Below are 57,671 nucleotides of genomic sequence, written 5' to 3'. Positions count from 1 at the left end.
TTGGTTCAGCTTGGTAACATTCGTTTGCGCTTCTTGCAGTAAAGCCTCATCTGCTTCTAACTCCAGCAACTCTAAAACCGCCTTGGCGTCTTCCAAACTCGTTCGCCATCGGTCATATTGCTGCAAGTGAGATTTCAAATCATTAAGTTCTTGCAGGATTTTTTGGGCTGTAGCTTGGTCATCCCAAAAGGCCGGTTGCCCCGCCAACTGCTCCAAATCTTGAATTTTAGCCGTCAGTGCAGGGATGTCAAAGATAGTCCTGGGTTACACCCAGGCGTTGAGACAGCGTTTCGACTTCACGTTTTATGTCTGAGACTTCCATAGTCAGAGCTTTCTAGAGAATATAGTTGCTTACTTCATCAATCCTAGTACCATTTTACCGTTTAAATTTTAGATGCTTAAATTTTGAAAAGCTGATGGGTGGGGAGTTTCAAAGTCCTGAGTGTTGAGTAAGCTAAACGGTGCTTTCACACAAAAAAAGGCACGACCACCGTGCCCTTATACTTCTAAATGTCTAAAACGGTTTCAATCTCTGCTATTTAAAGCAAGCAGCAAACGCAGGATGAAAACAAACAAGTTGATGTAAGTCAAGTACATTGACAAAGCCGCACTCAGGTACTGCTCATCGCGGTAGGCGCGAGGCAAGATGAAAAAATCAACCACTGCAGCGCCGGCAAACAGAAACACGCCAATTCCAGAAATGGCAATATCTAACCAAGTCGGAGTGTAAATCCCAAAAAACGACAGCAATACTTGGCCAACTATCACAACCAGCAGGGCAATCACCCCTAGCTGGACTGTTTTAGTAACAGCCATACCGTCTTTTTCAGACAAATTCGAGCCAATTTGTCGCGCTGCAATAAAGGTAACGCCACAACCTAAAGCAGCAAACCCAATTCCAGGCAACCCGACACCGGCAGTTCTCAGCGCCAAGAAGACTAAACCGCTGAGGGTATAACCCGACAGTAAACTGTAGGTGGCTAGCAGAGGCAGCGCAACACCGTTATTTCCTTTTTCTGCAACGCCACGCGCCACAAAAAACAGAATCAACTCCAGCACAAATGCCCCCCAGAAGGTCGGCATAAACAGTTCTGGGTTGGCGCTCATCACCCTCAAACCACCATAGGTGCCCAAAGCCGTTAAAACCAGGCCACCTCCCACAAAGGGCAACGCGTTAGCAATGACGTTGGGACCCACCAGTGTTTGGTGTTTGGCATCCCGAATCGCTGCTCGGAAGTTACTGGTACTACTCATAAACTTTCCTCGGATGGGCAAGCAGAAATATCACTACTATGCTTATTTTTACTTATTTTTACTTAAATGGCCGGCCCTGAACGATGGACAGATCCCAACGGTCTCAGGTGTATTCCTAAAGAAAAGCTAAAACCAATCGAGCTATTGGGCCAAAACTATACGTGTTTCTGCTGAGACTGGATTTGAGTGCCCCTGGCAATTCAGTAAATGAACGATAGTTTCTCATTGGGTTCTCGCGCACAATAAGCTCAGCTTTGATTCAGATGGGATGTAAAAAAACGTCAGTTTCTTAACCAGCCCAATTCACTGAAGCAAAGGGTTTCTACCTTTGAGGATTTTCTAAGCATGGCAACTCAATCCTCTGTCCGCTCTCGCGGCATGGAACTGTTGATTTCTTACAAACACAATCCCTCTGTCGAAATTCGCAATCAGCTAGTGCGGTTGAATATTGGCTTAGTACGCAAAATCGCTCATCGCGTTAGCCATCAGTGCGCAGAACCTTACGAAGATCTTGAACAAATCGGTTATCTTGGCTTAATCCGGGCGATTGAGCGATTCGATCCGACACAAGGATGCGCCTTTAGCTCCTTTGCCGTTCCCTACATTCGCGGCGAAATGCTGCATTTTCTCCGTGACAAGGGCAGTTCTGTTAGAATTCCCCGCCGGTGGCAAGAACTGCAAAGAGAAGGGCAGAAAGTGCGCGAAGAATTTACCAACAATCAGCGCCGTTCTCCTAGTGAGGCTGAAATTGCCCAGCAACTCGGAGTTTCTGTACAAGAATGGCGCGATAGCCAGTTAGCCACACAAAATTGCACCCCCCTCAGCCTAGATGCTGCAGTTGGCCCACAAATTGATACGCCGATGACATTGGGTGATACCTTGCTTGATGTGAATTACCAATCACTCCAGCGGGCTGAAGAGGAACGTCAACAACTACACAGCGCTTTGGGCGAGTTGGAAGAAAAAACCCGCGAAGTCATTGAATTTGTATTTTTGAATGATATCTCCCGCAAGGATGTTGCCAAGCAAATTGGCGTTAGCCCGATGACCGTAACTCGGCGCATTCAAAGAGGGGTTGAAGAATTGGTATCGCTGTTGCGGCCTCAAATTGCCTGAAAGAAAGGTAAAAAGTAACAAGTCAGCCTAAAAGATATTTTATTTGCTTTTTTCCTTTTCTCTCCCACCGGAGGTCGCTTGAGTTCTCAAGATAAAATTAGGGAGTTTTGTTTGGAGGATTGGCAGACTGGGCGCTAGAATTTAACGGCGGCTCAGATGGGACAACATCAGGTAAAGACCGGCCTGCAATGTAAAGCCACGCTAAGCCGGCTAACCCCAAAAGCATCCCCCCAACACTCACCAGTTGAGCGATCCGCACCGGGCCAAGCATTAAGCTATCTGTACGCAAGCCCTCAATCCAGACTCGACCGGCACTATAAGTTGCAAAGTAAACGAGAAACAAGGTGCCCAATTTCAGATGTGGCTTGCCCTTCAGGCTTCGGAAAAATAACGTAATTAATAAGCCAAATACCGCCAAATTCCACAAAGATTCGTAAAGAAAGGTGGGATGGAAGTATTCAAAATTGATGTAGCCTGAAGGACGCTGTGCTGGAGGAATGTAGAGTTTCCACGGCAGATCGGTTGGCCGGCCAAATGCTTCTGAGTTGAAAAAATTTCCCCACCGGCCTATTGCCTGACCCAAAATTACAGAGGGCGCTACAATATCTGCCAATTGCCAAAAGGAAATTTTTTTCAGTCGCGCAAAGATTAGAGCTGCGACGATGCCGCCTATAATCGCGCCGTGAATAGCAATTCCGCCTTTCCAAATCGCAATGATATCGCCTGGATCTTTTGCGTATTGCGGCCACTGAAACAGCACATAGTAAATTCGGGCACAAGGAATGGCCGCTAAAACCAACCAGATGGCTAAGTCTCCGATTAAGTCTGGGTGAACGTTACGGTACTTGGCCAAATACTGGGAAAGTGTCAATCCTATCAATACTGCCGAGGCGATCAACAGGCCATACCAGCGCACGCTAAGCGGCCCGAGGCTGAAGATAATAGGGCCGGGAGAAGCAAATTGAAAGGCTAAGGGAAAATTGAAAATATCCATCATAAGATTTCAGAGGGCGCAAGCCTGTTTGTCCCAAGGCGAATTCGCGGTAACTCAGTCCACATAATGTCTTGTGGTGAGACCGGCTTTAATTATTATTAATGTTTAACTGGGGTGCAAGGATTCGAACCTCGGAATGGCTGGACCAAAACCAGCTGCCTTACCACTTGGCGACACCCCATTGCTGTCACCTTGAATATACTAACACCCCATCCCTAGAAGTTGTCAAGAACTTTTATATTTTTCTGAGAACTTTTTTTAACCCCTCCTTTCTGGCGAGCGAGAGGGCTTAAAAGCCAGGAAGCCGGTAGGGACAGCTTTGGGAGGGCGCACACTTAGTTTAAGGCGCACACATTTTTGGGAAAGTCACCATTTCTTCAAATAACCCTGGCATTTGTAACTTCCTTATCGTAAATTTTTCTAAATTTTGCTCTAATAATCAGGCTTAAAGGGATACGGTCACTTTATAGAGACAATTCAAAGTTCCCTGCATAACAGCCCTTTCGCCCATCAGCCGGTGAGAGGATAAACAAGAGTAACAATTTAAATATCATCTGGCCTCGATCCCGATCTTCCCTTCCCTGAGCGCAATACAGGTTATGAAATTAGATGGCTTAGCTTCAGATCACTACCCCTAACCCTCACCTATCTCAAAATACTTAGTCTTTTATTAAGCAATTTCTAAGTGTTGTTGCAACTTGTGTGGTAGTCCTGTCGCTTTTTCTAGATTCAGGTATGGTAGTAAGGATGCTGAATAATTAAGCAAATATAAAGACGGGTCTGGCTGATCCTTCAGCCTGCCAATTTAAAAACGGGTTCCACACCATCTCCAACCGAGATGGGTAAACGATAGAAGGAGGTTGTATGACTCCCTCAATGCTTCGCCAGCTATGGGTTGTGATTGAAAAGGCCCAAGCAAACTTTCTGTTAAATCTTGATGATGCCAGCTTAGAGCAGTGGTTGCTCAAGCAGTTAAAACAAGATCGCTCGCTCAATCATGATGAAGTGAATGTTTTAAATTCCTACATCCGATCTAAACTGTCCCTGATCCGTGACCTGGCTCAGGAGCGGCAGCTGACAGAACTGTTCGGACACGGCTCTCTGTGCTGATAAGCCTTTGCCCAAGGAAGCGTTTCGGCGTTTTGACTGCGAGTTCCGCTGCCGGCCACCGGCACCCACTCGCCATAGACTGCACATCAAACGCCCATTCGTGCCTTCATCGCTAGCCACCAAGGGCAAGGTTATCAGCCTGTAGTTTGTTGCTATTGCGGCTCCGCTTTTTCCACAGATCCATCGTTGACACCGAGGGTTAGTTCTAACGGTGTGCCCGAAGCGTGTGCCTTAATTGCCTGCCGATAGACTTGGTAGTTCGTCGGCAGTGTAACGGTTTGTACGCCCTCTTGATAACTCAGGTTGTACTCCACAGTTTTCTGAAGCTGTGGGGAACTGGCTTTTTCCAGCGGTTTCTGTAGTCGTTTTTCAATGTCATCCACTGTGGGGCGTGGCGGGAGTGCCGGCCACCACAAACCTTTGTCATCAGGGCCGGTGACAGCCCCTTCCGGCTTTTCGCCATTACGGTTCAGTAGAAAGGTTGAGCCAAAGCTTTCGCGGCGGGGCATTTTATCCCCGGCAGGATTAATTGAATATTCCACTTGCCACGTATAGGTTGTTAGAGCCGTTGCTTCATATCGCTGTGCAGTTATAGTGTTGCAGCCTGCAACCGTTATCGCCAAAATAGTCCCTGCCCAAAGCCGCAGCGCACCCTTGCCCATTCCTTCCATCTGAGCCGGCACTCTTTCGCCTCTGGCCCTAGCATTCAGACAATTGCAACGGTTTGTCTTGACAAACATATCAATTTTATTTGTTATATAAAAACGATTAAACAAAATTCCCAGGCTGTAGCTGCAATAGATAGCAGAGTCCCATCAATATATTTCAATTCAAAATTCAACGTTTAAAATTGATTAAGAAGTTACTACAGCAATTAAAATCGTGCAATTAGCGCCCCTATTTCCGATTGTCTATCAACTTCTCAAGCCGGCCTTTCCTAGCTGCCTGTGGACGGGGCCAAATACTTCCCCTGCCATTGCCCTGACCTTTGATGATGGCCCTCATCTAGAACACACCCCTCAACTGCTAGAAGTTTTAGATCGCTATGGCATTGTCGCCAGTTTTTTTTGGTTAGGCGTGTGCGTTAACCGAGTGCCGGCAGTCGCCAAACAAGTTTATCAACGGGGTCATTGGGTTGGCTTGCATGGATACGAGCATCGCGCCTTTCCCCAGCTTAGCGAAGAAGCTCTCAAACAAAGCTTAAAACAAACCCAAATTGCGATCGCCAATGCTTGCGAACTGGATCTGCAGTATGTCCAGCAGTCTGTGCGAGACGTGCGCCCGCCTAATGGTATCTTTACCCCTCAAACCTTGCAGTTGTTGCGCCAATGGAACTACCGGCCTGTTATGTGGAGTGTGGTTCCAGAAGATTGGGTGCGTCCCGGAGTGGAACTTGTGGTGCAGCGGGTGATGCGGCAAGTTAAACCCGGTTCGGTGATAGTTTTACATGACGGATACTTTGGCGGACAAGACGTAGCGCAGACAACCGCCCAACTGATTCCCCTGTTACTAGAGCAAGGCTATCAATTTGTTAGCATCAACCAGCTGTGGAAGGCAAATCAACTTTAGATTTTAAAGTCTAGATTTTAGTTTGACCCAAAAAGCTCACAGGCTTTTTAAGCATAAAAACAGTGCGATTTCATAGCAAAGTCAGTTAAATCCTTTTTTGAGATTACGGATCGAAACCCTTCACTGCCGGCAGCCGCCGAATCTTCCGCACGGCAACTTTATTCGTGGGTTGTCCCATCCGGCATAATCGCCCCTCTGAGATCGGCATCGCGCAAATTAACCCGAACCAGATTGGTGTCAATCAGGATAGCATCCCGCAAATTTGCGCCGGTGAGGTTTGACCAACTCAGTTTAGCCCGATACAGCGTTGCTCCAGTGAGATTGACTTCCCGTAAAGTTGACCAACTCACATTGGTTCCGCGCAACTGCGCCTTACTCATATTCGCCCCCGCTAAGTTAGAGCCACTCAGCTTGGCTTTGCTCAAATTTGCCCGGCTCAAGTCTGCACCTGTCAGGTTTGCCCCAGTCAAAATCGCATTCGTCAAGTTTACGCCTTCCAGGATACAGTTAATCAAAATCGCAATTGTGAGATTAATTCCTTCTAAGTTGGCGCGGCTCAGATCGGCTTCAGTCAGGATAGCCCGACTCAAATTGGCGTCACTGAGATTGGCTGATTTAAGATTGGCTTTGGTCAGTTTTACCTCACTGGCAATCACCTCACTGAGTGTTGCTCCCTGGAGATTGACCTCACTCAAATTTGCCCGACTCAGGTTTGTCTCACTTAAATTTGCTTTTTCTAAATTGGCTCGGCTGAGATCGGCTCCGATTAAGTTCATCTCACTTAGAATAGCCCCACTCAAGTCTGCACCCTGAAGTTTAACTTCCCGCAAATTGGCTCGGCTGAGCTTAGCTTCTTGCAAATACGCCCCGCTCAGATCCGCATCCCGAAAGTTAACTCCACTCAAATCTACTCCCTGTAGGTGGCACCCGCTCATTTTTAGATCGCGAAAATCTCGTTCACCGGCTGCATATCGCTTCAGAAGTTCGTTGACATCCATGTCCTGTATCTCACAAGTTATATAACTTACACAATCTACTGAGGCGTGGTTTTAATTTATCGTCTCAGATGACATAAGATTTTAGTTCTAACCTTTTTTCAGTCTGCCCCATAAGTGTCGCTCCATAGCAACCGCCCCAAAGTTGTCTACAAATTGTCTCCTTTCGCTGGCACAAACCGCGCAAACAATCATAGATTCTGAGACAATCAGAGTTGTCATGGTCATTGGTCATTGGTTATTGGTCATCAGTCTTGAGTGAATGACTGATGATTGACGGTTCATCGTTCATGCCAGCAATCATCAATGAACAATGAACAATGAACAATTAGAAATTAGCAAGCTTGCAACTGACAAATGACAAATGACAATTTGAGAAGCAGCGTTGTGACCCAAGGTGTGCAGCGTTCGCCGAACCGGGCAATGCTGCGTGCCGTTGGGTTTGGTGACGGAGATTTCACGAAAGCGATTGTGGGAATTGCCAATGGTTACAGCACGATCACACCGTGCAATATGGGATTGAACCAGTTGGCGCTGCGGGCTGAGGCTGGGGCACGGGCTGCCGGTGCCATGCCCCAGTTGTTCGGCACGATTACGATCAGTGATGGCATCTCGATGGGAACGGAAGGGATGAAATATTCTCTGGTGTCGCGCGAGGTAATTGCAGACTCGATTGAAACAGTTTGTAATGGCCAAAGTATGGATGGGGTACTCGCGGTTGGTGGCTGCGATAAAAATATGCCGGGGGCGATGATTGCGATCGCTCGGATGAATATCCCAGCAGTTTTTGTCTACGGCGGCACGATTAAACCAGGCCATCACAACGGGCGAGATCTGACAGTTGTCAGCCCTTTTGAAGCCGTGGGTGAATACAGCGCCGGCAAAATTGACGAAGAAGAACTGATGGCGGTTGAGCGGAAGGCTTGCCCCGGTGCCGGTTCCTGCGGCGGTATGTATACGGCTAATACGATGTCTTCTGCATTTGAGGCAATGGGAATGAGTTTAATGTACTCTTCCACTATGGCGGCTGAGGATGCAGAAAAAGCGGATAGTGCAGAAAAGTCGGCATTTGTTCTGGTAGAGGCAATCAAAAATCAGATTTTGCCTCGTCAAATCTTGACTCGCAAGGCATTTGAAAATGCGATTTCGGTGATCATGGCAGTGGGTGGCTCTACGAATGCTGTGCTGCATTTGCTAGCAATTGCCCATGCTGTGGGTGTCGAATTAAAACTTGATGATTTTGAAACAATTCGCGCCAAGGTGCCGGTGTTGTGCGATCTCAAGCCGAGTGGCCGATATGTGGCAACTGATTTGCATAAAGCCGGCGGGATTCCGTTGGTGATGAAAATGCTGCTAGAGAAGGGCTTGCTGCACGGAGATGCCCTAACTGTCACCGGCAAGACGATTGCAGAACAGTTGGCAGATGTCCCCTCTGAACCGGCAGCCGATCAAGATGTGATCCGTCCTTGGAATAATCCACTTTACGCTCAAGGACACTTGGCAATTCTCAGAGGAAATCTGGCCACAGAAGGCGCAGTTGCGAAAATTAGCGGCGTCAAAACACCCGGTATTACCGGCCCGGCACGGGTGTTTGAATCAGAAGAGGAGTGCTTGAAAGCAATTATGGCCGGCAAAATTCAAGCCGGTGATGTGCTGATTATTCGCTATGAAGGGCCAAAAGGTGGCCCCGGAATGCGAGAAATGCTGGCTCCCACCTCTGCGCTGATCGGTGCCGGCTTGGGAGATCAGGTGGGCTTAATTACGGATGGCCGGTTTTCTGGGGGCACTTATGGCATGGTGGTGGGTCATGTCGCACCCGAAGCCGCCGTTGGGGGGACAATCGCCCTGGTTCAGGAAAACGATAGCATCACCATTGACGCCCGTACCCGTTCGTTACACCTCCATGTACCTGATGAAGAATTAGAGCGCCGGCGCAGTGCTTGGCAGCCGCCAAAGCCTCGCTATACAGCCGGTGTGTTGGCTAAATACGCTAAGTTGGTTTCTTCAAGCAGTGTTGGGGCAGTTACGGATTTGGGTTTGTAGGGACATAGAGGATTGGGCATTGGGCATTGGGGAGAGTAGCAGAAATCTGCTATGCCCTATGCCCCATGCCCCATGCCCTATTTAATTATCTTTGAGCAGAATTTGCCGCAGGCGTTGTGGCAGCAAGCGTAGGAGAAAACGCTCGATCTTGGGACGTCGGCATTGAGACAAAAGTCCCAAAGAGATAATGGCAATACCCACAACTGTCAGGGTAAGAGGAGAGAAGACCGCGTCTTGAAAAATTTGATAGGCTAAATTGCTGAGATATCCCAAAACGCCCATCCCCCCAAACAGCAAAAACACTCGCCGTTTTAATAGTGCTGAGAGGACGATTAATCCCCCATTAATTAAGCAATAAAGGAATCGCTGTAAATCGCTGTCTCCTCCCATAAGCGATAGCGCAATCCAGAAAGAAAGTAACCCAAATAAATATAGCCAAAAAGCATAATCTTCTTGACCTCTTTTGGTATGGAGATCGACCCAGTAAGCCACAACTAAACACGCTAATCCAAACCATAATCCAACCAGCAGTTGTTGTTCCCAAGTAAACGCTATCTGCCCAAATAGCAGGGGCGTTAAATCCATCGACATATACCAGAGGGAGAAGGTAATGGGAGCGCTCAGAAAGGGAAATGGGATGGCTTTGAGAGCAACTGCGCCGGCTAGGATGGTTGCCAGTTCTAGAAGGAACCGGCTGCCTTTAACCCAAATGTAGTAATCTTGGTAATTGTCTGGATTGCCTAGTGGCCAAATTCCTACCCATCTTTGCAGGCTGTAGGTAGCTAGGGGGGCGAGGCAAACGGCAATTGTCACCAGTAAGCCGCCCAGAACTTTCAGGTTTTTTTTGTACCAAAGAATGGTGCCGGCCAGGAAAAAGCAGAGGATGTAGAAACTTGTGGTCAGACAAACCCCACGACTGCCAAAAGCTTCTTCAGCCAAAAGCATGAACCAACCCATTGCACAAATGACGATGGCGGCACCAAAAGAGTAGGCTGCATTAGCCATGCCGAATTGTGAGCGGCTCTTGCTGCGCTCTGAGAGTGCCTCCCAGAGAGCTTCTGCCTGTTCAGGGTTTATAAGTTCCTGGGAGGCAGCCCATTGAAAATCCTCTTTGGATACTTTCATTTGTCAAACTTTCAGTGTTCAAGGTCAGCTTCCAGCAATTTTTAATTTTAAAGAACTAAACGGAACTCTACCCAAAAGCTACCGGCCTTTAATCAATTTTAGATTTTAGATTTTAGAAAATGTCAAACCCAGTAGAATCCTCTGTCTAATAGGGTTTTAGCGTTTGTTATCAGATTTAAGCTTGACGTTGGCCCACCGGCTTTGAGGAGAAAGCAAAAAGGGCGCAGTCAATTGCGCCCCAGTCAGTGTTGTTTTGTCAGTCTAAGTGAGTTTTAGGAGTGAGTTGCGGTTGCTCTCTGTGATGCCTCACCGGCAGCCGGTGCCGGCTGCAATGCGACGTAAAGCCGGTTTAGGGCGTTTACATAAGCGTGGGCAGAAGCGACGATAATATCAGTGTTGGCTGAGCGCCCAGAGAACACGCGCTCTCCGTGCTTTAGACGAATTGTCACTTCTCCAAGGGCGTCAATGCCGGCAGTTACAGACTGCACTGAAAACTCAATCAACTGATTCGGCACATTCACCACGCGGTTAATTGCTTTATACACAGCATCCACCGGCCCTGTGCCAATGGCTGCATCGGTTAATTCTTCGCCTGCCGGTGTCCGCAGCGTTACGGTTGCCGTAGGACGAGCACGATCCCCGCAGGAAACCTGAACCAATTCCAGACGGAACATTTCAGGGGGTTGTTGAATTTCATCATTAACAATCGATTCGAGATCCCAATCGGTAATCTCTTTCTTTTTATCTGCAACGGTCTTAAACTTGATAAACGCGTTATTTAGCTCGGTTTCTGACAGTTCAAAGCCCAATTCTTTGAGGCGGGTTTGGAAGGCGTGCCGGCCAGAAAGTTTACCCAAAACAATTTGATTCTGGGTCAGCCCAATAGATTGGGCGTCCATGATTTCATAAGTCAATTTGTTTTTGAGAATGCCATCTTGGTGAATCCCTGACTCATGAGAAAAAGCATTTGCCCCCACAATTGCTTTATTCGGCTGCACCAACATCCCGGTGAGGCTAGAAACCAAGCGGGAGGTTTTATAAATTTGCCGCGTGTCAATATTCGTGAGAGGCGCTTCAGAATCAGCCGGACGCCCTAAGAAGGGATTAAAATACTGACGCCGGACGTGTAAAGCCATCACCAATTCTTCCATCGCCGCATTACCGGCTCGTTCGCCAATGCCGTTGATGGTGCATTCTAACTGCCTTGCACCGTTCTTTACGGCTTCTAGGAAGTTGGCAACCGCTAAACCTAAGTCATTATGTCCGTGAACGGAAATAATTGCTTGGTCGATGTTGGGGACATTTTCTTTAATTCCCCGAATGATCGCCCCAAATTCCGAGGGAGTGGTGTAACCCACGGTATCTGGAATATTCACCGTTGTTGCACCGGCAGCAATTGCTCGTTCTAATACCTGATACAAAAATTCTGGATCAGATCTGCCGGCATCTTCTGGCGAAAATTCCACATCTTCTACAAAAGTTTTGGCGTAGGCAACCATTTCTTCTGCGATTGCCAGCACTTCTGCGCGGGTTTTCTTGAGCTTGTATTCTAAGTGAATATCAGACGTGGCGATAAACGTGTGAATCCGCGCATGGGCTGCTGGTTTCAAAGCGTTTCCAGCGGCTTCAATATCTTTTTTGGTGGCTCTAGCGAGGCCACAAATAATCGGCCCATCTTCTGTTCCCACGAGTTGCGCGATTTTCTGTACGGCTTCAAAATCACCAGGACTGGTAAAGGGGAAGCCGGCTTCAATCACATCCACACCCAATCTGGCTAATTGTCGGGCAATGGTGAGCTTTTCATCTACATTTAAGGTGGCTCCAGGGGACTGCTCCCCATCCCGGAGTGTGGTGTCAAAAATGATAATTCGGTCTTGGATCGGTTTCATTTCAAGTACCTCTTCTAGCTTGAGTTTTTTCTCTTGTGTATTGTCTATTTTGTCTGGAATCTTGTATCCTTTACCCTTAACAAAGGAATGAGGAGAAGAATTTAATAATCTATCTTTTCTATATGGTCGCGAATTTCATTGAGATCGATATACCGATCTGTCGCATTCCGCAGTTCCCTAGCAATCATTCCTTCTGTAGACACTACGGTGATATGAGTATTTTTAGAACGCAGCAGCTCTATTGCTCGTTCAAAATCTCCATCCCCACTAAATAAAACTACTCGATCATATTGGTCAACCGTATTAAACATATCAACAACAATTTCTATGTCTAAATTTGCTTTTTGCGAGTAGCGTCCGGAGGAGTCATCGTAATATTCTTTCAGAATTTTTGTGCGGACGGTGTAGCCCAAACTAATTAATGCGTCTCGGAATCCGCGCTGATCTTGGGGATCTTTAAGACCTGTATACCAAAAAGCATTGATTAGCCGCACTTCTGGCTGTTCACTTCTGAAATATTCCAACACTCTTCTGGGATCGAAAAACCACCCATTTTTTTGTTGAGCGTAGAACATATTGTTTCCGTCTACAAAAATAGACAGACGGTTCATTGAATAATTCATAGAAAGTTAGGTCTAAAATTTGTAGAAAACTACATTAAGCAGAATAGCCTATTCTAGCAATTCCCTTTCAAAATTGGTACTTATTAATAAGTTTTTAGGGACTAGATGTTTAACCGGCCAGTTCGATTTGGGCAAAACTGCCTGTTAATCGTACTTATCGGGGATTTTTGCTTTTCCTAGACTCGCGGATCACTCGCTTTTGGTTAAGCGGATGAACACTTAGCTAATCATGGTAAGACGTTATCGGCTGCTAATTGAATGTAACAGAGTGCAATTCTCCTAGATATTTCAGATTTTAATTTAAGTAGCACCTTTAGGATGATAATTTTGTAACCCTTTGAGCAACATAGATGCTTAGCGAGGCGAGAGATTTCGCAGAACTGCGTCATCACCACCTTTCAACTTTACCTCTAATTGACACGCTCTAACTTGGAGAAAGCCAGGGTAAGAATTTTGTCTGAGTATGCGAGTGTGTCAAACACTAGCCAGACGAAATGCTAGCCGAGGGCGCTTTTGCCGGCGCATAGCGGCGCAAGAGTGTATTTGCCCAAGAGTTACAGGTTACTTTGGCTGCGGCGATTTTCCCCTGTTGCAAGGTTAACCGTGGGGTTGCACTGGTTGGCAATGGGTGTACTGTGTATGACAGCAGAACGTCCAATCTGCCAGTTTTTATGGCATCCACAGGTTACAGCCGGCGAAAACCTTCTATTTATTTTCTCATACTTTGTCTTATCGGCGAGTTCTTGCAAAAGTGCCGGTTGCAACACTCAACCGCCAGCTTTCTCGCGTCAAAAATGAAGCCAAGGTGGGGATTGGAGGGCGAAAAACCTGATAACTAACCTGATGCTGATGCCTGTAACCGGCGCAGTGTGTTTTTTATGTTTGCCGGCTATAAGCGCATACTGGCGTCAGCTTGTCGCTATTGTGGGCGCTGAAGATTACACTGAATGAACTTGCTTGGTGTAACCCGCAGCGTTTGTAATTTCGTGGAGTGAGTGCCGGTGCTTCACCCCACAGATTTGAACACCGTCAAATTGCTCCCTTGCACCCCTGAAATACACGGACTCAGCCTCAAGCCATGTTGGTTTCAATCGCCCAACGCGCCAACTCGGTGCGGTTGTGAAGACTGGTTTTACCTAGCATATTGGAGACATGGCTTTCGATTGTCCGTTGGCTGACATTCATCACTTCAGCAATTTCACGGTTTGCCATGCCCCGCGCCACTAACTGAACGACTTTTAGTTCGGTAGGAGTTAATTCCACATCGAAGGGCACCTGAATTTTAGGCCCATTATCTCCTGCTTTGTTTTGATGATTGATCAGGCGGTTTGTTTGTTTGAGGGAAGATTCTACTTGCGCGACGAGTTCTTCTGGCTCAAACGGCTTAACCATATAAACATCCGCCCCTGTGTTTAAGCCTTTCACCCGATCTTGGCTTTGTCCTTTTGCCGAAAGGAATAACACTGGAATCCAATTTGTTTTGGGATCTTGCCGGACGTGCTGTACAAATGAATAGCCGTCCATTTCTGGCATCATCACATCACAAATAATCATATCTGGATTTTCTTGTTCCAGAATCTCCAGCGCTTCCCGACCGTTTTCTGCTGTGATGACTTCATACCCTCGAAATTCAAGGTAATCCTTGACGAGCAAAATTAGGTTTGGGTCATCATCAATCAGTAAAAGTCTACGTTGATCTCGTATGCTGGTTTCCTTCATACTGTGCAACTCGTATTGCCTAAATTTAGGGTTTGTGTGAGCGATTTTCTCATAAGTAGAATATACGATTTCATGTCTCTGCGGCTGCACTTGCTTTTCCTTTCTGTATCAGGAAAAAGCCTCTATTTCTTTTAGATTATGCCCCTTTAAATTTAGAACAACCGTAGAGATACGGAGGTCATACACTTTACTATGGTGCTATTATATAAGATTTGGCGGTGCTTGGCTACTTTTAAGGAAATTAGGATTAAGGCAGTGTGGCTGCCAGGATATGGGAATACGGGAAGAGAGAGGAAAAATCTCAGAGTTTTGCGCCTTTATCGCGTTGTGATTCAACCGGCGACTGTCAAAGTTTAGGTGCCGGCTGTTCTGGGATCACCGGCTCTAGCGTCTCGCCATGTGCCGGTTTTTGTTCAATAGGCGGCGCTAAATCTGCCGGCACCTCAAGGGGTTGTGGCAAAGGATGGGTTAAGAACGCATATTCATTAACCACCTGATTCCCGATTAAATGTTCTTGAATAATTCGCTCGATCACTTCAGGAGTGACATTGCGATACCAGACGCCATCCGGATAGACCACAAGAATTGGCCCACACGCGCAAACTCGCAGGCAGTTGGCTTTCGTACGAAAGATGCAGCTGGGGCGAGTTTCAGTAGGTTGATCAAGTTTTAACTGCTTTAGGCGTTTTTTCAAATAGTCCCAGGATTCCAAACCGGCTTCCTTTGTGCAGCACTTGGCATTGGTTTGATCGGCGCAGATAAAGATGTGTCGCTGAATTTGCGGCAGTCCCAGGCTTTGGACACAAGCTGCTAAGGCTTGGTTATTGAAAGATTCATCGCTCTGGGGTGGTTGAGTGACAGACGAAGTCATATTAAGCGTTTAAAGGTTAGGAGGATCTTGTTAGAGGACTCTCTAGGGTTAAGAGAAAAGTTTTGTTTAAACCTGCCGCGACTTAGAGGCAAGCGGCAGATCGCCCTGACAGTGGCTGCAAACATTAAGTATTTCTACTGTATTGCCTACATAACAGGTTAGTTCGGGAACCCGTACAGAAAAATTAGTTGCGCTTTGGGCGCTCACTCAGGTAAATTAGCACTCAGGAGTTGAGAGTGCTAACTCAAGACACCAGCTCAGAAAAAGTCGCAACCCCGGAAGGATTGACAAATCGAGAAGCCCTGATGGATATATCAGCGGCGAGTCGGTAAAATCGAGTGCCAGCCTTTAAGGAAATATCGGGCTGACTTCTGAGAAAGGTGCGTTCTCAATTTAATTCAATTTAACCTGTAGTAGGAGCGAATTTTTTATGGCAGCTGTATCTCTGAGCGTTTCCACAGTTAAACCTCTAGCCGACCGCGTCTTTGTTAAAGTGACTGCCTCGGAAGAGAAAACCGCTGGTGGCATTCTTCTGCCCGACACCGCCAAAGAAAAGCCCCAAGTTGGTGAAGTGGTGCAAGTTGGCCCTGGCAAGCGGAACGAGGATGGCTCCCGTCAAGAGATGGAAGTCAAACCAGGAGACAAGGTTCTCTACTCGAAGTATGCCGGCACCGATATCAAACTGGGAACCGAAGAATACGTTCTGCTCTCGGAAAAAGATATTCTTGCTATCGTTTCATAGCTTTTGTTAAATGCCGGCAGTCAAATGACTGATGGCAAATGACCTCTGACAGAACTCACACATCCAAAATCTAAAACACGGAATCGCAGACATTTTTATGGCTAAGCGCATCATTTACAACGAAAACGCTCGTCGCGCTCTCGAAAAGGGCATGGACATTCTGGCAGAAGCTGTGGCCGTTACCCTCGGACCCAAAGGCCGCAACGTAGTTCTAGAAAAGAAATTTGGCGCTCCCCAGATTGTGAATGATGGTGTAACCATCGCCAAAGAAATTGAACTGGAAGATCATGTTGAGAACACCGGCGTTGCTTTGATTCGTCAAGCGGCTTCCAAAACCAATGACGCTGCCGGTGATGGCACCACAACCGCAACAGTTCTGGCTCACGCAATGGTGAAAGAAGGGCTGCGGAACGTAGCCGCCGGCGCGAATGCCATTTCCCTGAAGCGCGGGATTGATAAAGCGACTCACTTCTTAGTAGAAAAGATTGCTGAGCACGCCCGTCAGGTAGAAGATTCCAAAGCAATCGCTCAAGTCGCTTCTATCTCTGCCGGCAACGACGAAGAAGTTGGCCGGATGATCGCTGAAGCGATGGACAAGGTGGGTAAGGAAGGCGTGATTTCCTTGGAAGAAGGGAAATCGATGACCACCGAGTTGGAAATCACCGAAGGGATGCGCTTTGACAAAGGCTACATCTCTCCTTACTTCGCAACTGATATGGAGCGGATGGAAGCGGTTTTCGATGAGCCGTTTATCCTGCTGACAGATAAGAAGATCGCCTTGGTGCAAGATTTGGTGCCGGTGCTTGAGCAAGTTGCTCGTTCTGGCCGTCCTCTGGTGATCATCGCTGAAGATATTGAGAAAGAAGCTTTGGCAACCTTGGTGGTAAACCGCCTGCGGGGTGTGCTGAATGTGGCTGCTGTTAAGGCTCCTGGCTTTGGCGATCGTCGTAAGGCGATGCTGGAAGATATCGCAGTGCTCACCGGCGGTCAATTGATCACCGAAGATGCCGGTTTGAAACTGGATAACACCAAGCTGGATATGCTGGGTAAGGCTCGTCGCATCACCCTCACCAAAGACAGCACCACGATTGTTGCAGAAGGCAATGACCAAGCGGTTAAAGCTCGTTGCGAACAAATCCGTCGTCAAATGGACGAAAGTGATTCTTCCTATGACAAGGAAAAGCTGCAAGAACGTCTGGCTAAGCTAGCCGGTGGTGTTGCAGTGGTTAAAGTGGGCGCTGCCACTGAAACCGAAATGAAGGATCGCAAGCTGCGTTTGGAAGATGCCATCAACGCAACCAAAGCGGCTGTGGAAGAAGGGATTGTTCCTGGCGGTGGCACAACCTTGGCTCACTTGGCTCCTCATTTAGAAGAGTGGGCAAATGGCAACTTGATCAATGAAGAATTGACAGGTGCTTTGATTGTGGCTCGTGCCATTCCTGCGCCTCTGAAGCGGATTGCTGAAAATGCGGGTCAGAACGGTGCTGTGATTGCTGAGCGCGTCAAAGAGAAGGATTTCAATGTTGGTTACAATGCGGCGACTAATGAGTTCGTCGATATGTTTGATGCCGGCATTGTTGACCCTGCTAAGGTGACTCGTTCTGCGCTGCAAAATGCCGCTTCTATTGCCGGCATGGTGCTGACAACCGAGTGCATTGTGGTTGACAAGCCTGAACCGAAAGAAGGTGCCGGTGCCGGTGCTGGTGCCGGTATGGGCGGCGGCGACTTCGATTACTAATCGAGAGAGTTGGGATGCCGGCTATATGCCGGCACCCCAAAATCGTTGCTGCAATCTAAATTTGCGAATTTCTTTAGCCGCTTCTACACAGAGGCGGCTTTTTTATTATCAGTAGGATGCGGAACCTGAACCCAGTCTACTGTGAGGAATGATCGTATCCCGCTTATAGCAATATTGTGATAAACTGGATATGGATTACGAGGGTCGAAGACTGTGCCTGAAACAAAAGTTATTTTTTATCAGGATCAAGATAGCGCGGCCCCGGTTCTAGAATGGCTCAAGACTCTTCTGAAGCAAGATCGCAAAGGCTATGCCAACTGTGTTGCTCGAATTCAACAGCTGGCAAATACAGGTTACGAATTGCGAAGACCTGCGGCAGATTATCTGCGTGATGGAATTTATGAATTACGAGCAAAGCATATCCGGGTGCAGTATCGTATTTTGTATTTCTTTTCTGGACAGAATGTGGCGATTTTGGCTCATGCCATCACAAAAGATGAGGATCAAGTCCCTAATACAGAGATTGAGCGAGCAATTCAGCGAAAGGTGCAATTTGAAGCCAATCCAGCAGTTCATACCTACGTTGAGGAAATAGAAGATGGCGAAGACAAATGACGCACTGAAGATCCTTCAACAAATGACTTCTGAAGATCCTGAAATGGAGGAAATGATCAAGGAATCTTCGTTAAATGCAGAACTTGCACAACTGATTTATCGTACTCGAACGCAAGCAGGATTGACCCAGCAGCAACTTGCTGATCGCATTGGCACAAAACAGTCGGTGATTGCTCGGCTTGAAGATGCTGAGTATGAGGGGCACTCGCTTTCAATGCTACAAAAAATTGCGCGTGCACTCAACCAGCGATTAGAGGTTCATTTAATTCCAATCGCCCCTAATGAAAATCACACTGAGCAGCGTAGTGCTTAAATTAGGAAATGAGTGTGCTAGATCGGCCCTTGACTATTTCACAAAATGTAATGGCTCATGCGGCTAAAACCGCGATCGCCTACTCTATTATCTGGTTTAATACTTGACTGCTTTTGATGATGCCGGTGGGCGATCACGAAACCAATTCAGCCCAGACAAGAAGAAGAGAGAGGGTGGCAACCGCACAACAATTTAAGAATCTCAATGATGGCTACTAGCATGGTATTCATCATTGAACTATTGTTAACTTGTTAGGAGCTTATCATAACTGAATTGGGCATCAAGCATGGTTCTTGTAAAAGCTTTATATACGACAAATTGCGGTGCTGCCTATGCCGGCAACTCCCTAGAATTACTCGATGAGCTTGAAAGCGATTCGATAAACTTAGTCATGACTTCCCCTCCCTTTGCTCTGCAACGTGAGAAGCGTTATGGAAATGTTGATCAGGATGCTTATATAGATTGGCTTTTTGCTTTTTGTAAAAAGGTGTATCGGGTATTAGCACCGGATGGCAGTTTTGTTCTTGATTTGGGTGGCGCTTATCAAAGTAAACGTCCAGTTCGATCACTCTACAATTACCGAATTTTGATTAAGTTATGCGATGAGTTAGATTTTCGCCTAGCTGAGGAGTTTTTTTGGCATAACCCTTCTAAGTTACCGTCGCCGATTGAATGGGTTAATAAGCGGAAAATTCGGGTTAAGGATGCTGTCAATACGGTTTGGTGGCTGTCAAAAACTGATTACCCTAAAGCTAATGTGAAGAATGTTTTGGTTCCTTATTCAGAGCGCATGAAAAAACTGCAGCAAAATCCTGCTAAATATTATAAGCCGAAGGAACGACCTTCAGGGCATGATATCAGTGCCGGCTTTGCTATAGATAATGGCGGTGCAATTCCTTCTAATTTATTACAAATTCCTAATACTGAAAGCAACTCTCAATACATTCAGATGTGTAAGGCAATTGGTGTGACTGCACATCCGGCGCGGTTTCCTGAAAAACTACCGCTATTTTTTATTAACTTTTTAACAGATCCCGGAGATACCGTTATTGATATCTTTGCCGGCTCGAATACCACTGGATATGTTGCTGAAACTTTAAAACGACAATGGATTGCTTTTGAGCAGAACCCTTCTTACCTAGCTGCCTCAGCGTTTCGATTTATAGATCACACTCAAAATATTGAGGCTACTTTAAACTTATTTAATAAATTAATTCAAATGCAAGAAACGATCAATCTTCCACTTTCCTTGCAGTTTTCTTTATAAAGAAATAGCAAACCTAAATGATTTATGAACAAGCAAAGAACCTAAAAGCTTGCTTTATGGGTATCTTGGCTGATCAGGTTATGACAAGCAATTTAGGATTTATATAAATGTACTTAACTGGGAACATTCATTTTTGTCAATTTGTAGAGTCGGCATCTTGCCCCCTCGCCGGTATTTTAGGGAGCAAAATGCTCTTACTCTCTAGATTTTGGAAAATCTGGGATGCACCTATTTAACTGGCTTTATCTGATTTTATCAATGTTGCTAATTCCTGTAAAAGTAAATCTTGTTCCTGTTTAATTTGAGTGAGCCGGCTTACAATATTTGTCATTCGCGCCTGACGATCACTAGAGGTATAAATTTCGTTTGATTTTGTTGCAACTAATCCACTCGCTGTTACTTTCCCTAGAGATTTAGAACCCAAACCAAAAATGAACTGAATCAGTTTAAATGGAGCTTGCAGTAAAAATAACCAAAGTTTTTCTGTGTAACTGGAAATTGCTTTGAGCAATCCTGAAAAAAGGAATATGATTAAAAGTAAAATACCCGCTGTTTGCAAGGGATGATTTACTAACCAAATAAGTCTGGGGTGATCGGCAATCCAAACATTCAGGGATGAACTGATAGTTGATTGAATGCCTTCAGAAAGAGAACGATTGAGAGATTCTGCTTGTTGAAATGTGTTTTCTTTAAATGCTTTGGCTTTGCCGGCAACTTCGGTAGCACTATTAACTACTTTGTTAGCTGTATCGGTCAAAGTAGTAGCCGCTTTCGTTGTCGTTTCAGAAAAAGCGCCTTTGGCTTTTTCTTGTATGCCAGTAACGCCTTCTATTGCTTTATTTGTGGATTCAGTGAAATTACTAAAGGCTTGGTTGCTTGTTTGGGTGATCGTGTCTTTTGTGCTGCCGGCAGTTTCAGATAAAGATGTCTTCGCTTTGTCAGTAGTCTCTGTAATCAAATCTTTCGTCTTCTGAAAGTTTTGTGAGATTTTTTCAAGTAGGGCGATTTCTAGCATAAACTTATCTTTATTTTCTCAATTTCCGTTGTCAATCAATATCCTATTTTAGACAAAATTTTGATAAAAGGCTTATTCTTGGATTCATCCAATCTTCAAAATTTAATAAATTTTAACAAAAAGAAAAGCGGGTTGTTAGCCCGCTTATTGGATGTTTAAACTTGCTTAAAACACAGCTTAGAATGCTGTCAGGCAATAACAGATAAACGCTCCATTAAAGCAGATCGGGCGTGTTCGCGATCATCGAAGTGAATTTTTTCAGTTCCTAGAATTTGATAGTCTTCATGCCCTTTACCGGCAATTAAAACACCGTCCCCAGGCTTAGCGAGTAAGATCGCCGCACGAATAGCAGTTGCGCGATCACCTAAGACTGCCGGCTGAGCAGATTCAGGAATGCCGGCTAAAATATCTTGCAAAATTCGTTCAGGATCTTCAGTGCGTGGGTTATCTGAAGTCACCACAACTTTATCAGCCAATTCTGCAACAATCTTACCCATCAACGGACGCTTGGTGCGGTCACGATCTCCCCCGCAACCAAACACACAAATCATATTACCTGGAATAAAAGGCCGTGCTGCTTTGAGCAAATTTTCTAAACTATCGGGCGTGTGGGCATAATCTACAATCACGCTGATATCTTGATCCGCTTGGATATGCACCCGTTCCATCCGTCCCGGCACTCCTGGAAACTGTAGCAGTGCCTTAACCATTTGTTGCAAGTCTAAACCGAGATGCAAGCCGGCACCCACCGCAGCCAGCATATTCGCTAAATTGTACTGACCCACCAAAGGCAAGTAAAATTCAGCATCTCCAGCCGGCGTATGCAAAATTCCCTTAACGCCGGTGGGAGAGTATTTTAAATCGCTTGCCCACAAATCAGCAGTAGAATCGGAGGTGCTGTAGCTCCAAACTTTTTCTGCCGGCAACTGAGCAATTAACCGCTTGCCATAAGCATCATCTGCGTTAATTACAGCGCGTTTTTGAAGATAATTCGGGCTAAATAGCAGCGCCTTTGCCTCAAAATAATCTTCCATATCGCGGTGAAAATCCAAGTGATCCTGAGTCAGGTTGGTAAACACCGCGACTTCAAACGGGCAACCCATCACCCGCCCTTGTGCCAATGCGTGAGAACTGACTTCCATCACCCCAACTTGAGCACCGGCTTTTGCTGCTGATGCCAGTTGTTGCTGCAATTCCACGGCAAAAGGCGTAGTATGAACCGCTGTTTGCACAAAACCCGGCCAACGGGCGTACAGCGTGCCGAATAAGGCTGTGGGCAACTGAAGTTGGGTGGTTAAAAATTCTATCAGATGGGTGGTTGTGGTTTTGCCATTGGTGCCGGTGACGCCCACCATTTTCAACTGTTGCGCCGGCTGTCCATAAAACGCAGCCGCTACATAAGCACAGGCTTGCGTCATATCCGTTACAGGGATCACACAAGCACCATTCACCGGCCCGTTTTTCTGGGCGGCTTGGGGCGAAACGAGGGCAGCCACAGCGCCGGCAGCCAGGGCACTTGGCCAAAAATCTCCGCCATCCACGCGCGTTCCCGGCATCCCAATGAACAAATCTCCCGGCTTACAAGCGTGAGAATTGGTCGCTAAACCCGTTACTTCAACGTCGGGAAGCGTTTCTGTCGGGAATTGCAGAACATTCGGAACAGTCGCTAATAATTCTTGCAGTTTCATATCCGTGATTCCTCACACCACTTCATATTTTGCCTATTGTTAACGATTATTCGGGAAATATTTCTGTAACATTTGTGCCAACTGCTGTAATGAAGCCCGGGGAGAAGGGCGGGGAAGTGGTTCTTCGGCTGTCGGCACTTCGCTTGCAGCGGCAGTTCTGCACAGTACAGGAATCTCATACTGATACGCCTGGAACCAATCCTCACGGGTCGTAATATCGCGGATTTCCAGCTCAAAATCGATGCCTTGTATTTGTTCGAGCTTTTCTTGCAACCCCTCGCACAAATGGCAACCGGGCTTACTGTACAAAATTAAACGCATATCATTTTTTTGAATTTTGTTCAACCGGCAGCCGAACGGTGTCAGATCAAACAAAATTATCAGTCTTTAACTGCCGGTAAGCAAACACCTGCTAAATCAAGTTCCAGCTTAACTACCGAGTCGCAGGCATCGTGCCTGGTATCTACCCTTAAAAAAAACAAGAGGCAGCAACGTGATACGCTACTGCCTCTTATTTGTTTTAACGGGCTATCTCTAAGACTGCCGGCTTATAACTTAGCCGGTAAATCAGCGATGGCTTACCAGCGGCCTTCCTGATCAGCGGGGTCGCCGTAAGGATCTTGGCTAGCTGGGATCACGTTACCGAATCCATCGTCAACATAGCCGCTATCCGCTGGATCGCCATAAGGATCTTGGCTGGCGGGGATCACGTTACCGTATTGCCCGCCGTATTGATCTCCTGGGTCGCCATAAGGATCTTGGCTAGCCGGGATCACATTGCCGAATTGCCCACCGTATTGATCTCCTGGGTCGCCATAAGGATCTTGGCTGGCGGGGATGACGTTGTCATAGTTTCCGGAATCAGCGGGATCGCCGTATGGATCTTGACTGGCTGGGCGTACCTGCCGATCATCATAGCCATCTTGATCAGATTGCTGATCGCCATTGCCGAGGGCATCCTTCATCAATCGCAAAAATCCGTCTACCATGATTTATCTCCGTTTTTGTTTTTAAAGTGTTGTGAAACGGCTATTTGAGGGATATATCCCTCTGGTAAATAGCCGTTTTCTTTCCTGTGTTTTTCGTCCCGGTTCGGGCGCTTGCTGTCAAAACTAATACTGTTGCGCTGGAACTGGGGCAGAACCTAAGCCGGTGAGATCACGGCCTGTAGGCTGGTTGTTATAGCCTTGGAAGTCCCGATACTGTTGCGCCTCTGACTCTGGAACTTGAATTCCACCCTGAGGCGGCGTTACCCAGTGGGGGCGATTTTGGGCGTCGCGGTAGTAAACGCGCCCGTTTTTAGAAAGGTAATACTGTCCCTGCGGCCCTTGGCCTTTGGCGTTCTTTTGCTGGTTGTAGAGATAGTAAAGACCCGCTGCGCCGGCCAAAATTGCCACTTTCTGGGTATTTGACAGTCCCTGCCGTGCCCTAGGTTGTTGTGGAGAATTGTAAGGGGCTGACCCACCACGGGTATTGTCAATGGGTGGTGGCGGTGCGGCGGTTTGCGAAGAGCAAGCTGTAAACAGTGGAAGACCTAGTAAAGCTGTCAGCAACAGCGCTAGCGGACGTATAAATTTTCTGCCCTGTGGATATGTTATGTTCATTGGATCTCGTATTGACTGTACGTTACGGGACGCCATGTTTAGGCGGGATCTTAATGAACCAGCGCTGTTGCAAAACCGTGTTTCGATTGAATATTAATTCTTCAGATATAAACCTAAAGAATTTGCTGATTCCCGACAACAGCGCAGGTGCAGCACTTCCGGTTCCACTTCATATTCCTCGACTTTGCCGGTCATTCCATCCCGCTATAGGCAGAACTGCTATTTGATATTTCATCCATGAGGAATATGTCAGCCTTAAGGCTGAGTTCGTTTGTACAAATATTTTTTTATAACTTAAGCTTTTAAATTGAAATTTAATAAGTTAGTAGAAACTTATCTAAAATAAAAGTAAAAGTATTTATAGGAATAATCCAGCTTATTTTAATTTGGGTTTTATTAACCTTAAAAAATTGCGAAAACTAATATTGACGACTGATTTATCGAAGCTTATCAGGAGCAGACTAACTTTCTCACTCAGGATGAAGCATTGGCAACGCGATAAGTTAGGGGTTAAACAAAGCATTTATTAGCCGAATGCTATGCCGGGAGGGCACGCTGAGAATTGCGCCCCTCCTGGGATATTTGCAAAAACGGGATGACGGATTTTTTACACCGGCAGGTTTTCAAACCTAAAATTTAACGTTGGCAAACCCTCTGAAAAGCACCACATTTTTAACCTAAAAAACAGGCAGCAGGAAAGAGCAGATATTCTAAGAAAAAGAGTTTCCAAATAAATTGATAAAACTGTGCAATTTCGGCTTTATTCCGCAAATCTACCTGCTTGCTGCGCCACCACATCAAACTCAAGGCAATCAGATGAGTAATGGCTAAGAATAAAGGATTAACGGTCGGCAGCCAAAGCCAACCGGCAAGCGTCAGAGAAAGGTAGCATACGGTTAACACCCATCGGGCAAGATTAAAGACTGCCGGCGCACCCATTTGCAGGGTAAAAGTGGTGATGTTGTATTGCCGATCACCTTCCATATCGGGAATATCTTTAAAGATGGCAATTGCAAACGTAAAGACCAAAATAAACAGCGTCAGCGCCCAGATAGTAGGTGGAATGATAGGGACGCTAAGCTTTTCTAACTGCAAAAACACCCAGTTAAAATGAAGGAACAAGCCTAAATTAACAACCACTCCCCGGACGGTAAAGATACAAAAAGAAGCCCAAAAGGGAAAGCGTTTTAAGCGCACCGGCGGTAGGGAATAAGCCGTTCCTAGGGCTAAACTGATACTTACCATCCCCAATAACCACGGCCCTAGTAACAGCGCCAGCAGCAAGGCTAGAATGCCGGTAATTGCCACAATGAGCTGGGCTTGCCGGCGCGAAAATTCACCGGCAGCTATTGGCAAATGTGGCTTATTAATTTTGTCAATTTCCACATCTTCCAGCTGGTTTAGCCCGACAATGTAAACATTGCCACACAGACAGGCAATCCAAGTACCGAAGAGTTGCACCCACGGGATGCCGGTGAAGCCAGTGCCGGTGCTTTCAGCATAAGTGACTGCAAACAACGCCAAAACACTCAGACTCGTGCCAACAATTGTGTGGGGGCGAGAGAACTTCCAGAAGGCATAAAGCGAGGAAACAGATTGCTGTAAAAAGCCAGGTTTGGAAGACTCAGCTTGTGAAGTTGGAGATTTTTGAGAAGAAATCTGGCTCATGGACGCCCTAAATGATTATTTTTGCCTAATCTTAAGTTTAGGGGCGCGTGGCAATGCTTCTCTAAATCTGTTGTGTCTGCTTTTTAGCGTTAAGGCGTTAGGCAAGCTGGAATCTCGCAACCGCAGCCTCTAACAGATGCGGTTTAAGAATTCTGATTCAGTTAGGACTGCTCTCAAATAACTCGGTGCAAAGCAGGTTCTCAGCGTTTCGCCTAGTGTTTGCTACTGCTATTCCAATTGGGGAATCAGTTGCAACGGGCCGAGTCCGAGGTCTTTGGCTGAGAGTGATCTCACCTCAAATAAAGCGAGCATATCTTTAAGCTTGGGATTACCACGGGAAGCACCTGTTAGTCCTTGGGCGATGATTAAACCACAGTAACCCTTTGTTTTTTTACAGCGCTGATCCCACTTTTTGCGGGCAGCAACGTGAACCGGATCATCTTCAATAAATTCACCAAACAGATGCAACTGACCGTCGTCAGTCTGTAATATTCCTAGATCGTAGACAACCTCGTCAAACGAGTCTTCTCCGCGATTAAAGCAAATTGCCTTTAACCCGCCGGCCTCTTGCAATTCTTGAATCATCGCTTTGGCTTTGGGGCGCGAGGTTTGAATCAAAACCACCGGCAACCCTTCGCCGGCAGCAGTGACTGGGCCAGATTGATAGCAATCAACGCCGGTGCGAAGAAATTCCACGGTTTCCCAAGGCACTACACCTAAACTCAGAAATGAATTTGCCGGCACCAAGTCATCCCGCAGCAGGGGTTGGCCACCATCAAACTCCTCATCATCTTCTTCGTCTGCAGCGTTGGCCATTTCCAACAGTTCGCTTTCCAACTCAGGCTGGGTGGCAACTTTAACGGAGATGATTGAGGGTTTGGCATCATCGACTGTTGGCAGAGGAATGCGATAGCGACTGTTTAACTTCGGCAACGCCTCCCCCTCTCCTCCCAGTTTTTGACGTGAAGACCGCAAAAACCGATGTAGGGCTTCAAGTGCCACCCAAGCCGTCAGCGCCTCTTCCTCGTAAAGAAACGAGCGCAGCCCTTCGAGTGGGTGAAGGTTGCCAAAGGTTGGTTGAATTTCAGACAGGGGCAGATCGGCTAAATCGAAGTCGTCTTCATACTCATCTGCGACATCGCCAATACTTTCAAAGCTCAGAAACAGGCAGTCTTGACCGAGGAAAGCTTCTTCAAGCTGGTTGATAGAATCATTCGCCAAAACCCGCTGCCGAAACCGCTTGAGCGAATCGATTGAACGATAGAGCAAAATTCCATAATCGACGCCCAGCATTCCCAAAACGCAGAGATATAGGGTTTCAACGTCCCACTGGTTAAGTTCGACCGATAGAATTTGGTGATCGCCCAGCAGTTCCCAAGGCGCGTCGCGCCAAATATCATAAGCTTTCTGGGTTAAAACTTCAGCATACTGAGGCGGCAGATGGGGCGGTTTGGTGCTAACAACGTCTTGAAATCCTCTGAAGATTTCGTCAATTAGGGGCAATTCCGGTACATACTCAATCGTAATATCCAGCGTTTGCAAGACGCCCCGTAGGTAAAACTTCAGTTCTCGGTCGTTGACAACAATTTTTTGAGGTCGAGCCGGCTGTGCAGGACTGTGGGGGTGTTCCATCGCCCGCAACAATGTCCGAACAATGGCTTCAGGGCCGGTATCGAGTGTCACCATATCCATCGCCCGGACAAATCCTTGTGAACCATCTACCCAAAGAATGCACTCACTGGTGCCGGTTGGCGCAGAAATTGGGTCAGCCCACTCTTGGCTCATAGCATCTTCAGCCGATAAGGGGCGACGATCACCCTCCCACACGCTGGGAATTTGCGGTAGATTTTGCAGGCGACGACGGGTAGAGTGATTGAGAGCTGTCATAGACTCAGTCAACTGATGAGGGAACAATCATACATGAGGGAGTGGCGAGAAGCCGCAGTTTTTGATAAGTCACTTCCTGCTACAGGCACTTTTGAAGTTGATGCGATAGCTTTCAACTTGCCTGCCGGCACTACCCTCTTTCCTTACGGTTGAAGACTTTAAGCAACTGGATAGACTTCAACTTACTATTACCAGCATAGAGAGTTTTTTGCCCCTGCAGTCTGCCAAAAGTCTACAATCTGCGAGTTCTCGATAAAATAGATGGACAAGCTCTAGCAGCCTGTATCATCTCGGCACAAGGAGTCGTGTAAACCAATGACACAAGCAACTCAGTCTCAACAACGCGGTATCCAGATTACTGAAACCGCCTTGCAGCAGGTTAAGTCACTGCAGCAGAGCCAAGGGAAGGAACTCTGTCTGCGTGTGGGAGTGCGCCAAGGTGGCTGCTCAGGTATGTCCTATACGATGGATTTTGAGAATCTCAGTAATGTCCGCGAGGATGATGAGGTTTTTGACTACGATGGCTTTAAAGTTGTCAGCGACCGGCGCAGCCTTCTATATCTCTACGGTCTAGTGCTTGACTACAGCAATGCTATGATTGGCGGTGGCTTTCAGTTCACCAACCCGAATGCCAATCAGACTTGTGGCTGTGGCAAGTCCTTTTCTGCTTAAATTGAAACCCAGCCTCCTTGGAATTGGAGCATAAGGTTTGGGGAATTGAGCATTGAGAATTGTTCTATATTTTCTCTGCTCGATTCTTCATCGTTTTCCCTCTCCCTCTCTCTCTTTATTTTCCTATGACTCAAACTGCTGAAACTCTTTTTACTGAAGGAATAGACCGCTATAAAGCCGGAGAAGGCCCAGATACGCTGATTCCGGTTTTTAAAGATATTTGCGAACGCGCCCCTAAAAATAGCCCCGCTTGGACGTGCTTGGCGTGGCTTTATCTGTTGGATAATAAGGCGGCTCAGGCTTGCAAGGCTGCTCAGAAGTCTGTCAAGTTAAATCCGCATGACGCTCAATCTAGAGTCAATCTCGCGATTGCAATGCTCGAAAGTAACCAAAAAGGTGTGCGCCAACACATTGATATGGCGCAGCAATTAATCATGGTTTCCGCAGAATTGCGGGATGAAGTTAAAGACAATCTTGAAGAAGGATTAAGTAGAAAAGCGGATTGGGATAGCTTAAAGCGCGTCAAAGCGTGGCTATTTGAGGATTAGGCCGGCAGAAATCTTAGCCCAGTGCCGGTATTTATCCCTAAACTTATTCTATTGTGTAGGAATTGTAATAATTCCTTACTTAAATACACGTAAAAAAAGTGAAATCTAATGATAAGATTTTATGAACTGAAGGATAAAACATTCTTTTATCTCGTCTTACAAACATTTTGCACATCATCCGGAGCTTAGACTACCATGACTAATGAAAACGTTGAAATCAAGCCAGAAACCCGCAACCACAAAGGATTCTTCATTCAAGAAGCTGCTTACAAGCTTATGGGCATTGATGACTCCGGTTGGGCATTAATTTGCATTGATGACGCAGTTTGCCATTATGTTGACCCAGACAATCTTCAAGCTCCAAACGAAACAGGCGGCAGCTTCGAGTAAGCAGACGTCTATGCCACCAGAAGGATTTTTCTTAATATCTTTGGATTGGACGGCTGTACTTGCTTAAAGTGCAGCCAAATTTTTTGAGAAAACGCTATCAATCAAAACTATTTTAGCCTAATTAAACCGAGCTGAACAAAAGTTATAACCTCAGTTTTTGGCAGTTAACTTAAAAAGCTTACAAATATTAATATTTACTATTAAAAGTTGAAGCGTTGCTTTTAAAGCGCTCACTGCTTTAGCGGTTGATTGCCAAAGAAGTGTGCCTGAGTGATCAGCAGGGCTATAGTGCGCTTAAGAGCCGGTTAATCAATTTGGGATGATTCTTCCTCCTCATATAGCCGGCAACGCCCCTGTGTCTCGCACTCCATCCGCTTTTGGCGATCTTGAACAATCGTTGCTAAATTTGGTCGCCCAGTCAGACTCAGCCGGTAATCTGCCCAAATTTCATATAATTTATCAACGATTGGCCCAATAACCGGCAATTTGGTAGCGGCATAAATCCAACCCATCCCCAGGATCTCATAGACGCGACGGAAGACTTCCACATTCTTAATAACCGTCCCATCAGGAAGCACCGCATGAATTCGCCCCATCGCTGTTTCAAAATCAACCCCGCTATGCGCTTCTGGGGTGTAGCCATCGTCAGCAATGTCTACAAACGCCACCAACCCTCTACCGGCATCCCGTCTCTGCAAGAAATTGACTTCTCGCAAACACAAAGGACATTGACCGTCGTACAGTAGTTCAATCTGCCATGATTGGGTTTGAGTCGTCACTTCAACGGATTCGGGGAACTCAGTCTTAGACGAAGGCATAAGCAGTTCTCAATTAAAATATTCCTCAAATGAGGAGAAACAGACACACCTAATCATTGTATTTACCGGCTTTAGATGTACAGTGACAAATTACTGAACACTGTACATCTAGGCTCTAATTTCACTCTAACGCGTTACGCCCTACTTCACAATTTCATTACTAGAGGTTTTGCTGGTCTTACTAGGGTTGGGAGTTAACTCTGCTGGGGGTGATTTAACCGCCTCCCAATCAATTAACAACTGATTGAGAAGAATTTCTTGCTGATTGCGAAATTCATCCGGATTTTCTCCGCCATTGATAATAGCCACCCAGACAGAACCGAGCTTTTGAGTTGGCATGGCACCGGCTAAAGAACTCACCTGGTTAAGCGTGCCGGTTTTGAGTACAGTATAGGCAGGAATTTTGCGAGCTTCTAAGACGCCTAAATCTTTACCGGCAATCGCAAATACATCGGCTATGGTCATCTGATAAGGCTGCAAATACCGCTCAATTGCCTGAAACATTGCCACGGCTGCGCGAGGAGAAATTCGATTTTCTTCACCCAATCCAGAACCATTGATTAGTTGAATTTCTTCCGCCGGCACTCCTGCGGCTTCCGCTGCTTTTTGGGCAACGGCTTTTGCGCCGCCGGCAGAATTTGCTAACATTTCAGCCATCAAGTTGTTACTGTACATATTCATCTTTTTCAGCAGTTCTGCCACTGGAAAAGAAAGATGCCGCACTAAAGGTTTGAATGACTCAGGCGGAGAAGATACAACTTGCACCGAACCATTTATCACAACTTCCGGTCGAGGGGTTCCTTGAGGTAACGTTAAATATTGATCTTCCGCTTCCGCCGGCCACTCTTTAGAATTCAATCCTTGCTTGAGGAAATTCCCAGACGTCTGCGGTTTCGGCTCAAAGTTCATGTAAAAATTGCCGGCGATCACCAAATTGCCGGTCACTCGCTTAATACCTATCTGATTTAAGGTATTACCTAAAGCAATTGCTTCTTCCCAAACAAAGAAAGGATCTTCTCCGCCTTGAATGACCAAATCGCCTTTTAATACCCCATTTTCAATCGGGCCGGTTGCCCCAATCAACGTTACAAACTGATGTTCTGGGCCGAAAGTTTGCAGCGTCGCCAGGGTTGTTGCCGCCTTTGTGACGGAAGCTGCCGGTAAAGGAACGGTGCCTTGATGATTCGCTAAAAGCACTTTATTTGCCTCAATCCACACGCCTTGCTTTTGTTTAGAAAATCCTTGCGCGGCTAGTTTATTGACGTATTGTTCAATTTTTTTGTTTGTCACGGAATCTGGATTTTCTGGAGATAAAGCCTGATTTACAGGTTCCGTCTTACTAATCGGCTGTGACTCGATATTCTCTGCTTGATTTTCTCGCGGTTGAGCAGCACCAGATTGAACAGATATCGAACTAGCGTTGGATGAATTAGAGGGAGAGCATCCAGCCACAAGCGCTAAGATTCCTAACGATAGTACCGCCGTCAAAGATCCGATTTTTAGCATTGTTTCTTGGGATTTAGACAAAACAGAAAGAAAAACTTTAACAGCCATCAACACCTTCTCTGATATTCAACCATTGTTGCTGCAGATCAGTTTCAGTTGGAAGAATTTTTCTTCCTCCTAACTCAGGATGTCTTTGATAAAAGATATAATCAACGACCGCCTCGCATTGTCTGATTTGCGCCCATTGTTGTGCTAAATTTGTTTCATTTGGCTGGATTTTTCTCCCTGCTAACTCAGGATATCTTTCGGAAAAAATTCTGTCTGCTATATTATCTAATTCTTTGGAAGTTGGCACCGCCGGCACGGGAGGATTTGCAGTGGGTGTGACGGGTGGTGCCGGCATTACAGTGGGGTTTGCAGTGGCAACCGGCGCGGGATTGGCGGGCGTAATCTCTGGAGAAGGAACCGGCGCGGGATTTGCAGTAGTAACCGGCACTCTATCGATAGCTGCGACTGCCGGCATCATCGGTGGATCTGGAGAGGGAATCGGCGTGGGAATTACTGGAGTTGGATCTGGAGACGCAGCCGGTGCAGCATCAACTGGAGTTGATTCTATCGCCTCTTCAGATTGTGGTGCCGATGATGGGGATGCTGCCGGTTGCACAACCACCGCCGGCTGCTGACTTTTTGCTAAAAAAACGCCCGTTATCACTGACGCACCCACCAGCAAGCCGGCAACGATGGCATTTTTTAGCCTACCTCCTGTTTGGGGAATATTACTAACCGGCTGTACTGTTTGGGGCGGTACGGTAGGCACTGGGGAAGGAATTGTTGCTTGAGGCGGTGCCGGCGGTAACGTCACCGCTGTTGCGGAATAGTGCAAAGCATTGAGCATTTCCCTGGCTGTGGGATAGCGCTGCTGGGGATGGGATTGAATCGCCTTATCTAACACTCCAACTAGCGCCGGACTGAGATTTAAAGCGTGCCGGTGCCACAGAATTTCGCCGGTGTGCGCGTCTGAATCCAATTGTTGCGGAAGTCTGCCGGTGAGTAAATAAATCGCCGTTAAACCCAGCGCGTACAAATCACTAGAATACACCGGCTTACCGGCTGCTTGCTCACCCGGCATGAAACCGGGCGTTCCAATCGCAATCGAACGGCTAGAATTTTCTTGAGAATTCACCTCTGTATTCATGGTTTCCTTCACCGCGCCAAAATCAATCAGCACCGGCAAGCCATCCCGCTGTCGCCAAATAATATTATCTGGCTTGATATCCCGGTGAACAATTCTTTTACTGTGAACATAATCGAGCACCGGTAGAATATTAGTGAGAAGCGCCCTCACCGAACTTTCGCTGAGTAATCCAGCGGTTTTTAGCTTTTTTGTCAAAGTTTCGCCTTCAACCCACTCTTGCACCAAGTAAAATTGAGCGGATTCTGAAAAATAAGCATACAACCGGGGAATCTGAGGGTTGCTATCACCCAATTCTTCTAAAATTGCGGCTTCTCGCTGGAAACGCTCTTGAACAATTTGGTTGATTTGGGGGTTATTCGTCACCGGCTTGAGTTGTTTAATTGCACACCGACGTGCTGATGGCATTTGGGTGTCTTCTGCTAGAAAGGTTTCGCCAAACCCGCCGCTTCCTACTGTTTGTAGGATTTGGTAGCGATTGTTTAACAGTGCCGGTGCGATCATCGCAGTTTTTGGGGTAAAAGTTTTCCTTTGAAGATAGCATTCTGTATAAGAAACAGCTACCCGTCAAGGGCAAAGTTAACATATTTCGTAAACTGCCTAAAAATTTAATATTTACAAATATAAAAAAATGTCTTCTGTAAATTTTTCTGAGGAAAGCCGGGATTAAAAAATGTGAGTCGCTTTGAGCTATCTTAAAAAGTTAAATTGCTGAAAGTCTTGTCTTAAGCAAATTTATTTTTTTATAATTAAATGGATTAAAATTCAGTTGGTTGTTATTAATTTATCAAAAACTTGCCAAACTTCAAACTTTTATAAAATTATAGCTTTGAGCGGTAAGCATCTCATTTAAGATCAAAAATATAAAAAATTTAGAATCAATATGACCGGCAACACAGAACAGTCAACCATTATTAGCAAGTATCCATACTTACAGCTCAACAATCAGGGGCATCTGATAAAACTGGAACTGAAGCAAGACCGGCATATTTTGGGACGTGCGCCAGAACAGGCGGATCTCGTGGTTCCTCCAGATTGGCGAGTGATTTCTGCTTCTCACGCGGTACTTCGCAAAGCCGGTGATGACTATTGTATTTATGACGGTGACACGCAAAATCCCAGTACAAATGGATTGTTTCTTGATCGTACACGCATAACCCCGTCAGAAGGGCATCATCTGAGGGATGGCACCGAGATCCGCATTGGTCAAGATCCGCGCAACCAAATTTTGCTAACTTATTTTAATCCCTTCAGCCGGCAGCCTCTCACCCCACCGCGAGAGCAATTTGTGTTTCTCAAAAATCGCTCGGTCTTGCTCGGTCGCGATCCGAGTGCGACATTGCAACTAGACGCCCCGACTGTATCGCGCCGGCACGCCACGATTGAACCCGTCGCTCAGGGAGGCTACCAGCTGCAAGACTACAGCGCCAATGGCGTCTTCGTAAACGGGCAAAAGGTAACCAATTCAGCGCATCTGGCAGAAGGCGCAACGGTTCGGATCGGGCCTTTTACCCTAGTTTTGCGGGGTGATCGGCTAGAGGTACTGGATCAAGGCAATCAAATCCGCTTGGATGCTGAAGGTTTGGCGATCCATAAGCGACTGGATAACATCTCCTTAGCGATTGAACCTGGTCAGTTTGTGGCTTTAGTCGGCGGTAGTGGTGCCGGTAAATCAACCTTGATGCGAACGCTACTGGGAATTGAGCAGACGACTGCTGGCAAGGTGTATTTAAACGGAGATGATCTGCGAACCAACTTCAACATCTATCGCACGCAAATTGGCTATGTGCCACAGGACGACATCATTCACCGAGAATTGACGGTGGCAGAGGTACTGACTTACGCCGCACAGTTGCGGCTGCCGCCGGATTTGGATGTCGAAACGGTTGTGGAAAAGACGTTAGCAGACATTGAAATGTCCCATCGCCGCAGCGCTTTAGTAAGCGATCTCAGCGGCGGTCAGCGCAAACGGGTGAGTATTGGGGTGGAATTGTTAGCTGATCCGAAGCTTTTCTTCTTAGATGAACCGACTTCGGGACTCGATCCGGGGTTGGATAAAAAGATGATGTTGCTGTTACGAAAACTCGCAGATCAGGGACGCACCATTGTTCTGGTTACTCATGCAACTGCGAATATTAAACTTTGTGATCGCGTGGTTTTTCTAGGTCGTGGCGGACACCTCTGCTTTTTTGGCCCTCCGAAAGAAGCGTTTGACTTTTTCGAGGTCAAAACTGAGGATTTTGCGGATATTTATAACAAGTTAGAAGAAAACGACAAAGCACCGCTGACATTTGCGAGCCGGTTCGGCCAATCGCCTTATTATAAGCAGTATGTAGAGAATCACCTTAGCCGGCCTGCCGGTCAGCCGCAACAGCCTGCCGGTGTGGTTGCAAAACAGGTAAATCCTTCTCCATTCAAGCAGTTATCGCTCCTCGCTCAACGCTATTTTAAGCTAACTGGGCGCGACCCGGTGAATTTAAGTTTAGCGCTTTTAACTGCTCCGATTGGGATTAGTTTAATTACCCTAGCCATTCGATATAAAAATCCTTTAATTCTGGGAGATGAACCCGATCCGACTTTAGCGCCTTTAGCGTTACGAGTGTTATTTGTCTTTACCTGTGCCGCCATTTGGGTGGGACTTTCGACTTCTCTACAAGAGATTGTTAAAGAATCGGCAATTTATTTGCGGGAACGGCTGGTAAATTTAGGGTTGTTTCCTTATTTAGGTTCTAAAGTCTTAATTTTAGGCGGCTTGGCACTGCTGCAAACGCTGTTAATGGTTGGGGTAATTCTAATTGGGTTTAAATCTCCCCAACCGGATTTAATTTTGTGGCCGGTGGGTTTGGGAATCACAACGTTCCTGACTTTATTAACGAGTATGAGTCTGGGATTAATGGTTTCAGCTATCGTTAAAAATGGCAGTCAGGCGAATAGCGCCCTACCGCTGTTATTACTGCCTCAGATTATTTTTTCTGGGGTTTTGTTTAAAATGGAAGGTTTAGCCAGTAAGCTTTCTTGGCTGATGTTAAGCCGGTGGTCTGTGGGCGCTTATGGGGCGTTGGTGAATGTGAATGGGATGGTTCCTGAACCCACTAAGTTGCCCGATGGCAGTACAATTCCCCAGCCATTTGAGCCGAGTGCTGTTTATGATCCAACGTGGGAAAACTTGGGTTTAAATTGGGGGTTGCTATGTTTGCATACAGCGGTTTATTTAGGGGTGACGTGGTGGATGCAGAAGCGTAAGGATATTTTTTAGAATTCCTGGAGATAACCAAAAGGGGGGAAGCAGCCGGCTTGTAAATTCTCGCTTGTTTCCATAAAAAATTGTCTGGATGCTTCTCTCACTCTTAATTATCTTTGCAGCAAGATGAATGACGAAATGATTAGGCAATGTTTATCCCAGAGATTCATTACCGAATCATTCCGCTGTTCAGAAATTTCTTATTTTCGTCGGGTTCTCACCCCTTTATTTTGGCGGGTTTTGGGTTCGGGAATTTGGTCTTGTTTTTGAAGCGCCGGCACAAACACCTTAAGAAGTTCAGCCATTGCCAGAACAAAAATAGACAGTGATAAAATTGTTGCGCTGGTAACGCCTCCATATTGCAGTAATGTAGCCAGGTTAAATTGCGGGAGTGGTGCAAGCATGGCAGCTTCAGTTGTAGCAACCGATTTTTCGGTTTTGGCTAGCGACGTCTGGCTGTATGGCAACATAGAGCTTTGTGCTTGCGGTTCAACAGGGTTAAACGCCGGAGAGTATGTCATAAATTTGCTCACTTCTCTAGAATCATTAAATGAGGTATAACTGGGAAGCTGGTTGCCACGGCTATCGGCAAGACAATCGATGCCATTTTCCCGTAGGGATTTTGCTTCATAGTTGGGTAAGGTTTTATCCAACCAAATTTTTCCTTCAGTAGATTGTTGCTTCATAATGCTTTTAACTCGATTGTGTTTGCTAACCAAAGCATAATTTGTTAACCATAAATTTTCAGTACAAAAAAGTAGGAAAAATAGCCCCAAAATTATTGTATGAAAAAGTATGTTTATGTAGGTTTGTATGAAAATGTAGGCTTTTGCTCGCAGAAGCTTGAAAAAAATATAGTTAAATAAAGTTGAATCATGAACCCTGAAGAAGCATTTGAGTTTGTCAATAGGTTATTTGTAGAGAAAACACAAACCAGCTTAAGTAAGTTGGAACAAGATATTTTTGTTGCGAGTTATGAAAATTTATCTTACCGAAAAATGGTAGGCAAAATTGCCTATGACGAACAATACATAAGAGGAACGGCTTCAAAGTTATTTAAAAAGATTACAGATATTTTTGGAATAAACATAAATAAAAAAAATTTACAACCGGCCATAGAGCAACTCTGGAAACAGCACTCTGAAAAAAGCCAAATTTCTCAAAGAACACTTACGGAACTCACTAATCCAGCCGTTGAAGACATACTACCTCCAGCTTCCCCATCACAGCCACAAGCAAATTTAATTGCTGAAAATATGCTCAGCAACCCCTTCATTCCACGGAATAGCATAATTGACGACCCAGGACAGTTTTTCAACCGACATCGTGAGATCAAGAAGGTATTTGAGCATCTTAACAGCAATAGTAGTGTTGCCTTGATTGGAGAAGAAGGGATCGGTAAATCTTCTCTACTAGGGGAAATTTGCCGACAGTCGGAATATCGCCTGTCATTACCGCGCAAGCCGGTTTACATAGAGCTACTAGATGGAGTTAATAATGATGATCTATTCTACATCGCTTTGTGTGATAAGATTGATATCCCCGAAAGCAAAGGATATCTACTAACTCGCGTTTTGCGACAGCATCCAAATCGATTTTTGCTAGCTCTCGACAATGCGGGAAAGATGACACGGGAAGGGTTTACTCGTAACCTCCGCGAGCATTTGCAGGGTTTATCTCAGGGAAGTGATGCACCTCTGCGCCTAATTTTAGCTGTTGGCGAACCCCTTGATCAGCTTTTTAAAGATAATCAGAATGAAAGTAAAACATCACCTTTTCACGGTCTTTTTCAGCAGGAATACATAAAACCTTGGGATGAAGTGACTGTTCGTGAATTTATTAAAAGCCGGCTAGAGACAACTTCTGTGCGTTTTACTGAAGAAGAAATAACTCAGTTAGTGCAAAAAAGCGCCGGCCATCCCCGGCGACTGATGCAACTGTGCTATAAAACTTATGCGCGATACATGGAACAAGTGCAATGAGCCAAGATCAAACTCCCGTTCCCCGGTTAGATTTGGCTCCTAAACTAAAACGCCCCCTCTCGTTGTGGAATCTCCTAGATTACCTGCGGTTGCTGTACTGGGTGTTTTTCTTCCCCCAGGCGTTGCAGTGGTATGTGGGAACCTTCGGGAATAAGTTTGTTCACAAGGGCGAAATGAGGTGGCAAAAGCGATGGGAGTGGCTGCGCCAGAATCCCATCCTGCTTCACTTGCTTTTACAAGGGTTAGTGCTAACTGTTGTAACGCCATTAATTGTGGGTTTAGCACTTCAAGAAATAGGCATCCCCGTTCTTTGGTCATCCTTGGCGTTAGGGGTGGCGTTAGGTGTGACGTTTGGCGTGGCGGCGTTTGGCGCGGCGTTTGGCGTGGCGAAGAGCGTGGCCTTTGGCGTGGCCTTAGGCATAGCGGGGGGCGTGGCGTTTGGTGTGGCGGGGGGCGTGTCCTTAGTCGTGACGGATGGCGTGGCCTTAGTCGTGGCGGGGGGCGTGAAGGAGGCCGTGGCGTTTGGCGTGGCGAAAAGCGTGATGTTTGGCGTGGCGTTTGGCGTGGCGTTTGGCGTGGCGGGGGGCGTGGCGGAGGCTGTGGCGGGAGGCGTGGCGTTTGGCGTGGCGGGGGGCGCGAAGGAGGTTCTGTCGGACTGCGTGGTGTTAGTCGTTGCGTTTGGCGTGGCGTTTGGCGTGGCGGAGATCATAGCCTTTAGCGTAGCGCTTGGGGTGGCGAAGAGCGTGGTCTTTAGCATGGCGTTAGTCGTGGCCTTTAGCATGGCGTTAGTCGTGGTCTTTAGCATGGTGTTCGACACGGCGGAGGTCATAACGGCGATAGTGTATTTCATACTGTTCATACTGTCAGGGGGGGTGATAAGCATGGGGTTTGGCGTGGCGTTAGCCGTGGCGTTAGACGTGGCGTTAGCCGTGGCGTTAGCCGTGGCGTTAGCCGTGGCGTTAGCCGTGGCGACACTCCGTCCTGAAAATTGGCTTTTGAATCTACCGCTCTTGCTGTTACAACCCCAGAACGAATGCTGGCGATTTTCCCGTATCACCCCACTTCCTCTAATTCACCTCTCCTTCTATTTAAAAAAGTGGCTACGGCAGGATTGGGAAAAGGGGTTGCATAATGTCAATCAACTGCTGAAATATACGCTTCAGTTCATCCCTGTTATCAAGGCAGTTAACTGCTTACTGGCCGAAACACCCCCCGATCAAGTTATCTTTCGTGTCACTCAACTGGCTGAAGCTCCCTATGATTGGGGCTTAGTGTATTTTGCCTCTGCTTCTTTGAATGAAAATATAAAGTCAAAAGCTGTGGAAGGTTCCTTCCTACTTCCGCCTTCCTGGAAGTGGCAGATCCAGACTCATCTTTTAACAGAACTCCGCGTAGACACCCCGGCGCGCGCGGCGGCGGCTGGTTTTTGGCACTTATACAAATTCAAGCCAGCAAAAGCAGCCGAGGCTTTTGCTGTTGTGCGGTCTCTCCCTTACGGAGCCGAACTATTAACCTTATCTGAGACTTTAACAGCCTTTTACAACATTGAGTTTCTAAACGCTCTGGCGCTGATCGAATTGCCCGATCCTCCCCAGGAACCGCTACTACGTCCAGTTACTTGGAAAGCTATTGCTAGCTTACGTCGAGTTGCTGAGGATTGCCGGGCTGTTGGGCGTAGTGTGTCTCGCTCGACCCGCTCTTTCGCTCTTAGCCAAGCGTTAGGAGAGCTTAAAAGCATTTTAGACACAGGCGACCACTTGCCTCAAGCAGAGCGAAGGCTAATCCTTAGCATAGCTAAAAATTTGCAAAAATTGCTACAGAAGAAAGCTACTGAAGTTGGGGAAATATCCATCACTGAACCTGTCCGAAATCCTTATGTTGTGGGCGATCCAGTGCATGGGCAGCTTTTTGCCGGACGGGAGGATGTCCTCAGACAGCTAAAGGAATTGTGGGTATCGGGCAATCAACTGCAGTCTGTCGTTCTTTTCGGTCATAGGCGGATGGGCAAAACTTCTATCCTCAAGAATGTGGTAAGCCGTCTCGGATCTGGGGTAAAAGTGGCCTACATCAACCTGTTAAATTTGGGAGATATCTCTCAGGGAGCTGGGGAAGTGCTGATGGCAATTAGCGATGAAATTTTTCAGACGGTCAACCTCCCACCCCCTGCGGATGAGGAGTTGGTCAATCTTCCCTATCCCACGTTTAAGCGCTATTTGAAACAAGTTGAGGCAAATCTAAACGGCGGGTTAATTATTGCCTTAGATGAATTCGAGAAAATTGAGGAACTCATAGAAGCAGGCAAAATCCCTAAAGATTTTATGGGAGTTCTGCGGGGGATGGTGCAAATGAGTCCGCGAATTGCTTTTGCATTTGCCGGCCTTCATACCCTCGAAGAAATGACGGCAGATTACTTCCAACCCTTCTTTGCGAGTGTCCTCCCCATCAAAGTTGGCTTCATGGAACCTGCCGCAACCGGCTACCTCCTCGCTAACCCAAATGAAGATTTCCCCCTCGGCTACAAACCAGAAGCGCTAGATTTGATTTATGAACTGACTGCCGGCCAACCTTATCTCGTCCAGCTAATCGGATTCGGACTCGTTCGCCGCTACAACGACCAAGTATTTGAAATCGGACGCCCCCGTGAGCCTGTTTTCACCGTAGATGATGTGGAAACGGTGATTATTGACCCTGAATTCTTTAGCCGAGGACGCTACTACTTCACGGGCGTTTGGGGTCAAGCCGCGCAGGGTGCAGTCCATCAGCAGGCAATCCTAAAAGCACTCGCCCCTCACCCGGAAGGGTTGAGCCTAGAAGCTTTAGCTGAGACTGCCGGTATTGATGAAACAACATTAGGCGAAGCCCTCAAGACTCTCACACGCCATGATGTCGTTGAGGAAAAGGAGAGCCGGTGGCGGATCATTGTGGAACTGTTTCGCCGGTGGGTTTTAGATTATGTTTAAAAACCTGCAAGGACTTGATAAAAAATCCGTTGCATTTCCGTCAATATTAGCCAGGAAATTATCGTTAATTGAGGGAAAAGTAACGAACTGACAAGGGGGTAAAGTTGAATCCATTTCCCTTTTTACCCCAAATTTCCCCAAAATTTTACTGTTTGCCCCTGCTATCCAACCAAGCCATTAAATCCTGATTTTCTTGAAAATCCAAGAGTGCTTCACCCAACTCTTCTAATTGAGAAATCGATAATTTCTGAAGCCGGTCTTGCACAGCCGGTTGAATTGCACCCAGCCGACGAGTAAGCAAACGCATAATTAGCGCTAATTCTCCCTCCTGCCGGCCTTCTTCCCGGCCTTCTTCTCGGCCTTCTTGTCTTCCTTGTTCTAACCCTTGCCGCAGAATTCTTTGATAAATTACAGATTCTTGCATATACCTCTCTCCAAACAGTTGGTCAATCAACGCTTCATCAAAACGCAAGCCGGCTAGTACCGTCACACTCGCTGATAAATTTTGCCGCTGTTGGGGTTCTTCAATTCTAGCAACCTGTAGTGCAACGCGCTCTAATAAAGCATTGGGCGATTCGCTTCTCGCTAAACAAGCTAGTGGCAATAAAGCCGGATTTGCTAACAGTGGATCGGGATCTTGCTCCCACAACCGGATCACTCGATAGCGGTGTCTAGTATTGGGTGCTTCAAATTGCTCTGTAAACACAATTTCAGAGGTTGTGGCTTTTAGAAAAATCACCACTTGCTCAATATCAGTTCCATACTGCCGGCGCAGCCTCACCCAATAGTCCAGCATTCGGAAAGGAATTGCCGGCTTTGATTCGGGCAAAGTTTGAAATTCTAGATGCAAAATTTGGTCATCAATTTGTAGCAAAATAATAGCATCCGCGCGAATTGGTTCCACGCTTAATTCAGTTTTAAGAATCTGAATTTCGTTCACTTCTTTTGAGAGTAACCAGCGAACAAAAGCTCCCGGTTCCTGCTCAGCTAAATATTTGCAGATATTATCAACAGTCAATTTTAAACAGATTCTCCTTAGATTTAAGGGTGAGTGTGCCGGTAGAGACACGATGAATCGCATCTCTACCAGTTATTCAAGTTTTCCAAATAAGGGATTAAGGATAAAAGCTATTTTCAACCTTCAAAACTAAACCCCTCAATTCTTCCTGCTTTACTCAGCCGCATCCCCACCGACAACAACATTGCGGAGGCGCAAACTTGGCCCGCCGCAGCCGACTGACAAGCCACTTTGACCGCCTTTGCCGCAACCGCCGGACTCATCCCAGTAGAAATCATCCCCGATGGCTTCAATATCTGCCAAAGTGGTAAACACATTTCCAGAAAGCGTTACATCGCGCACCGGCTCTGCTAATTCGCCATTGCGAATCATCCACGCTTCACCGGCACTAAAGGTAAACATCTCCCCATTGGTCATTCCTCCCAGCCAGTTCCGGGCATAAACACCCTCTTGAATATCTGTAAACAAATCTGGCACCGCAGTATTGCCGCGCTCAATCCAGGTATTAGTCATGCGGACAATGGGAGGGTAGTGATAACTCAAACAACGAGCGTTGCCGGTGGCTGCTTCTCCTAACTTTCCAGCCGTCTCGCGGGAGTGCAACCGGCCTACTAAAACCCCATCTTCAATGAGCTGGGTTGTGCTTGCCGGCGTTCCTTCATCATCATAAAAGTAACTCCCGCGATGACCTTCTGGAGCCGCACCATCAAAAATTTGCAACTCTTTTGGCCCAAACCGGCGGCCCAAGGTCATCACCTCCAGCAAATCCGGATTCTCATACGTCATGTCCGCTTCCGACAAATGCCCAAAAGCCTCATGAACAAATAAACCACTGAGAATCGGGTCAATCACCACGGTGTAAGTATTTCCCTTCACTGGCGGCAAAGAGAGCGCCTGCACAGCCCGTTCTGCCGCCCCAAGCACTTGAGCGTCTAGGGTGGTCATATCTTCATAAGCCTTGCGCGATCCCGTCGTTTCCCGGCCTGTTTGCACCGTGCTGCCGGCTCTGGCAGTGGCCGCAAACCGCATTTCCATATCCACCCAAGATTGTTCCAAAATTGTGCCGTCTGAGGTCACTAGGATGATTTTCTGGGCGCTATCGCTATAGCGTACAGAGGTGGTGGTGATGCGCTGGTCAACACTGCGAAGAATTTCCCCATAGTGATCGCACAATGCTTTCTTTTGGGTTAAAGAAATCCGGCGAGGATCAGTGCCGGTCATCGGCAGTTGGCAAATCGCTTGCACCGGCATCACCTCCGCCAGCAGAGTTTCTTCATCCCCCACCAACCGGGCGGCTGCGATCGCTTCCTCAATTCGTTCTGCCAACGTCCCTAACTGATTGAAGCTGGCAAAGCCCCAACCACCCTTATGGCAAGCCCGGACTTGCCCCCCAATCGACACCCCTTCACTGAGGGTTTCGATCTTCTCTCCCCGCAAAAAAATATCAGTGCCTTCAGATTCCTCCAATCGAATCGCCAAATAATCCACATGAGGTGAGAAGCGAGCCATCAAGTCTGATAGCAAATTTTTAGCGTCATTTAGCAAAGTAGACATGAGCGACGGCCAGTTAAATGAACTGCCTTCATTTTGCTACAGCGCAAGGGAGATTGTCCTGATTTGCAGGGAGGAGCATATTTGCCCATGCACGGAGATTGCGACTAATTGGTTCGGTTCTTCGACTGTCATTAACCGAAAAATACCGATACTCTGAAGGAGAAGGGTTCTGCCCCCTTGCCCTACAGAAGTAATTGAGTTATCGGTTTTACGATTTTGAAGAGCGGTTCTGCTACTAATTGCAATCTGCCAAGAGGGTTTACTGCTATGGATCAATGGTTTTTACCGGCCCTCAGTGAGGTTTTATCCCTTGCCGAGGCAGAGTGTGGATTTGAAGCGGTGGCGGGTGGTAGAGATGTTGTCGGCAATGTCTCTTTAAATCGCAACCGGCACCGTTCTGCCGCTGAGGCTGCTCAGCAACGCCTCAAGGCGGAACGGGAATGGTGTGGTGCCGTTGCCGCGCTTAACTGTCTTTTGCAACAACAATTTTCCTTAACGGTGCCGGCCACCCTCAAATATCCTGCGGTTGGCCAAGAAGAAAGCCATGCCCAAGATTTTGACCCCTCACACGGCTTGATCTTATCCGGGCCGATGCCGGTGTTGACTCACCCAGCCCTTGTTTCCCGTGTGGCGTCTTGCACATTCACTTCCGATCCCCTCAACCCAGCCCTTTGGTTACTGGGAGAACGCAATCGGCACAGTATGCCCCTGCTGCCCCTCCCGGAAGGATGCACCGCACCGGCTTCTATGCCCCGCTCACTGGTTCCCTTGCTTTCAGATGACCCCTTGTCAGATGAACAGTTTTGTGTGGTATTAACTCACAAATTGAGCCTGGTGATGGTTCTGGGCACAGATAGCAATGGGCAACCGGCCTTTCAGTTTTCTTTTGACCCGGAAGTGGTTGCACAAGCTTGGCATTCGCTACGTCCCCGTGTGTTACTCGCCGGCAGTACCGCCCAGCTAAGCCAGCTGGATAATTGCATTGAGCGGTTTGCGCCGGCAGCTCCAGATTACAAAACTGTGATGCAGTTTAGCCGGCTGCTTCTGAAGTATATGCCGGAGCCGGTTGAGTGGGAAAACAGTCGCTCAGACGCCCCAGTGCGTTTGTTATCGGCGGCAGTCCACGACTCGCCACAGGCAGCCGGTGCATCCAGCAAATCGGCTTGGCGTTCGCGCAATGTTAATCGCAGCCATTCCGACTCTGACGGTTGCGTGAATGAGCGTACCAAGAGGCCGGCTGCAGTGAAAACAAACTTAAATCGAGAAACCCTTGAGCAGCGTCTAGAGCATCTGGCTGGTGGAACCGGCACGGCATCGAATGAGCGATCTCAAGCTTATGATGTGGAATTGCTGCAAGCGATGGCCCATGAAGTCCGCACACCTTTGGCAACCATTCGCACCTTAACTCGCCTGCTGCTAAAACGCCGGAACTTAGAGCCAGAAGTGATTAAGCGTTTGGAAATGATTGATCGCGAGTGTAGCGAGCAGATTGATCGCTTTGGTTTAATTTTCCGCGCTGTGGAATTGGAAACTTCTGAAACCAAACGAGCGCCGGTTCATTTAACCTCTACTCCCCTGACGCAAGTTTTTGACAGTTGCATTCCCCGGTGGCAAAAACAGGCAAGCCGGCGCAATCTAACCCTAGATGTCGTTTTGCCACAGAAGATGCCTTCGGTAGTGAGCGATCCGACAATGTTGGATCAGGTACTCACCGGCGTGATTGAAAATTTCACCGCCAGTCAGCCGGCAGGGGGTCATGTGGAAGTGCAAGTGATGCTAGCCGGTGATCAATTAAAAGTGCAGTTGCAATGTCAAACCGGCAGCGAAAAATTGCCGGCAAATGCCTCAACTTCACCACTGAAATCGATTGGTCAATTGTTGGTATTTCAGCCAGAAACCGGCAATCTCACACTCAATCTCTCGGTTACAAAAAATCTCTTCCAAGCCCTAGGCGCAAAACTAATCGTGCGACAAAAACCTGAACAAGGCGAAGTTCTAACGATTTTCCTTCCCCTGGAGTAGGGAGTGCTAAGTGCTGAGTGGAAAAGATTGAGAAAGTGGCTAAAAATGCCCCATGCCCTATGCCCAATCCCCCTATTCTTTATGATAAATCGGCAGCAAAACGTTAAAAGTCGAACCCTGACCAAGTTGGCTTTTAACAGAAATTGAACCACCACAGCGCAATAGTAATTGTTGCACAATTGTTAAACCTAAGCCGGCACCGCCGGGATCGTCATCAACAGCTTGGCGAACTCGATAGAATCGCTCAAAAATTTTGTGAAGTTCGCTAGCCGGAATGCCGATGCCGGTGTCGCGAAATTCTAATTGGATATAATCTCCCTGCTGCTTTGCCTGCACCCAAACTTGACCGCCGGTGGGGGTAAACTTGATGCCATTATGCAGCAAGTTGATCGCGATCTGCTTCAGCCAGGGACGCAAGCAGGAAACGGGGGGCAAGTTGTCTGGGATTGTGTAAGCCAGCATCACGCCTTTTTCTTGGGCTAGTGGCTGGTAGGTACTGACAACCCCAGGCACGATTTCCGCCAAATACAAAGATTGCATGGCTGCGTGATCTACCAGATGATCGAGCCGCACCAGTTCTAGCAAACCGTTGATCAGCGAAGTCTGGCGATCACACTCGGTATTGAGCAGTTGCATATACCGCTCACGCTGGGCCGGCTTGAGGTTGGCGGAACCCAGCAGGGTGAGTGCGGTTTTCATATTGGTTAAGGGTGTCCGCAATGCCTGACCCACATTGCTGAGAAATTCGTCTTTCAGGTGCATTGCTTCCAGCAACTCTTGGTTTTGCAGTTGCAAGGCTTCTGCATCGACTGCGTGCTGCCGGTAGTTGGTGATACTGCGCCAAACTTCTTCTTGCTGCTGAATTTGTTTGGCCCATAAGTGACCGGCATGAGATGCGAACAAAGAAGTTTTTGTCAAGTCAGAGGAGGGGAAACGCAGAAACAGGGAATTCCAATTTTTTAAGAGTTCGTCAGTGGCTATAGAAGCCGAGGCGGGGCTTTGCTGTTGAGGGATTGTTCCTACGCTTGACTTATCCGTTTGGAGGGTTTTGGACTGGCTAATGCCAACGATCTGTCGTAAGCCGGCTAATACGTGTTCAACTGCCGGTGCGTCTGCGGAACAAATTGCTAAAAGTGGTTGTTTACGTTCAGAATTGGTCTCTGTGGCTTCCACCGGCAGCCGGATAGATCGAGGCCGATGGGCCACGATCAAGCTACAAAATTGCTCTGAGAGGACAAAGATAAAATATTCCCGTCTTAAAGAAGATTCAGCCGGCACATTCAGTTCAAAACTTGTTGAGGTTGCTGGTGCCGGTATACTTTGTCTCGCCTTATCCTGAATCAGAGATGTCTCGCTGTCAGTGATTGGCGCAGACTGTCTGTGTGTCTGGAATTCAGATGTCGGGCGCGAGTGTCTTTGCTTTGCTGGCGGCGATTCGAGTTCCCCTGAATTATCTCCATCTGTCAGACTAGCTGCATTGCGCCCAGAAAGGTTGCAGACATAAATTCCCTGACAAACTCCACTTTGCCGGTAACGCTCAAGCTCAGATTGCCACGCATTCCCGCGCGGTAGCTTCACTAACAGAGTTGCCGGTATCTCTCGGTCAAGCAACAAATCAATCAGCGCATCCACCATAGATTTCAGCGTCGCCGGACTGACTTGCAAGGCATGGGGCGGCTGCTGGGCGCTGAGGGCTAGTTCGTAGAGGGAGATGTCTTGAGCTGGTGATAAATTCATTGACTCAGGAAGAGAAAGGCCGGCGATATTTGGCACCCTGATGGCATGGATCGAGGCGCAATCGTGATGCGACCTTGATTTTCTATCGGCTGGAACTCAACCCAGTTTAGCAAGGTTCGAGAATACCGGGATGACAAATTGCCGAAATCTTTTAACCTTTCGACTCAATTAGAAATTTCTTCACCTACAAGTTGAGCGAGTTTTTGTGCCGCACCGGCTTCCCCTCTGACACTACGCAGACGATCTCGCATCGCGTCCAATTTTTCCGGATGGTTGAGGAAATCTATGACCATTTCTGCAACAGTTGCCGGCTGCAATTGCCCTACTAATTCCGGCACGATTTCCGTTTTTGCCCAAATATTCGGCCATGCAAATAAACGTCCTTGCCGCAATACAATCCAGTTAATTGCTTTAGCAAAAGCTGAACCCACTCCCGGCAAGTTTGCTAACAACCCCGGTAAGCCATCCCAAGCCCGCATGGCATCTAATTCTTGGGTAGGAATTAACACAATCATGGGTACAGCAAGAGAACCGAGTTCAGCCGTGTTGGCACCGACAGTTGTTAAACAAAGCCGGCATTGAGAGAGCAAATCATAAGCCGGTGCGGTTCTGTGCAGTTCAACTTGTAGGCCGGTGCCGGTGATTAAAAAGTATGAAGAATCCTGATTTTTTAATTCCGCAGACGCCCATCCCAATTGCTGAATGAGGGGGTTTTGTTGAGGATCGCCAAAACGCGCCAAGGTTTCTACATCCAAGGTGGGCGCAACGGGAATAACAAAACGAGTTTTCGGGTTTATCTCATGAATTTTTTCTGCAATTGCTAATAGTAGCGGTACCCCTTGAGAGAGTTTTGCCGGCTTCGATCCGGGAAGGAGTCCGATTAGTTCGAGAGTCTGAGAAGAATCTTTAATTTTTTCTGTTGCGATTTCTTTAGAGACTTCTGCCATTAAATCACCAACAACGGTGAATTTATGGACGTATTTTGCGGGGATGCCGGCAATAATTTCAGGCTTCATTACCCCAAATCGGTCTATCCAACCATGCCATCGAGCATCCCATTCAGCATAAACAACAGTACGATAACCCAGCCGGCGACCAATGATCACCGGAAAGATTTGATCGCCGCCGAGAAAGATCACAATGCCCGATTCTCGCCAATCCCAATTTTCTGCTGTTTTTCCCGAAATTAAAAACTTCCAGAAATCTTTTGACCCTTGAACGCGGTCTATTTCCGGATAGGAACGGGCAATTTCAACCTCTTTGCCGGTGGCATGAGGACAGGGCGACAGAACTAGAGAAATGCGAATTTGTGAGCGATCTTCGCCCATTTGTTGCCGCAGTTGTTGCACTACAGGTCGCACCCAAGTCATCAATTCTCCAGGCCCATTGGAGAGAATTAAAATATCAACTGCCGGCACTAATAATCCTCCTTTTACCACTCAATTATCTAATTAAAATTGGAGAGGAAATAGAATACCAGCCCCTACCGCTATATCATTATCTTCGCGAACTCGCAGAGTCTGAAACGGTGAGGAACCGACCCGATTTGTTAGGTACAACTCAACTTGAGGCCCAAGATTCTTGGTTACCGGCCAGTTAAATAAAGATGCAGCATTCCAACGCACCCCTAAAGCCCAAGGAATAAGATTTTTGCGATCATCATCGACTAAAGCGTTGCCATCGCCTGTTAAATTGAAACCGGCTTCCGCAATTGCCGTAATATTTTGACCCAAGGGAACCGATCCTCCTAAATTAAAGCCGGCAATTTCTAATCCATTTCGCTGCACATATCCCAAAGTAGGCGTTAACCAAACTGCGCTACCATTTTCTAACTGATAGTGCATGGGTGCAGAGAGGGTAATCATTAAACATTCCCCGTCGTTCTTGCTAACTCCGCCGTTATCCGAACAGACTTCACTGCTGAAAACAAAACCCTCTTCCTCCAATCCTCGATTTTCTAATTCATTGCTATTTCCACTTAAGAAGTTGAGTAACACATTATTTGACTTGGAAACCGTCACCAACCCGCTTAAGGTAAACGGATCACCATCTGCTTGATGCAAAAAGCGAATTTTTCCACTCAGTCCTATTTCTGATTCGTCTGTATCTCCAGAAATAGAATCTATAAATCCCCCAATTTCAAAATCATCTAAAAGTCCGTACTGAATCGATGCTAATAGCCCTTGGCTACCCCCTTGTAGCGTCGTCAGCAATTGCTGATTGGCAATCGTTCCCCCATCCAAAAAGCCAAATCCAGCCGGAATAAAAGGAGGGGGGTTTTGTGTGTCCCCAAAATGCTGGGGATACTGGCGATTTGCAGCGGTAAAAGCGGGTAAAAAGGTGACCCCTAAACCGAGAGAAATAGACTCTCGATCTGCAATCGCTGATAAAGCGCCGGTGTTACCTAGCGTGTTAGAAATAAATAAATCTGTTGCCAGCCGGGGATTGACTAAATACCTCAAGCCGGTGTTAAAAGCAATACTACGCGCGGGACGTCCTGTATCTTGATTAAGGCTGTTATTTCCCGTAAAGGGAATAAATGTATCTCCCCAGAGGATTAGGCGGGGATTGACTTGATAGCTGACTGCGCCGGCTAATCCTAAAGTTGTGCCAAAAGAATCATCGTCATTGTCTGGCAGCCGGCGAAAATACAAAGCATTATCTTCTGGCAAAAAAGCAACTTTTGGAGATAGGGTGAATTGCCAGCGGTCATCTGTTTTGACGGTAAAAGGTAACTCTAAAGAAACAACAAGTTCTTCCGTATTGCTTCCGCTATCCAACTGACCATTTTCATTAAAAAATTGGTAAGATCGAATTCCTCTAGAAACAGCTAGTACGCCACTTAAAGCAAAATTTTCTTCTAGATTTTCCCAAATTCGCTGTTTTGCTTGTAGCGTCAATTCTTGAAAGAAATTACCACTACCCTCGGCAGTTGTTCTGCTAGCTGTTAAGTCTCCTTGCTCACCCGGCCCAGCATTGTCAACAGTCTGGGCGTCTAGGGTAATTTCTAAGTTATCCGTTGCGCCCCAACTAATTGCGAAAGTTGGTTGTCCCGTCAATCCAACATCACTGGCTGAACCAGAAGGAAACGATTGCCGGTAGCGGAAATTGGTGAGGATTTCTCCTCGCTGTAAGTGATGCGCTGTGGTTAAAACGGTGGGGCGACTTCTTAAAACATCTCCGCGTAACCCTGGCTGTGGGGCAGGTTCAAGAGAAACGGCTTCCTCGCCGGCCCGGTTAATGGGTAAAGTTTCTAGTTCAAATTTTTTCTCAGGAGGGAGAGGTTGTACGGTAGGAATTAACTGAGCTGATAGCTCAGGCAAAACAGCACGATTTACCCTAACATCTTGATCGTTTAATGCTGTTTTTTTAGGAATCTGACCCGCATCTTCGGTATCTGCGAGTACAGCGCTAGACATAACTCCTAGCCATAAGGAAACAGAGCATGAAATTAATCGAGCGAATGTCATAAACTCAAGCTTTTAGATAAAATAAAGGGATTTTGGTTACTGTATCTGCTCAGATATACCCGCTTTACCTCTGCTAACTGGATTGTGATCGTGTTCTCTTTGTTGGGATGTGGTTAGCTAGCAGCGTTACGCAGAGGATCTGCCCGTAATCAGCGCTTTCATGCGGCAACGCCCGAAGTTACTCTACCGCAATCAGTATGCCTTCAGCTTAAGCGGACAGAGGCAGTCGCATTCTTTAAGTGAGCAAATCCCTAGACCGGCCAACCGGCACTCGCTAACTCTTCAGGATTAATCGAGACGCTGAAAATATCAAGGGCGATGCACCCATTACAATCCTGAGTTTTGGCTGTTTTGCTGCCGGTAGAAGATCGCTTTGTTCCCAGTCGAGTTCCCCAATTGTTAAATTTGCTAGACAGATCGAGTGACCCAACAAGATGCGAAAATACGTTTTTGGCACAAACTTGTTCAATCGGCACTGGGTTTTGAGGAGCGTGTAAAGCTATGACAGATTTAATCGAAGCAGCAAAAAGCGGTGACGCAATGGCCGTAAAAGCGCTGATAGATGGGGGAGTGAAGATAAATGGCACAGATGCAGAAGGATTAAATGCGTTAACTGCCGCAGCGGAAGCCGGCAATACTGAAATTGTGCAAACCTTAATCGCTGCTGGTGCAGATGTGAAAGCCGGCGATACCGATGGCTGGACAGCACTGATGAGTGCGGCGGCTGCCGGCCATCTTGATATAGTCCAGCATCTGCTAGAAGCCGGTGCTGAAGTCAATGCCAAAACCAGCTTTGGCTTAACCGCCTTGATGAGTGCTGCCGGTAGCGGACACGCCCAAATCGTGGAAATTTTACTAGAAGCCGGTGCCGATCTCAAGGCCAAAGACAACAACACCATGACTGCCCTTGTTTGGGCCTCCCAAGAAGGCCATCCGGAAGTGATCCAGATCCTCAAACAAGCTCGTGAGCGCCAGTCCACCTAAACTTTTGTAAAGAAAAATGTGAGTGGTTATTTACAAAGTATGTAAATAAATGTAAATAAATATGGAGAGTTTTTTGTCGAATTGTGTCAGATAACGGCCAAAACCCTCATCAGGTGGTCATTTTCTGCTAAAAAAACTCATGTGCCATTTTTTGAAGTGCTGAGTGCTGAGTGCTGAGTCAGCAAAGTTGTCAGGTGTCAAGCAACCCGCCCCACCTGCCGACGCTGTTCCTCAAGACTCAGCATGAAGTGATCAGCACACAGTCCTGAGAAGAGAACGCGCATCGTAAAGGAGCCTACCTGAATGTTCACTCACGTCAAGCCCACCATTCGACACATTGCGCCTGACAACCTCCAAGGGCGAGCCTTACTCAAGGTGGTCTATGTCGTGCTAGAAGCCCAGTATCAGAGCGCTTTGTCCGGGGCGGTTCGTTCGATTAATAAGAACAACCCCAACTTAGCGATCGAAATCAGCGGCTATCTGATCGAAGAATTGCGTGACCCTGAGAACTACGAAAACCTGAAGCGGGATCTTGCCGGTGCCAATGTTTTTATCGCATCCCTGATCTTCATTGAAGACTTGGCCGATAAAGTCGTTGAGGCAGTGGAACCCTACCGCGATGCCTTAGATGTCGCTGTAGTCTTCCCCTCTATGCCGCAGGTGATGCGCCTGAACAAGATGGGCAGCTTCTCGATGGCTCAACTGGGTCAGTCTAAGAGTGCTATTGCACAATTCATGAAAAAACGCAAGGAGCAATCCGGCTCATCCTTCCAAGATGGAATGCTGAAGCTGTTGCAGACCTTGCCGAAAGTTTTGAAATACCTGCCAATGGACAAAGCGCAGGACGCCCGCAACTTCATGCTCAGCTTCCAATATTGGTTGGGAGGTTCTTCAGAGAACTTGGAAAACTTCCTGCTGATGCTGGCAGATAAGTATGTCTTCAAAGGCAACAAGCTGAGCTTTCAGGAGCCGGTGGTTTACCCAGATATGGGCATCTGGCACCCCTTGGCACCGAAGATGTTTGAGGAAGTCAGAGATTACTTTAATTGGTACAACAGCCGTACAGACATCTCTACTGACCTAAAAGACCCCTTAGCACCTTGTGTGGGTTTAGTGCTACAACGCACTCACCTTGTCACCGGCGACGATGCCCATTATGTAGCAATGGTGCAAGAACTCGAAGCGATGGGGGCGCGAGTGATCCCCGTGTTCGCCGGCGGCTTAGACTTCTCCAAGCCGGTGGAGGCTTATTTCTGGGAAGTTGGGGCCAAAGGCGTCGCACCCTTACCGTTAGTGGATGCAGTGGTTTCCCTCACCGGCTTTGCCCTAGTCGGAGGGCCGGCGCGTCAAGACCATCCCAAAGCCATCGACTCCCTGAAGCGCTTAAACCGGCCCTACATGGTAGCGCTGCCTTTGGTATTCCAAACCACGGAAGAATGGGAAAATAGCGATTTAGGATTGCACCCAATTCAAGTGGCATTGCAAATTGCCATTCCCGAACTTGATGGCGCGATTGAACCGATTATTCTCTCAGGCAGAGATGGCACAACCGGCAAAGCGATCGCATTGCAAGATCGGATTGAAGCCGTTGCTCAACGGGCCATGAAATGGGCGAACCTGCGCCGCAAGCCTAAATTAGACAAGAAAGTTGCAATCACCGTCTTCAGCTTCCCGCCCGATAAAGGCAACGTGGGAACCGCCGCTTATCTCGATGTATTCGGTTCCATCTACAAAGTCCTGGAAGCTTTGCAGCACAACGGCTATGACGTGCAAGGGTTGCCAGAGTCCGCCGAGGCGCTGATGCAAGAAGTCATCCACGACGCCACGGCACAGTACAGCAGCCCCGAACTAAATGTTGCTTATCGGATGTCCGTTCCAGAATATGAAGAACTAACGCCCTACTCCGAACGCTTGCACGAAAACTGGGGTCCACCTCCGGGACATCTCAACACCGACGGGGAAAACTTGCTCGTTTTTGGCAAACAATTCGGCAATGTATTTATCGGCGTTCAGCCAACCTTTGGCTATGAAGGCGATCCGATGCGCTTGCTGTTCTCGCGTTCTGCCAGCCCTCATCATGGATTTGCCGCTTATTACACCTATTTAGAGCGGATTTGGGGCGCGGATGCAGTGCTGCATTTCGGCACTCACGGTTCCCTGGAATTCATGCCCGGTAAGCAAATGGGAATGTCTGGGGATTGCTATCCCGACAGTTTGATTGGCAAAATCCCCAATTTGTATTACTACGCAGCGAATAATCCCAGCGAAGCCACGATTGCTAAGCGCCGTAGCTATGCCGCGACGATTTCTTACCTGACGCCGCCGGCAGAAAATGCAGGACTTTACAAAGGCTTGCAAGAGTTGAGCGAGCTAATTGCCTCTTATCAAACCCTGAAAGATACGGGGCGCGGGATTCCGATTGTCAGCACGATCATGGATAAGTGCCGGCTGGTGAATTTGGATAAGGATATCGCCCTGCCTGACATTGAAGCCGCAGACATGACGGCTCTGGAGCGGGATAATATTGTCGGTCAGGTGTATCGCCGGCTGATGGAAATTGAATCTCGCTTGTTGCCCTGTGGATTGCACGTGATTGGTAAGCCGCCAACCGCAGAAGAAGCGATCGCCACGCTGGTGAATATTGCCAACCTTGATCGCGAAGACGAGGAAATCGTTTCTCTGCCCCGAATTATTGCTAATAGCATCGGGCGCAAGATTGAGGATATTTACCACAATAACGACAAAGGCATTCTCGCCGATGTCGAGTTATTGCAAAACATCACAATGGCAAGCCGTGCGGCGGTTGCGGCTTTGGTGAAAGAGCAAACCGATGCGGATGGACGTGTTTCTTTGGTTTCCAAGCTCAATTTCTTTAATATGGGCAAAAAGGAACCTTGGATTGAAGCGTTGCATGAAGCCGGTTATAAAAAGGTCGATCCTGAACTGATTAAACCGCTGTTTGAGTATTTGGAATTCTGCTTGCAGCAAGTATGTGCGGATAACGAATTAGGCGCACTGCTGCGGGCTTTGGAAGGTGAATATATTTTACCTGGCCCAGGCGGCGATCCGATTCGCAACCCGGATGTTTTGCCCACCGGCAAGAATATGCACGCCCTCGATCCCCAGTCCATTCCCACAGCCGCAGCGGTAAAATCGGCAAAAATTGTCGTAGACCGGCTGTTAGACCGGCAGCGGATGGATAATGGCGGAAACTACCCTGAAACAATCGCTTGTGTGCTTTGGGGAACCGACAATATTAAGACCTATGGGGAATCTCTCGCCCAAATTATGTGGATGGTCGGCGTAAAGCCGGTTCCCGATGCTTTGGGACGCATCAATAAGCTGGAATTGCTTTCCCTCGAAGAATTGGGACGCCCTCGGATTGATGTGGTGATCAATTGTTCTGGTGTTTTCCGCGACTTGTTTATCAACCAGATGAATCTGTTAGATAAAGCCGTGAAGATGGCAGCAGAAGCAAATGAGCCGGTGGAGATGAACTTTATCCGCAAGCACGCGATGAAGCAAGCTGAGGAAATGGGCATCAATCTGCGGCAAGCGGCAACGCGAGTATTTTCTAATGCGTCGGGTTCTTATTCCTCTAACGTCAATTTGGCGGTAGAAAATAGCACTTGGGAAAGCGAATCTGAGTTGCAGGAAATGTACCTGACTCGCAAATCTTTTGCGTTTTCTTCAGATAATCCCGGTACGATGGAACAAGATCGGCAGATTTTTGAATCCACGTTGAAAACGGCTGAAGTGACGTTCCAAAATCTGGATTCTTCGGAAATTAGTCTGACCGACGTTTCCCACTATTTCGACTCTGATCCCACCAAGGTTGTGGCGACGTTGCGCGGAGATGGCAAGCAGCCGGCCTCGTTTATTGCCGATACTACAACGGCAAACGCTCAGGTGCGGACGCTATCAGAAACCGTGCGTCTAGATGCACGGACTAAGATGCTCAATCCTAAGTGGTATGAGGGAATGCTTTCTCACGGCTATGAAGGGGTGCGGGAACTCTCGAAGCGTCTGGTTAATACAATGGGGTGGTCTGCGACTGCCGGCGCTGTGGATAACTGGGTGTATGAGGAAACCAATGAGACGTTCATCAAAGATGAGGCGATGCAGCAACGCTTGATGAATCTCAATCCTCACTCATTCCGCAAGATGGTGACTACACTTTTAGAAGTCAACGGTCGTGGTTACTGGGAGACAAGTGAGAGCAATTTAGACCGCTTGCGCCAGTTGTATCAGGAGGTTGAGGATCGAATTGAAGGGGTAGAATAGTTCTAAGATTTGTGAGGCCGGCAAGATGCCGGCCTTTTTATTGAGAACCAAAATTTGCAGCGCTTGATATCATATAAGCAGAGGAAGAGCAAAGTTGGATAATAATCCAACTCTGATTGTCCTTAGGATTTCTCTATTGAGCTGTGTTGCTAGACTCTAGAGTGTGATTTTTTATGAATATTCGAGAAGCGCAACTTGAAGATATTAAAACACTCTTCAATATTAGAACTAGCGTCATCGAAAATTATCAGTCTCTTGAAGAGTTAGCTAGTCTGGGAGTAACTCCGGAGACGATTGCTAGTATGTTGCAAACGGAGTGTCGGGCTTGGATTGCTGAAATTGATGCAATACCGATTGCTTTTTCAATGGCGAATGCAGCGGAAAAAACGATATTTGCCATGTTCGTTCTCCCATCTTTTGAAGGCCGTGGTGCGGGACGTGCTTTGATGCAGGAGGCTGAACAATGGTTATGGCATCAAGGAGTTGAAGAAATTTGGCTATTAACAGGCAACGATCCAAATTTAAGAGCTTATGGATTCTATATCCATCTCGGTTGGATACCTGTAGAGCTACAGCCTGATGGACAAGTTAAATTCATTAAACGTAGAGTTATAGAAACAGAAACTTTAATGACAAGTTAATTCTTAATTCAAAATCTAAAGTTAAATTGATATGACCGCATTAACCGTTAACTTCAACTCGATTATTAAATTGACAGATGAGCAATTTTATCAACTCTGTCAGGATAACAGTGAGCTGAGATTTGAACGCAATGCTAAAAAAGAATTAATTATCATGCCGCCGGCAGGAGGAGAAACGAGCAACCGTAATGGCAGACTAACCCAGCAGTTAATGAATTGGACAGATGCAGATGGCACCGGCATTGCTTTCGACTCCTCTGGTGGGTTTAAATTACCGAATGGTGCAGATCGCTCCCCAGATGCTTCTTGGTTTAAGTTAGAACGTTGGAATGCTTTAACTTCTGAACAACAAAAGAAATTCCCTCCCATTTGTCCTGATTTTGTCGTTGAGTTACTTTCTCCGAGTGATAGCTTGAAAGATACTCAGAATAAGATGAAAGAGTATATGGACAATGGCGCTTGTTTGGGTTGGTTAATTAACCGCAAATCTCGGCAAGTAGAAATTTACCGTCCCGGTGAAGAAGTTGAGGTGCTTGACAATCCTGAGAGGTTAGAAGGAGAGCCGATTCTTTCTGGATTTGTGCTAAATCTTGAATTAGTTTGGTAAGAGTTAAAATCTATTACAGTATTTTGAATAAAATTAAATAAAATAAATTTAAAAAATTACTAATATAGCGTTTCTCGAATAACAGAGGTACAGTAATGGGGAGCTGTTGAGGGTGTAAAGATGAAAGCCTACTCACTGGACTTGCGGGAAAAAATAATCCAAGTGTATGAGAATGAAGAAATATCGCAACGGGAATTGGCGAAACGATTTTGTGTAGCCAAAAGCTTCATTCAAAAGTTAATAAAACAGTAGAGAGAAAG

The 57,671-nt window shown here is 47.0% G+C and carries 49 protein-coding genes and 1 tRNA gene (1 of these 50 running past the window's edge); 22 read left to right on the top strand and 28 right to left on the bottom strand.

Translation table 11 applies throughout. From position 1 onward, the window contains the following. Together prfB and H6F56_RS21350 are read right to left on the bottom strand one after the other, a co-directional pair. Window positions 1-322 (bottom strand): peptide chain release factor 2 gene (gene prfB, locus H6F56_RS21355; protein WP_190672433.1). Its coding sequence is split into 2 segments (ribosomal slippage): window positions 1-249 and window positions 251-322, totalling 1,122 coding nucleotides (it extends 801 nt beyond the left edge of the window); the frame shifts between segments, so codons are not numbered across the junction. Between the two features lie 203 nt (window positions 323-525). Further along, window positions 526-1,254, bottom strand: a complete 729-nt coding sequence (locus tag H6F56_RS21350) for a Bax inhibitor-1 family protein (RefSeq protein ID WP_190672429.1) — start codon at window positions 1,252-1,254, stop codon at window positions 526-528. Between the two features lie 345 nt (window positions 1,255-1,599). Between H6F56_RS21350 and H6F56_RS21345 the strand changes: the two genes are divergently transcribed. Further along, on the top strand, window positions 1,600-2,370 hold the full coding sequence (locus H6F56_RS21345) for an RNA polymerase sigma factor SigF (protein WP_190672426.1): 771 nt from the start codon (window positions 1,600-1,602) through the stop codon (window positions 2,368-2,370). Between the two features lie 97 nt (window positions 2,371-2,467). Here H6F56_RS21345 and lgt read toward each other — a convergent pair whose 3' ends face one another. Both lgt and H6F56_RS21335 read right to left on the bottom strand, forming a co-directional pair. Further along, window positions 2,468-3,364, bottom strand: a complete 897-nt coding sequence (lgt, locus tag H6F56_RS21340) for a prolipoprotein diacylglyceryl transferase (RefSeq protein WP_190672512.1) — start codon at window positions 3,362-3,364, stop codon at window positions 2,468-2,470. A gap of 109 nt (window positions 3,365-3,473) precedes the next feature. Beyond that, window positions 3,474-3,545: transfer RNA gene (locus H6F56_RS21335), tRNA-Gln, on the bottom strand. Window positions 3,546-4,228: 683 nt separating this feature from the next. Here H6F56_RS21335 and H6F56_RS21330 point away from each other — a divergent pair. Then, window positions 4,229-4,474: a hypothetical protein gene (locus tag H6F56_RS21330; protein ID WP_190672423.1), complete on the top strand. Its 246-nt coding sequence runs from the start codon at window positions 4,229-4,231 to the stop codon at window positions 4,472-4,474. Between the two features lie 152 nt (window positions 4,475-4,626). Here the strand turns inward: H6F56_RS21330 and H6F56_RS21325 are convergent, their stop codons facing one another. Next, the gene (locus H6F56_RS21325; protein ID WP_242032112.1) at window positions 4,627-5,214 is read right to left on the bottom strand and encodes a hypothetical protein; all 588 of its coding nucleotides are present in this window, start codon (window positions 5,212-5,214) and stop codon (window positions 4,627-4,629) included. A gap of 142 nt (window positions 5,215-5,356) precedes the next feature. Here H6F56_RS21325 and H6F56_RS21320 point away from each other — a divergent pair, with 142 nt between their 5' ends. After that, the gene (locus tag H6F56_RS21320; RefSeq protein WP_190672420.1) at window positions 5,357-6,043 is read left to right on the top strand and encodes a polysaccharide deacetylase family protein; all 687 of its coding nucleotides are present in this window, start codon (window positions 5,357-5,359) and stop codon (window positions 6,041-6,043) included. A 158-nt stretch (window positions 6,044-6,201) separates the two neighbouring features. Here H6F56_RS21320 and H6F56_RS21315 read toward each other — a convergent pair whose 3' ends face one another. Next, window positions 6,202-7,041, bottom strand: a complete 840-nt coding sequence (locus tag H6F56_RS21315; protein WP_190672417.1) for a pentapeptide repeat-containing protein — start codon at window positions 7,039-7,041, stop codon at window positions 6,202-6,204. Between the two features lie 354 nt (window positions 7,042-7,395). On the opposite strand from H6F56_RS21315, the gene ilvD reads away from it, so the two are divergent. After that, complete coding sequence (ilvD, locus tag H6F56_RS21310) at window positions 7,396-9,081, top strand: dihydroxy-acid dehydratase (RefSeq protein ID WP_190672414.1); 1,686 nt, start codon at window positions 7,396-7,398, stop codon at window positions 9,079-9,081. A gap of 81 nt (window positions 9,082-9,162) precedes the next feature. Here the strand turns inward: ilvD and H6F56_RS21305 are convergent, their stop codons facing one another. The 5 genes from H6F56_RS21305 to H6F56_RS21280 all read right to left on the bottom strand — a co-directional run bounded on the left by H6F56_RS21305 (window position 9,163) and on the right by H6F56_RS21280 (window position 15,308). Next, a complete protein-coding gene (locus H6F56_RS21305) occupies window positions 9,163-10,206 on the bottom strand; it encodes a DUF2157 domain-containing protein (RefSeq protein WP_190672411.1) in 1,044 nt (347 codons plus the stop codon). A gap of 272 nt (window positions 10,207-10,478) precedes the next feature. Continuing rightward, window positions 10,479-12,095 (bottom strand): 2-isopropylmalate synthase, encoded by a 1,617-nt coding sequence (locus H6F56_RS21300; protein WP_190672408.1) that lies wholly within the window; start codon window positions 12,093-12,095, stop codon window positions 10,479-10,481. 101 nt (window positions 12,096-12,196) lie between these two features. Next, window positions 12,197-12,718 (bottom strand): NYN domain-containing protein, encoded by a 522-nt coding sequence (locus H6F56_RS21295; RefSeq protein ID WP_190672405.1) that lies wholly within the window; start codon window positions 12,716-12,718, stop codon window positions 12,197-12,199. A gap of 1,071 nt (window positions 12,719-13,789) precedes the next feature. Continuing rightward, the gene (locus H6F56_RS21285) at window positions 13,790-14,437 is read right to left on the bottom strand and encodes a response regulator transcription factor (protein ID WP_190672399.1); all 648 of its coding nucleotides are present in this window, start codon (window positions 14,435-14,437) and stop codon (window positions 13,790-13,792) included. A 346-nt stretch (window positions 14,438-14,783) separates the two neighbouring features. Continuing rightward, a complete protein-coding gene (locus H6F56_RS21280) occupies window positions 14,784-15,308 on the bottom strand; it encodes a (2Fe-2S) ferredoxin domain-containing protein (RefSeq protein WP_242032111.1) in 525 nt (174 codons plus the stop codon). A gap of 430 nt (window positions 15,309-15,738) precedes the next feature. Here H6F56_RS21280 and groES point away from each other — a divergent pair, with 430 nt between their 5' ends. From groES to H6F56_RS21250, 6 genes are all read left to right on the top strand, one after another. Further along, window positions 15,739-16,050 carry a co-chaperone GroES gene (gene groES, locus H6F56_RS21275; protein ID WP_190672396.1) on the top strand — a complete coding sequence of 104 codons (312 nt, stop codon included), beginning with the start codon at window positions 15,739-15,741 and terminating at the stop codon, window positions 16,048-16,050. A gap of 97 nt (window positions 16,051-16,147) precedes the next feature. Beyond that, window positions 16,148-17,788 carry a chaperonin GroEL gene (gene groL / locus H6F56_RS21270; RefSeq protein WP_190672394.1) on the top strand — a complete coding sequence of 547 codons (1,641 nt, stop codon included), beginning with the start codon at window positions 16,148-16,150 and terminating at the stop codon, window positions 17,786-17,788. Beyond that, window positions 17,712-17,903: a hypothetical protein gene (locus tag H6F56_RS21265; protein WP_190672522.1), complete on the top strand. Its 192-nt coding sequence runs from the start codon at window positions 17,712-17,714 to the stop codon at window positions 17,901-17,903. The genes groL and H6F56_RS21265 overlap by 77 nt, the downstream gene beginning before the upstream one ends. Before the next feature lie 98 nt (window positions 17,904-18,001). Then, the gene (locus tag H6F56_RS21260; protein WP_190672391.1) at window positions 18,002-18,403 is read left to right on the top strand and encodes a type II toxin-antitoxin system RelE/ParE family toxin; all 402 of its coding nucleotides are present in this window, start codon (window positions 18,002-18,004) and stop codon (window positions 18,401-18,403) included. After that, window positions 18,387-18,716 carry a helix-turn-helix domain-containing protein gene (locus H6F56_RS21255; RefSeq protein ID WP_190672388.1) on the top strand — a complete coding sequence of 110 codons (330 nt, stop codon included), beginning with the start codon at window positions 18,387-18,389 and terminating at the stop codon, window positions 18,714-18,716. The genes H6F56_RS21260 and H6F56_RS21255 overlap by 17 nt, the downstream gene beginning before the upstream one ends. A 286-nt stretch (window positions 18,717-19,002) precedes the next feature. Continuing rightward, window positions 19,003-19,983: a DNA-methyltransferase gene (locus H6F56_RS21250; protein ID WP_190672385.1), complete on the top strand. Its 981-nt coding sequence runs from the start codon at window positions 19,003-19,005 to the stop codon at window positions 19,981-19,983. Window positions 19,984-20,215: 232 nt separating this feature from the next. Here the strand turns inward: H6F56_RS21250 and H6F56_RS21245 are convergent, their stop codons facing one another. The 7 genes from H6F56_RS21245 to H6F56_RS21215 form a co-directional block, all read right to left on the bottom strand. Next, window positions 20,216-20,998, bottom strand: coding sequence for a hypothetical protein (locus tag H6F56_RS21245; protein WP_190672382.1), 783 nt, complete (start codon window positions 20,996-20,998; stop codon window positions 20,216-20,218). Between the two features lie 188 nt (window positions 20,999-21,186). Further along, window positions 21,187-22,686, bottom strand: a complete 1,500-nt coding sequence (locus H6F56_RS21240; RefSeq protein ID WP_190672378.1) for a UDP-N-acetylmuramoyl-L-alanyl-D-glutamate--2,6-diaminopimelate ligase — start codon at window positions 22,684-22,686, stop codon at window positions 21,187-21,189. Between the two features lie 39 nt (window positions 22,687-22,725). Beyond that, on the bottom strand, window positions 22,726-23,007 hold the full coding sequence (locus tag H6F56_RS21235) for a glutaredoxin family protein (RefSeq protein WP_190672375.1): 282 nt from the start codon (window positions 23,005-23,007) through the stop codon (window positions 22,726-22,728). A 257-nt stretch (window positions 23,008-23,264) separates the two neighbouring features. Further along, the gene (locus tag H6F56_RS21230; RefSeq protein WP_190672372.1) at window positions 23,265-23,675 is read right to left on the bottom strand and encodes a translation initiation factor; all 411 of its coding nucleotides are present in this window, start codon (window positions 23,673-23,675) and stop codon (window positions 23,265-23,267) included. A gap of 123 nt (window positions 23,676-23,798) precedes the next feature. After that, on the bottom strand, window positions 23,799-24,290 hold the full coding sequence (locus tag H6F56_RS21225) for a hypothetical protein (protein WP_190672369.1): 492 nt from the start codon (window positions 24,288-24,290) through the stop codon (window positions 23,799-23,801). Window positions 24,291-24,962: 672 nt separating this feature from the next. Continuing rightward, complete coding sequence (locus H6F56_RS21220; RefSeq protein WP_190672365.1) at window positions 24,963-25,958, bottom strand: homogentisate phytyltransferase; 996 nt, start codon at window positions 25,956-25,958, stop codon at window positions 24,963-24,965. A gap of 228 nt (window positions 25,959-26,186) precedes the next feature. Further along, the gene (locus H6F56_RS21215; protein ID WP_190672362.1) at window positions 26,187-27,845 is read right to left on the bottom strand and encodes a DUF6930 domain-containing protein; all 1,659 of its coding nucleotides are present in this window, start codon (window positions 27,843-27,845) and stop codon (window positions 26,187-26,189) included. Window positions 27,846-27,860: 15 nt separating this feature from the next. On the opposite strand from H6F56_RS21215, the gene H6F56_RS21210 reads away from it, so the two are divergent. From H6F56_RS21210 to H6F56_RS21195, 4 genes are all read left to right on the top strand, one after another. Beyond that, window positions 27,861-27,998, top strand: coding sequence for a hypothetical protein (locus H6F56_RS21210; RefSeq protein WP_190672358.1), 138 nt, complete (start codon window positions 27,861-27,863; stop codon window positions 27,996-27,998). A 162-nt stretch (window positions 27,999-28,160) separates the two neighbouring features. Then, window positions 28,161-28,517 carry a HesB/IscA family protein gene (locus H6F56_RS21205; RefSeq protein WP_190672355.1) on the top strand — a complete coding sequence of 119 codons (357 nt, stop codon included), beginning with the start codon at window positions 28,161-28,163 and terminating at the stop codon, window positions 28,515-28,517. 125 nt (window positions 28,518-28,642) lie between these two features. Beyond that, entirely contained in the window at window positions 28,643-29,065 is a 423-nt protein-coding gene (locus H6F56_RS21200) for a tetratricopeptide repeat protein (protein ID WP_190672353.1), read from the top strand. A gap of 195 nt (window positions 29,066-29,260) precedes the next feature. Further along, on the top strand, window positions 29,261-29,455 hold the full coding sequence (locus tag H6F56_RS21195) for a hypothetical protein (RefSeq protein ID WP_190672351.1): 195 nt from the start codon (window positions 29,261-29,263) through the stop codon (window positions 29,453-29,455). Window positions 29,456-29,760: 305 nt separating this feature from the next. On the opposite strand, the gene H6F56_RS21190 is transcribed toward H6F56_RS21195, so the two are convergent. From H6F56_RS21190 to H6F56_RS21180, 3 genes are all read right to left on the bottom strand, one after another. Then, window positions 29,761-30,273 (bottom strand): thiol-disulfide oxidoreductase DCC family protein, encoded by a 513-nt coding sequence (locus H6F56_RS21190; protein WP_190672348.1) that lies wholly within the window; start codon window positions 30,271-30,273, stop codon window positions 29,761-29,763. A gap of 141 nt (window positions 30,274-30,414) precedes the next feature. After that, complete coding sequence (locus H6F56_RS21185) at window positions 30,415-31,827, bottom strand: D-alanyl-D-alanine carboxypeptidase (RefSeq protein WP_309236606.1); 1,413 nt, start codon at window positions 31,825-31,827, stop codon at window positions 30,415-30,417. Then, entirely contained in the window at window positions 31,817-33,415 is a 1,599-nt protein-coding gene (locus tag H6F56_RS21180; RefSeq protein WP_190672344.1) for a serine/threonine-protein kinase, read from the bottom strand. The genes H6F56_RS21185 and H6F56_RS21180 overlap by 11 nt, the downstream gene beginning before the upstream one ends. A 379-nt stretch (window positions 33,416-33,794) precedes the next feature. On the opposite strand from H6F56_RS21180, the gene H6F56_RS21175 reads away from it, so the two are divergent. After that, on the top strand, window positions 33,795-36,167 hold the full coding sequence (locus H6F56_RS21175) for an ATP-binding cassette domain-containing protein (protein ID WP_190672340.1): 2,373 nt from the start codon (window positions 33,795-33,797) through the stop codon (window positions 36,165-36,167). A gap of 185 nt (window positions 36,168-36,352) precedes the next feature. On the opposite strand, the gene H6F56_RS21170 is transcribed toward H6F56_RS21175, so the two are convergent. Continuing rightward, complete coding sequence (locus tag H6F56_RS21170; RefSeq protein WP_190672337.1) at window positions 36,353-36,838, bottom strand: hypothetical protein; 486 nt, start codon at window positions 36,836-36,838, stop codon at window positions 36,353-36,355. Between the two features lie 189 nt (window positions 36,839-37,027). Here H6F56_RS21170 and H6F56_RS21165 point away from each other — a divergent pair, with 189 nt between their 5' ends. Then, the gene (locus tag H6F56_RS21165; RefSeq protein ID WP_190672334.1) at window positions 37,028-38,134 is read left to right on the top strand and encodes an ATP-binding protein; all 1,107 of its coding nucleotides are present in this window, start codon (window positions 37,028-37,030) and stop codon (window positions 38,132-38,134) included. After that, complete coding sequence (locus H6F56_RS21160) at window positions 38,131-41,094, top strand: AAA family ATPase (RefSeq protein WP_190672331.1); 2,964 nt, start codon at window positions 38,131-38,133, stop codon at window positions 41,092-41,094. The genes H6F56_RS21165 and H6F56_RS21160 overlap by 4 nt, the downstream gene beginning before the upstream one ends. A 145-nt stretch (window positions 41,095-41,239) precedes the next feature. On the opposite strand, the gene H6F56_RS21155 is transcribed toward H6F56_RS21160, so the two are convergent. Beyond that, window positions 41,240-42,112 (bottom strand): Rpn family recombination-promoting nuclease/putative transposase, encoded by an 873-nt coding sequence (locus H6F56_RS21155; protein ID WP_190672328.1) that lies wholly within the window; start codon window positions 42,110-42,112, stop codon window positions 41,240-41,242. 153 nt (window positions 42,113-42,265) lie between these two features. After that, a complete protein-coding gene (locus tag H6F56_RS21150; protein ID WP_190672325.1) occupies window positions 42,266-43,666 on the bottom strand; it encodes a TldD/PmbA family protein in 1,401 nt (466 codons plus the stop codon). Between the two features lie 267 nt (window positions 43,667-43,933). On the opposite strand from H6F56_RS21150, the gene H6F56_RS21145 reads away from it, so the two are divergent. Beyond that, the gene (locus tag H6F56_RS21145) at window positions 43,934-45,688 is read left to right on the top strand and encodes a sensor histidine kinase (protein WP_190672321.1); all 1,755 of its coding nucleotides are present in this window, start codon (window positions 43,934-43,936) and stop codon (window positions 45,686-45,688) included. A 72-nt stretch (window positions 45,689-45,760) separates the two neighbouring features. On the opposite strand, the gene H6F56_RS21140 is transcribed toward H6F56_RS21145, so the two are convergent. From H6F56_RS21140 to H6F56_RS21125, 4 genes are all read right to left on the bottom strand, one after another. After that, on the bottom strand, window positions 45,761-47,425 hold the full coding sequence (locus H6F56_RS21140) for a DICT sensory domain-containing protein (RefSeq protein ID WP_190672318.1): 1,665 nt from the start codon (window positions 47,423-47,425) through the stop codon (window positions 45,761-45,763). 164 nt (window positions 47,426-47,589) lie between these two features. Further along, window positions 47,590-48,795: a lipid-A-disaccharide synthase gene (locus tag H6F56_RS21135; protein ID WP_199313151.1), complete on the bottom strand. Its 1,206-nt coding sequence runs from the start codon at window positions 48,793-48,795 to the stop codon at window positions 47,590-47,592. Window positions 48,796-48,876: 81 nt separating this feature from the next. Beyond that, entirely contained in the window at window positions 48,877-50,844 is a 1,968-nt protein-coding gene (locus tag H6F56_RS21130) for a transporter (RefSeq protein WP_242032110.1), read from the bottom strand. A gap of 302 nt (window positions 50,845-51,146) precedes the next feature. Beyond that, entirely contained in the window at window positions 51,147-51,371 is a 225-nt protein-coding gene (locus tag H6F56_RS21125; RefSeq protein ID WP_190672313.1) for a hypothetical protein, read from the bottom strand. 25 nt (window positions 51,372-51,396) lie between these two features. Here H6F56_RS21125 and H6F56_RS21120 point away from each other — a divergent pair, with 25 nt between their 5' ends. The 4 genes from H6F56_RS21120 to H6F56_RS21105 all read left to right on the top strand — a co-directional run bounded on the left by H6F56_RS21120 (window position 51,397) and on the right by H6F56_RS21105 (window position 57,411). Then, complete coding sequence (locus H6F56_RS21120) at window positions 51,397-51,879, top strand: ankyrin repeat domain-containing protein (RefSeq protein WP_190672309.1); 483 nt, start codon at window positions 51,397-51,399, stop codon at window positions 51,877-51,879. A gap of 303 nt (window positions 51,880-52,182) precedes the next feature. Further along, window positions 52,183-56,163: a magnesium chelatase subunit H gene (locus tag H6F56_RS21115; RefSeq protein ID WP_190672307.1), complete on the top strand. Its 3,981-nt coding sequence runs from the start codon at window positions 52,183-52,185 to the stop codon at window positions 56,161-56,163. Window positions 56,164-56,336: 173 nt separating this feature from the next. Further along, window positions 56,337-56,804: a GNAT family N-acetyltransferase gene (locus H6F56_RS21110; RefSeq protein WP_190672306.1), complete on the top strand. Its 468-nt coding sequence runs from the start codon at window positions 56,337-56,339 to the stop codon at window positions 56,802-56,804. Between the two features lie 31 nt (window positions 56,805-56,835). Continuing rightward, window positions 56,836-57,411 carry a Uma2 family endonuclease gene (locus tag H6F56_RS21105; RefSeq protein WP_190672304.1) on the top strand — a complete coding sequence of 192 codons (576 nt, stop codon included), beginning with the start codon at window positions 56,836-56,838 and terminating at the stop codon, window positions 57,409-57,411. The last annotated feature ends 260 nt before the right edge of the window (window positions 57,412-57,671 follow it).

The organism is Microcoleus sp. FACHB-672, from assembly GCF_014695725.1.
Classification (GTDB): Bacteria; Cyanobacteriota; Cyanobacteriia; order Cyanobacteriales; family Oscillatoriaceae; genus FACHB-68.
This window is presented reverse-complemented; position numbering and strand designations above follow the sequence as displayed.

What these genes read in the sequence shown, in the direction of transcription:
- H6F56_RS21200 (WP_190672353.1), top strand. Translation starts at nt 28,643, where the DNA reads ATGACTCAAACTGCTGAAACTCTTTTTACTGAAGGAATAGACCGCTAT.
- H6F56_RS21185 (WP_309236606.1), bottom strand. Translation starts at nt 31,827, where the DNA reads ATGGCTGTTAAAGTTTTTCTTTCTGTTTTGTCTAAATCCCAAGAAACA.
- H6F56_RS21225 (WP_190672369.1), bottom strand. Translation starts at nt 24,290, where the DNA reads ATGAACATAACATATCCACAGGGCAGAAAATTTATACGTCCGCTAGCG.
- H6F56_RS21235 (WP_190672375.1), bottom strand. Translation starts at nt 23,007, where the DNA reads ATGCGTTTAATTTTGTACAGTAAGCCCGGTTGCCATTTGTGCGAGGGG.
- H6F56_RS21350 (WP_190672429.1), bottom strand. Translation starts at nt 1,254, where the DNA reads ATGAGTAGTACCAGTAACTTCCGAGCAGCGATTCGGGATGCCAAACAC.
- H6F56_RS21115 (WP_190672307.1), top strand. Translation starts at nt 52,183, where the DNA reads ATGTTCACTCACGTCAAGCCCACCATTCGACACATTGCGCCTGACAAC.
- H6F56_RS21205 (WP_190672355.1), top strand. Translation starts at nt 28,161, where the DNA reads ATGACACAAGCAACTCAGTCTCAACAACGCGGTATCCAGATTACTGAA.
- H6F56_RS21140 (WP_190672318.1), bottom strand. Translation starts at nt 47,425, where the DNA reads ATGAATTTATCACCAGCTCAAGACATCTCCCTCTACGAACTAGCCCTC.
- H6F56_RS21110 (WP_190672306.1), top strand. Translation starts at nt 56,337, where the DNA reads ATGAATATTCGAGAAGCGCAACTTGAAGATATTAAAACACTCTTCAAT.
- H6F56_RS21120 (WP_190672309.1), top strand. Translation starts at nt 51,397, where the DNA reads ATGACAGATTTAATCGAAGCAGCAAAAAGCGGTGACGCAATGGCCGTA.
- H6F56_RS21240 (WP_190672378.1), bottom strand. Translation starts at nt 22,686, where the DNA reads ATGAAACTGCAAGAATTATTAGCGACTGTTCCGAATGTTCTGCAATTC.
- H6F56_RS21175 (WP_190672340.1), top strand. Translation starts at nt 33,795, where the DNA reads ATGACCGGCAACACAGAACAGTCAACCATTATTAGCAAGTATCCATAC.
- H6F56_RS21145 (WP_190672321.1), top strand. Translation starts at nt 43,934, where the DNA reads ATGGATCAATGGTTTTTACCGGCCCTCAGTGAGGTTTTATCCCTTGCC.
- H6F56_RS21255 (WP_190672388.1), top strand. Translation starts at nt 18,387, where the DNA reads ATGGCGAAGACAAATGACGCACTGAAGATCCTTCAACAAATGACTTCT.
- H6F56_RS21295 (WP_190672405.1), bottom strand. Translation starts at nt 12,718, where the DNA reads ATGAATTATTCAATGAACCGTCTGTCTATTTTTGTAGACGGAAACAAT.
- H6F56_RS21130 (WP_242032110.1), bottom strand. Translation starts at nt 50,844, where the DNA reads ATGTCTAGCGCTGTACTCGCAGATACCGAAGATGCGGGTCAGATTCCT.
- lgt (WP_190672512.1), bottom strand. Translation starts at nt 3,364, where the DNA reads ATGGATATTTTCAATTTTCCCTTAGCCTTTCAATTTGCTTCTCCCGGC.
- H6F56_RS21325 (WP_242032112.1), bottom strand. Translation starts at nt 5,214, where the DNA reads ATGTTTGTCAAGACAAACCGTTGCAATTGTCTGAATGCTAGGGCCAGA.
- groES (WP_190672396.1), top strand. Translation starts at nt 15,739, where the DNA reads ATGGCAGCTGTATCTCTGAGCGTTTCCACAGTTAAACCTCTAGCCGAC.
- ilvD (WP_190672414.1), top strand. Translation starts at nt 7,396, where the DNA reads ATGACAAATGACAATTTGAGAAGCAGCGTTGTGACCCAAGGTGTGCAG.
- H6F56_RS21190 (WP_190672348.1), bottom strand. Translation starts at nt 30,273, where the DNA reads ATGCCTTCGTCTAAGACTGAGTTCCCCGAATCCGTTGAAGTGACGACT.
- H6F56_RS21245 (WP_190672382.1), bottom strand. Translation starts at nt 20,998, where the DNA reads ATGCTAGAAATCGCCCTACTTGAAAAAATCTCACAAAACTTTCAGAAG.
- groL (WP_190672394.1), top strand. Translation starts at nt 16,148, where the DNA reads ATGGCTAAGCGCATCATTTACAACGAAAACGCTCGTCGCGCTCTCGAA.
- H6F56_RS21135 (WP_199313151.1), bottom strand. Translation starts at nt 48,795, where the DNA reads ATGACTTGGGTGCGACCTGTAGTGCAACAACTGCGGCAACAAATGGGC.
- H6F56_RS21180 (WP_190672344.1), bottom strand. Translation starts at nt 33,415, where the DNA reads ATGATCGCACCGGCACTGTTAAACAATCGCTACCAAATCCTACAAACA.
- H6F56_RS21330 (WP_190672423.1), top strand. Translation starts at nt 4,229, where the DNA reads ATGACTCCCTCAATGCTTCGCCAGCTATGGGTTGTGATTGAAAAGGCC.
- H6F56_RS21315 (WP_190672417.1), bottom strand. Translation starts at nt 7,041, where the DNA reads ATGGATGTCAACGAACTTCTGAAGCGATATGCAGCCGGTGAACGAGAT.
- H6F56_RS21150 (WP_190672325.1), bottom strand. Translation starts at nt 43,666, where the DNA reads ATGTCTACTTTGCTAAATGACGCTAAAAATTTGCTATCAGACTTGATG.
- H6F56_RS21220 (WP_190672365.1), bottom strand. Translation starts at nt 25,958, where the DNA reads ATGAGCCAGATTTCTTCTCAAAAATCTCCAACTTCACAAGCTGAGTCT.
- H6F56_RS21230 (WP_190672372.1), bottom strand. Translation starts at nt 23,675, where the DNA reads ATGGTAGACGGATTTTTGCGATTGATGAAGGATGCCCTCGGCAATGGC.
- H6F56_RS21210 (WP_190672358.1), top strand. Translation starts at nt 27,861, where the DNA reads ATGAGGGAACAATCATACATGAGGGAGTGGCGAGAAGCCGCAGTTTTT.
- H6F56_RS21305 (WP_190672411.1), bottom strand. Translation starts at nt 10,206, where the DNA reads ATGAAAGTATCCAAAGAGGATTTTCAATGGGCTGCCTCCCAGGAACTT.
- H6F56_RS21215 (WP_190672362.1), bottom strand. Translation starts at nt 27,845, where the DNA reads ATGACAGCTCTCAATCACTCTACCCGTCGTCGCCTGCAAAATCTACCG.
- H6F56_RS21160 (WP_190672331.1), top strand. Translation starts at nt 38,131, where the DNA reads ATGAGCCAAGATCAAACTCCCGTTCCCCGGTTAGATTTGGCTCCTAAA.
- H6F56_RS21285 (WP_190672399.1), bottom strand. Translation starts at nt 14,437, where the DNA reads ATGAAGGAAACCAGCATACGAGATCAACGTAGACTTTTACTGATTGAT.
- H6F56_RS21195 (WP_190672351.1), top strand. Translation starts at nt 29,261, where the DNA reads ATGACTAATGAAAACGTTGAAATCAAGCCAGAAACCCGCAACCACAAA.
- H6F56_RS21165 (WP_190672334.1), top strand. Translation starts at nt 37,028, where the DNA reads ATGAACCCTGAAGAAGCATTTGAGTTTGTCAATAGGTTATTTGTAGAG.
- H6F56_RS21280 (WP_242032111.1), bottom strand. Translation starts at nt 15,308, where the DNA reads ATGACTTCGTCTGTCACTCAACCACCCCAGAGCGATGAATCTTTCAAT.
- H6F56_RS21170 (WP_190672337.1), bottom strand. Translation starts at nt 36,838, where the DNA reads ATGAAGCAACAATCTACTGAAGGAAAAATTTGGTTGGATAAAACCTTA.
- H6F56_RS21105 (WP_190672304.1), top strand. Translation starts at nt 56,836, where the DNA reads ATGACCGCATTAACCGTTAACTTCAACTCGATTATTAAATTGACAGAT.
- H6F56_RS21345 (WP_190672426.1), top strand. Translation starts at nt 1,600, where the DNA reads ATGGCAACTCAATCCTCTGTCCGCTCTCGCGGCATGGAACTGTTGATT.
- H6F56_RS21250 (WP_190672385.1), top strand. Translation starts at nt 19,003, where the DNA reads ATGGTTCTTGTAAAAGCTTTATATACGACAAATTGCGGTGCTGCCTAT.
- H6F56_RS21300 (WP_190672408.1), bottom strand. Translation starts at nt 12,095, where the DNA reads ATGAAACCGATCCAAGACCGAATTATCATTTTTGACACCACACTCCGG.